The organism is Campylobacter concisus (assembly GCF_002913865.1).
Lineage (GTDB): Bacteria > Campylobacterota > Campylobacteria > Campylobacterales > Campylobacteraceae > Campylobacter_A > Campylobacter_A concisus_AM.
The window spans coordinates 1-42,684 of record NZ_POYX01000015.1 but is presented as its reverse complement, the minus strand read 5'-3'; the positions used below and the strand labels follow the sequence as shown (position 1 = coordinate 42,684).

Genomic DNA, 42,684 nt, shown 5'->3' with positions numbered 1-42,684 from the left:
GAACTATAAAAGAACTTGAGGGATTTGTCTCAAACGCAAGCAGCAAGATCGGTTTTGTGCCGACAATGGGCGCACTTCACAACGGACACGTTAGCCTTATAAAAAAATGTGTGAGCGAAAATGAGGTAAGCATCGTTTCAACTTTCGTAAATCCAACTCAATTTCTACCAGGCGAAGACCTAGAAAAATACCCGAGAAAAGAGCAAAGCGACATCCAAATTTGCGAGCAAAACGGCGTTAGCGCTATCTTTATACCAAACGAAAAAGAGCTTTACTTTGAAGATGAGCCTCTCATCGTCGCTCCAAAGAAGCTTTCGACCATTTTAGAGGGCAAAACTAGACCAGGACACTTTGACGGTGTCTTAAGAGTGCTAAATAAGCTATTTCGCCTAACTCGTGCAAATAGCGTCTATATGGGCAAAAAAGACACCCAGCAGCTCATCATCGTGCAAAATATGATAAAGACATTTTTCCTAAACATCGAGCTAGTTGCCTGCGATATCGTTAGAGAGCCAGACGGCCTAGCACTTTCAAGCAGAAACGTCTATATCTGCGACGAAGATAAATGCAACGCGCTAAGGCTTTCAAGATCGCTAAATAAAGCGCTAAATTTGATCCAAACTGGCGAAGAAGACGCGAGCGAGGTCAAGGCAAAGATGCTTGAAGTGCTTGAGCCACTAAAAGTTGATTATGTCGCGGTTACGGATAGAAATTTAAATGAAATTTCAAAGGTAGAAAAAGGCAACACCATCATCTTAGTAGCCGCCTTTGTAGGCAAAACTAGGCTAATAGACAACATCTGGATCTAAAAATGCCAAAACTTCATCTAATCTCGCTTGGTTGTAATAAAAATTTAGTTGATTCTGAGATCATGCTGGGACGCTTGCAAAACTACGATATCACAGACGATATCAGCGACGCAGACGTCATCATCGTAAATACTTGTGGCTTTATCAAGTCTGCCAAAGAAGAGAGCATCCAAACCATCCTTGAGATGCACGAAGCTCGTAAAAATGGCTCTTTGCTCGTGGTGACTGGCTGCCTTATGCAGCGATACAAAGATGAGCTCATAAAAGAACTGCCAGAGGTTGATCTCTTTACCGGCGTGGCTGATTATGACAAGATCGATGAGATCATCTTAAAAAGGCAAAATTTATTTAGCCCGCAGACCTATTTGCAGGCAAACGAAGAGCGTGTGATAACTGGCTCAAACTACCACGCCTACATCAAAATTTCAGAGGGCTGTAACCAAAAATGTAGCTTTTGCGCGATACCGACATTTAAGGGCAAGCTAAAATCACGCTCGCTTGAAAACATCGTAAATGAGGTCAAAAATCTAGTCAAAAAAGGCTACTACGACTTTAGCTTTTTATCACAAGACTCAAGCTCTTATATGCGCGATCACGGCGTTAGCGACGGACTAATAAATTTAATAGACGAGATAGAAAAGATAAAAGGCGTAAGAAGCGCTAGGATACTTTATCTCTACCCAAGCACGACCAGCAAAGAGCTAATAGAGCGCATCATCGCCTCGCCCATCTTTCACAACTACTTTGACATGCCCATCCAGCACATCAGCGAAAATATGCTAAAGATAATGAAGCGTGGAAGTGGTGCTAAAAAGATAAAAGAGCTTTTAAATTTGATGAGAAATGCCAAAAATTCATTCTTGCGAACTGGCGTCATCGTGGGACACCCAGGCGAGAGCGAGGAGGATTTTGAGGAGCTTTGCGAGTTTTTAGAAGAGTTTAAATTTGATAGAATTTCAGCCTTTGCCTACTCAAAAGAAGAGGACACAGCCTCTTTTGAAATGGAGCAAATCCCAGCTAAAATCATCTCAAAAAGGCTAAGCAAGATAGAAAAGATCACCAAAAAAGCGATAAACGAGAGCTTGCAAAAAGAGCTTGGCAAGCAAATTTACGCATCGCTTGAAGGCATTAGCAGCGAGGGTGAGATGTTTTACGCTGCCAAAAAAGATATCTGGGATAAAGATATAGACGGCGAAATTCTAATAAACGAAAGCGACGTAAAAGAGCTTGAGATCGGCTCGCTCTACCTTTGCGAGGTCAGCGATGTGGTTGATCAAAAACTAGTCGCCACTATCATCAAAAAAGCAAAATGATAAGCCAAAATGTGCTTGATAGGCTAAGCTTTGGCGCAAACCTGCTTGCCTTCTCGCACGGCATCGATAGCACTGCACTTTTTTACATTTTACAAGAGGCTGGGGTTAAATTTGATCTAGCCATAGTCGATCACAACGCCAGAGAGCAGAGTAAATTTGAAGTTGAAAGCGCCAAAGAGCTTGCCAGCAAATTTGGCAAAAAGATCTACATAAAAAGCGTAAATTTAGGTAAGTCAAATTTTGAAAAAAACGCGCGCGAAGCGAGATATGAGTTTTTTGGTGAAATTTGCCAAAAATATGGCTATGAGAATTTGATCTTAGCACATCAATTTGACGATAAATTTGAGTGGTTTTTGATGCAGCTTGGCAAGGGCGCTGGGCTAAAAGAGCTCTTTGGCATGAGCGAGCTTGAGAAAAGAAAACACTTTTGGCTAATTAGACCGCTTTTAAATTTACGCAAAAAAGAGCTTCAAAACTACCTTGACGAGCGAGGTTTGCGCTACTTTGTGGATGAGACAAACTTAGAAGGCAAGCTTAAAAGAAGCTTTGTGAGACTAAATTTTAGCGAGCCATTTTTAAACGAGTACTTTAGCGGCGTGAAGAAAAGCTTTGAGTTTTTGGAGACTGATAGGCAAATTTTGCTGCCAAACATCGTCAAAATAGACGATGAAATTTTCATTATAAAAAATGATAACAACGTGGTGCGAGGTATCGATATGGCGGCAAAAGAGCTAAATGTACTTTTAAGCAAAGCTCAAAAAGATGAGCTAAGCGCAAATTTAGCAAAGCAAACAAGTGTTGTACTAAGCGGCAAGATCGCCGTTGGATATGCTAATGAATACATCTTAGTAACGCCATTTTGTAAAGCCGTAATGCCAAAAATATTTAAAGAAAGAGCTAGAATTTTAAGGCTCCCAGCGATAAATAGGGGCTACTTATTTACAAACGGCGTTCAAATTGAAAACCTTTCTAATTTTTTTAGCAAATAGAGCTTTTTAGTCTGCAAATTTAATCTACTAAAGGCTAATTTAAAACTTTTTATCACCAAATTTTTCTACAACAATCTTAACAAGTCTGTAAAAATTTAAAATTTCTATCTGTAAATTTAATATACAAAGGCCAAATTTAAAACTAAATTTTGCTCCAGTTCTCAAGCTAAAGCATCAATTAGGATTTAGAAAAAAACTGCAAATTTGGTTTTAGCTTTTTCATCTCTGAGATAAACTGCTTTTGCATTTAAATTTAGAGTAAAAGGCTATAAATTTAATCGACAAAAGAGTAAATTTAAAGTTTCTAGCGCTAAATTTTGCCCTTACGGTATTAACACTAAGATTACAAGTGTGCAAATTTGAAATTTTATCAGCAAATTTACTCCAGCTCTTTTTGCTTTGTCGTAGCTGCTTTTAAAGTTAAATTTGGAGTGCCTAGAGCTATAAAATTAAGGTCAAATTTATAGCTCTAGCCTTAGCAAAATATGGCACTAAAGCCGCAAATTTGATCACATCGCCTACAAGCCATTAAACAAAATAATAAAAGCATAAATTTGATATACGCAACAAAATTTTGCGAACGAGATAATGAAATTTACAGATTATTAAGATCAAACAAGCGTATAAATTTAGCATCAGCTCGTCTGCGATGCCAAATTTAGAAAACGTGCAAAAAGTAAAATTTAGCAAAGCTCACAACAAAAAACCAGCCTATAAAACAAATTTAAACAAGCCAGTGGTTTAAATTTACCTCATCAAAGCCATTTGCATAAAATAATGCGTAAAATTTTATAAATTTTATTACACACTAGGCGAGGATTTTTTCTATCAGCTCTCTTTTTAGCACAAAGTCATAGCTAAAAGCATCCACCACGACGCCAGCATAACTACTCTCTTTTAGCATCGCAAGATACTCTTTTAGCCCTATCTCTATGCTCTCTTGCTCGCTGTCGTTTCGCCAAAGCTTCATCGCCTCTTTGCTAGTAAATGCCGGAAAATAGCTAAGCTTTTCGATCTCATCTTCAAGGAGGATAAATTTGATATTTGAGCCCTCTTCTTCATAAACAACGCCGCCATCAAGCTTTGCAAGCGCTTGGTTTAAAAGCACCGGAGCAAAAAATGTGGCCTTTTTCAAAGCCGCTATCAATTTTACCTCATTTTGCTGGCTAGGCTCATTTAAAAATTTATCCATCGCTTCTTGCATTTTAGCCCCTAAAAGCCTCATCTACAGCCTGACAGATCGTGTGGATGAAAAAGATATGCGACTCTTGGATCCTTGCGGTATCGCTTGAGCCAACGACTAAATTTAGATCACATCCTTCATTCATCGCGCCACCACCTTTGCCGCTAAGTCCAAGCACTGATGCGCCCATTTTTTTAGCACTTTTTATCGCCTCAAGGACGTTTTTGCTGTTGCCACTTGTTGAGATCGCCACGAGCAAGTCGCCTGACTGAGCTAAGGCCTCAAACTGGCGTGAGAAAACGTAGTCAAATCCGTAGTCGTTGCCAATGGCTGTAAGCGCCGAAGTATCGGTGGTTAGCGCGATGCCTGGAAGTGGCTGGCGTTCGCTTTTATATCTGCCAGTTAGCTCAGCCGCAAAGTGCTGAGCGTCCGCTGCAGAGCCGCCGTTACCGCATATCAGCACCTTTTTGCCATTTTTTAGCGTATCAGCCACCATCTGGCAAGCGCGCTCTAGACTACCCAGCAAATTTACATGCTCGCTAAATGTCTTTTGGTGAGCTTCGAGCTCATTTTTTATCATCGTTTTTAGCATCTTTTATCCTTTTTATTATCCCTGTTGTGCTTTTGCCCTCGACAAAGTCGATCAGCCTGACCTCTTTTACGATCTCGCTGCCAACGACCTCTTTGCCCTTGTAATCAGACCCTTTTACAAGCACGTCTGGCTTTATCTTTGTTATCAAATTTAAAGGTGTATCCTCATCAAATATCACGACATAATCGACAAATCCAAGCCCACTTAGCACGCAGGCTCTATCATTTTGCGAATTTATAGGACGCTCATCGCCTTTTAGCCTTTTAACTGAAGCATCCGAGTTTAGTCCAACGACCAAAAGATCGCCAAGCTCCCTTGCTCGCGCTAGGTATTTTACGTGTCCAGCGTGCAAGATATCAAAGCAGCCATTTGTGAAAACGACCTTTTTCTTGCCCTTTTGGCTCAAAATTTCCTCTAACTCCTCGACACTTTTAAGCTTGTGCTCGAAATTTGCCCCAAATGAGCTATTTAGCAACTGCTCGATCTCGCTAAAACTAGCCGTTGCGCTGCCGATCTTAGCCACAACTACGGCTGCTGCGAGGTTTGCTATCTTTATCGCCTCTTTTATATCAGCTCCGTTTGCTAGCATATAGCCAAGTGTGGCAAGCACCGTATCTCCAGCACCAGTGACGTCAAAGACCTCTTTTGCTTTGGCAGCAAAGATGTGTAGCCTGTCATCATAAAGCGCGATGCCCTCTTCTGAGATCGTGATGATCGAATAGGTCAAATTTAGCTCGTCCTTTAGCTGTTTTATCGCCTTTTCAAGCTCGGCCTTGTCTTTTATCTTTAAATTTGTAGCCTCGCTCGCCTCTTTTTTATTTGGCGTGAGCAGGGTTGCGTTTTTATACTTTGAGTAGTCGCTGCCTTTTGGGTCTATGAGCACTGGGATATTTAGCCTCACGCACTCGTTTATGATCTCTTGGCAGACCTTTTCGCTAAGCACGCCTTTGCCGTAGTCACTTAGCAAGACGGCCTTAAAATTTGCAAGGTTTTCTTTTACTTTTAAGACAAGCTCATCTTCTAAATTTATCTTGACAACGCTCTCTTTATCTATCCTGACAACTTGCTGGTGAGATGCCATGATACGGCTTTTTATCGAGCTTTCACGCCCTTTTTCAGTAAGGATCAGCTCATCTTTTACATTTAGCTCGGCAAGCTTCTCTTTTATCTTTTTACCAGCCTCATCATCTCCTAAGACGCTAGCCACGCTCACGTTCGCGCCAAGGGAAAGTAAATTTCTCACCACATTGCCAGCGCCACCAAGCGTGTAGGTTTCGTTATTTATCTTAACAACCTGCACTGGCGCTTCAGGCGAGATGCGCTCGCAGCTGCCCCAGATATAGTGATCTAGCATTAGATCGCCAACGACTAAAATTTTAACTCTCTTAGCCATTTATCTCTTCCTTATAAATTCTCTTTATCTCTGGCAAGTAGTCTTTTATCGCCTCTTCCAAGCTCCAAGTCGCGCTAAAGCCAAATGCCTCGCGTGCTGGGGCTACGTCGGCCTCAGTGTGAAACTGATATGAGCCGATAAATGGGTTTTTTATATATTCGTTGCCTAAATTTACGCCGATCTCGCGCTGCAAGATGTCAGCGATATCTTGAAAGCTTCTTGCCTTGCCAGTAGCTGCGTTATATACGCCACTTGGCGCGTCAAGTGCTTTTATGTTTGCATCGATGATATCTTTTATATAGACAAAGTCGCGTTTTATCTGGTCGCTACCCTCAAAGAGCTTTGGCGTCTTGCCGGCTAAAATTTGCAGACCAAACTGAAGCACCATCGAGGCGGTCTTGTTTTTGAAAAACTCGCCTTTGCCAAAGACGTTAAAATACCTTAACCCAACAACGCTCACGCCGCGCTTTGCGTAAATTTTATTGATATTATCCATGCTTAGCTTGCTAAAGCCATATACGTTATTTGGTGCTTCGCACTCGCCAACTGTTTGTGGGCTCTTTGCGTTGCCGTAAGTCGCCCCTGAGCTTGCGTAGATCATCTTTGCGCCCAAACTCTCGCAGATATCAAGCAAATTTACAAAGGCATTTACATTTGTTTTTATTAGCTCGTCTTGCTCTTTTACGGTCGTATCAGAGATCGCTGCTTCGTGGTAGATGACATCTGGGCGAAAGTTTTTTATCTTATCAAGTGTGCTAAGATCGTTGATGTCGCCAGCGTAAATTTCACCCTTAAAGCCAAGTAAATTTTTAAAATGTCCAAAGCTTTTTAGGTTGCCGTTGCTAAATGTCTCGTCGTTTCTAAATTTATCCACGACAAGCACGTGAGCATCTTTATAGTTTTCATCAAAATAATGCGCCAAGGCTGAGCCGATAAAGCCAGCGCCGCCAGTTATAACTATCTTTTTTCCGTTTAAATTCATAGTGATTTTTCCTTTTTTAGCTTATTTAAAACATCTCTTACATCTTTAAAATTTATGCCATCAAGCAAGAAATTTCTACTCACACCTGCCCTTTTACCAGCCTCGACGTCGCTTGGTTTATCGCCTATCATGAGCGAGTTTTCAAGGTCGATGTTAAACTCTTTGCAAGCATCAAGTATCATTTTTGGATTTGGCTTTCTGCAGGTGCATTTTTGCTCTGGAGCGTGCGGACAAAAATAGACTTTGGTGATAAAAATTTGCTCTTTCTTAAAGCTTTCTAGCATAAATTTGTTTAGAGCGTCAAACTGCTCCTGCGTGTAGTAGCCCCTGCCGATGCCTGATTGATTTGTCACGACAAAGAGCTTGTAGCCAGCCTCAGCAAATTCTCTTAACGCATCAAAAATGCCATCAATAAATTTAAAGTCCTCAATCTTACAAACGTATCCAGCGTCTTCATTTATGACACCGTCTCGGTCTAAAAAAAGTGCTTTGTTGGCTGTTTCTTTTATCATTTGGTGATTATAGCCAAAATATTTTAACCCGCCCCTTGCAAATTTACATTTTTGTATTATAATGCCAGCACGTTTTTTAAAAAGGATGACAAATGAAAAAACTACTAATCGTTTCAAGTGTTGCAGCACTACTTTCAACTGCTGCTTTCGCTGCAGATGGCGCTACTATCTATAAAAAATGCGTTGCCTGTCATGGCGCTAAAGCTGAAAAAGTTTTCAATAACAAAGTTCCAGCTTTAACATCACTTGATGCAGCAGCTATCGAAGCAGCTCTAAAAGGCTACAAAACAGGAGCAAATAATTTTGGTCTTGGTGCTATGATGAAACCTATCGCTACTCCAATGAGCGACGACGATATCAAAGCAGTTGCAGAATACATCCAAACACTAAAATAATTATAGGGGCGCTCGCCCCTTTTTTCTACAAATTTAAACTCACACAAAATTTAAAAAGCTCTTTTGGCATTTGGTATATAAAATAACAATATACATCTTCTTTTATCGGCACTCTTTCTTCATAAGCGCGTAGGCTATGTCCTCAGCAAAAGTTTGCACTAAATGTATCAGCTATATTTCTTTGATTAAATTTTACGTAAGTTTTTTGGCGCAGTTTTCGCCTTATAAATTTTGTTATCAAATTTACTAAAATGACAAATATTATAATAGGTAGCGCAAAGCTAAAAAATGCTGGCAGCATAGTGGATAGTAAATTTGCCGTATCAAAAATTTGCATTTTTATGGTGTAGTGAGAGTAAATTTAAATTTTAAATGATAAATTCTGGTTCAAATTTTGTCCCATTTACCCTGACAACTCTTGCTGGTATGCCAACGACTGTTGCGTTTGCTGGGACATTTTTTAGCACGACTGAGTTTGCGCCGATCTTGGCATTTTCGCCGATCGTTATAGCCCCAAGTATCTTTGAGCCAGCGGCGATAGTGACGCCATTTTTAATGGTCGGATGGCGCTTGCCACACTCTTTGCCAGTGCCTCCAAGTGTCACTTGATGATACATCATCACATCATCCCCAACCTCAGCCGTCTCGCCGATAACCACGCCCATGCCGTGATCTATGAAAAATCTCCTACCGATCTTGGCCCCCGGGTGGATCTCGATGCCTGTTAGAAATCTTGCGATTTGCGAGATGAGTCTAGCTAGAAAAAACCACTTTTTCTCATATAAAAAATGAGAAATTTTGTGAAATAAAACCGCATGGATGCCAGGAGTGTTTATAAGTATCGCCAAAAAGCAACAACTATGCACCGATGGGTCTTTTTCACGGACGGTTTGAACTAGCTCTTTTAGACTCTCCCACATAATTTTACGCTCCGTAAAGCTCTGTACTTAGGTATCTCTCGCCGTTATCTGGAGCTATGAAAAGCACTTTTTTGCCAGCGCCAAGTCTTTTAGCCACTCTTTTTGCAGCCACGTAAGAAGCGCCGCCGCTTATGCCTATCATTAAACCATCGCTCTTTGCGATCGCTCTAGCTGCGTTTAGTGCGTCATCGTTGCTTACTTTTTCTACTTCGCTAACTAGGCTCATATCCATTGTATTTGGTAAAAATCCAGCTCCGATGCCTTGAATTTTATGTGGTCCTGGGTTGCCGCCACTTAAAACCGGTGATGCCTCAGGCTCTACTGCGATGATCTTAGTGTCATAGCCTTTTTCTTTTAGAACCTTTGCCACGCCGCTTATCGTGCCACCTGTGCCAACGCCTGCTACAAAGGCATCAAGCTTGCTAAAATCAGCCACGATCTCAGCAGCTGTTGTTAGCTCGTGAGCTTGTGGGTTATACTTGTTTTCAAACTGGCTTAGCATTACGTGATTTGGCTGAGAAGCTAGCTCAGTAGCTTTTGCGATCGCTGCTTTCATACCACCAGCTGCAGGAGTTAGCTCAAGATGAGCGCCATATGCAGCCACGATCTTGCGTCTTTCGATACTCATGCTCTCAGGCATGCAAAGGATCACTTTAAAGCCAAGTGCAGCACCGCACATAGCTACGCCGATACCTGTATTGCCGCTTGTTGGCTCAACGATAGTGTCGCCATGTTTTAGCGTACCATCAGCTAGCATTTTAGTGATCATATTAAACGCGATCCTATCTTTTACAGAGCCGCCTGGGTTAAAAAACTCTAATTTTACGTAAATTTCAGCCTCGTCAGCACCTGTTTTAACCTTTACGATAGGTGTATTACCGATCGTTTTTACGATGTTATCGTAGATCATCACTCCTCCTAAAATAAATTTCTCGTAAATTTAGCATAGAATTTAAAATAAAACATAAAAAGTCCTAATTTGTGCTAAATTTAAAATAAAAATTTAGTTTTTAATGCTATCAAGCACCTCTTGTCCGCTTTGACTTAAAATTTTGCCTTTGAAATTCTCTTTGCAAAACTCCAAAATAAGCGCATGATAAAGCTTCAAAACCTCACTCTCGTCAAATTTCTCGCTATCAAGAAATTTATAAATTTCATCATAATCAAGCGAACTAAACCACTCAGCCGCCTCGTCGTAGCTCTCAAAAATGTAGTCAAAATATGCCATTATCCTAAGTGCATAAGCATCAACGACCATGTAAGGCTTGCCGCAAGCATAAGCAAGTATCGCGTCGCAAGTCTCAGCACCAACGCCTCTTATGCTTATGAGCCACTCGCGGCCTACGTTTTCTTTAAAGTTTTCAAAGTCACCAAATTCATTTTTTATAGCTAGACAAAGCGTCTTTAGCCGTTTTGCCTTTGTGTTGTAAAAACCACTTGGCTTTATAAGCGTGGCAAGCTCGCTGTTTTCAAGCGCGCAAATGCCTTGCAGGCTATCTTTGCTGGCATTTTTTAGATTAGTTAGTGCTTTTTCTACATTTTTCCAGTTGGTATTTTGCACCAAAATAGCTCCTAAAATAACCTCAAAAGTGCCCTCTCCCGGCCATTTTAGCTCGTCTAAATTTCTACTTTTGTGATTTAGCAGAGTTAAAAATAGATCAGTTGATCTCATTTTAAATTTTCTTTAAAAGTTAGATAAAACTGCTTTGCAGTCCTGCCACTTCTGCTAGCTCTTAGGGTGGCAAAATTTTTAGCAAGCGTGTGAAGCTCATCTTTGTCGCCAGTGTAGTCTTTAAAGTAAAAATCAACCATTTTTAGGTACTCATCGTAGTTGCCTTGATAAAAGCTGATCCAAAGACCAAAGCGGTCTGAGAGAGAAATTTTCTCCTGAGCTGCGTCGCTGTAGTGAATTTCTCCGTCTATTAGCTGCGAGTTTTCATTTTCGCTTTTAAACTCGCTTATTAGATGTCTGCGGTTTGATGTGGCGTATAAAAGGACGTTTTTAGGCGGCTTTTGGATAGAGCCGTCCATTATAGGCTTTAGAAATTTATACTCATTGCTACCATTTTCAAAGCTTAGATCATCGCAGAAAATGATAAATTTAAACTCGCTTTTTCTGATCTCATCGATGATGTCGCCAAGGTATTTTAGATCCTCGCAGCCAATCTCAATGATGCGAAGTCCCTCTTTGTAAAATTTAGTAAAAACTGCCCTTACAAGGCTTGACTTACCACATCCTCTCTCGCCCCAAAGAAGCACGTGATTTGCCTCGTCGCCCGCTATAAAATTTCTAGTATTTTTTAGCAAAATTTCTTTTTGTTTCTCTAGTCCATAAAGTGAGTCGATATCTACAAAATCAATATCCTCAACCGGCTTTAGCATCCCTTTTGTGCTCTTATAAATCGCTGCGTACTTCATACCCCAATCTATCATTTCTTATCCTTTCTTAGATAGACCAAAATTTCAGCCAAAACATCGTCGTCGTCCTTACTGCGTGACTTTAGCCTGATCTTCTCGTCGTCATTTTTTGTTATTAGTATATTTTGTTCGCTGTTTGAGATCGTCTTTATATCAGCTTTTAGAGCTAAAATTTTGATGATGATAAGGTCTAAAAACTGCTTTGTAAATGTATCTATCTTGCCAAATCTATCCTCAAGCTCGCTTTGTATCTCATAGACCTCGGCGACCTCTTTGCACTTGCTAAGGCGTCTGTAAATTTCAAGCCTGAGCCTATCTTCTCTTATAAATTCTTGATTTAAAAAGGCACTCACACTAAGCTTTAGATCGATCTTATCAAGCTTTGCAGAGTCTTGATTAAGAAGCTTGTTTATCTCATCTTCTAGCATCTTTAGATATAGCGAGTAGCCGATAGCCTCGATATGACCGCTTTGCGCCTCGCCGATGATGTTACCACCACCCCTTATCTCAAGGTCGTGATAGGCTAGCACTGAGCCAGCGCCTAAAAATGAGTTGCCCTCAAGTGCTACAAGTCGTTTTAGCGCGTCTTTGCTAATGGCATCTTTATCTTCCACCAAAAAGTAGCAATAAGCCTGCTTGTCGCTTCTGCCCACACGTCCGCGCAGCTGATGCAAGTCAGCCATGCCAAATTTATTGGCATTTTCTACTATTATGGTGTTTGCATTTGGCAGGTGGATGCCGCTTTCAACGATGCTGGTGCAAAGTAGTAAGTCATACTCGCCCCGCTCAAATTTCATCATCTCATCTTCAGTGACTTTCGCATTTACCTTTGAGTGAAGTATCAAAATTCTAAGCTTTGGCAAAATTTTCCTTAGATCATTTTCCGTCTGCTCGATGTCTGCGATGTGGTTGTGGATGTAAAAGGTCTGCCCGCCGCGTCTTAGCTCACGCATGATCGCCTCTTTGACGACCTTTTCGTCCCACTCTCTCACGCTTGTTCTCACATCCAGCCTCGAGCTTGGCGGAGTGGCTAAAATACTATATGTTTTTATCTTGCTAAGCGCCATATTTAGGCTTCTTGGTATCGGCGTGGCGCTCATACTTAGGATGTGTGAGTGCTGAGAAATTTCTTTTAGCTGCTCTTTTTGCTTAACGCCAAATTTATGCTCTTCATCAACCACGATAAGCCCTAAATTTTCAGCCTTTACACCAAGAAGTGCATGCGTACCCACGCAAACTATGGGCTCACTTTCTTTTAGCGCTTTTTGCAAGCTTGATTTTTCTTTGGCGCTTGAGAAGCGATCCAGCCTAAAGACCTTTATGCCAAATTTGCTAAATCTTTGGCTTAGTGTCTTGTAATGCTGTGAGCTAAGAAGTGTCGTTGGCACGAAGAAAAATGCGCTAAAGCCTGATTTTATGCAGGTAAATATGGCATTCATCGCAACTTCGGTCTTGCCAAAGCCAACATCCCCGCTAAGTAGCCTATCCATAACTTTTCCGCTTTTTAGCTCATCTTTTATCTCATTTACCGCCTTTTGCTGATCGCTCGTGTATGAAAAACCAGCGTCCTGGACGAAATTTAGATAAGAGATGTCCTCGTTTTGTAAAATTTTACCAGCGATTAACTCCCTTTTTGCTGCCATCGCTACGATCTTTGAGGCGATCGCAAAGAGTTTTTCTCTAACCTTCTCTTTTATCTTGGCAAAATTTGCCTTGCCAAGGCGATCCAGTACCGCCATAGAGCCATTTTGCGCAATGTAGCGATCTATCAAATTTAGATGTTCAACTGGCAAAAGAAGCTTGTCATCATTTTGATAGGCGATAACCACAAATTCTTTAGTCGCGCCCAAAACCTTGATCTTTTCAAGCCCCAAAAACCGGCCTATACCATACTCTTCATGCACAACGTAGTCATTTACTTTTAGCTCGTCCACCACAAGACTTGAGCGCTTAACTCGCCTTTTTTTCTCAAATTTATTAAGAGAGACTACGATCTTGTCGCTTGAGGTTAAATTTACTACAAGGGGCGAAATTTCAAGCTTTACGTTGGCAAAGCCGTCAAGCTCATAACCCTTAAAAAGCCCCTCGTTTCTTGAAAGAACGGTTATGCTTTTGCTCTTATTTAGCTCAAAAAAGTCAAAATTTAAAGTAACTTCTAGGTCTTTATAGACCTTTGGCTCAGGCAAAATTTCAATGCCCTTAAATTTCTCCTCAGGTGCGTCATAAATTTCAAAATCGATCTTCTTAACAAGCTTTGAGTCAAAAACTTTTAAATAGTCGCTAAAGCTATCTATCGCCCAAAATCCAAGCGAATTTAGATCACTCACCAAGGCGTCGCTTTGCATATCCTCGATCTTTTGGCTCACTTTTTCAAACTCATCTTTGCTAAGATTTGCGATAAAAGGCACGATCTCGGCTTCGCTTAGCTCATTTTTGTTACTTATCTGCGTGGCGGTGTTGTAGTTTCTAATGCTCTCCACCTCATCGCCAAAGAGCAAAATTCTAACAGGATCATCCATATTTACGCCGTAAATATCCACGACTTCGCCACGTATGCTAAACTCGCCAACGCTCTCAACGATATCGACGCACTCATAGCCAAAGCGTATGAGCAAGTCGGCAAATTCGTTTAAATTTAGATTATCTTTTAGCTTGATCGTTGAGCTTTCTAGGTTTTTTTGCGTTGGAAGTGGGTTTAAAAGCGTGCTAAATGGGCTTATGATGATCTTTTTGCCATCAAATTTATAGTATTTGCTAAGGACTGATGAAATTTCAAAAAGCTCTTCGTTAAAGCTTCTTAGATCATCGCCCTTTTTAGCTCTAAAATCAGGTAGTTTAAAGGCGCTAAAGCCAGCAAAACTGACCGCATCAGCGCAAAGAGCCGCCTCTTTGTCATCTTCGCAGATGAGAATTTGTGGGGCGTGCGTTAAAAGATACTCATAGACCTTTGCTTGCATAGTACTCTTTTAAAAAGGCTTCGGCTAGGTGAAACGAGCCAAATGCTAGGTAAATTTTGCCATTTTTTGCCTCTTTTATATCGTTCATATCGCTTGGCTCAAACTCTCTATGCGAAATTTCAAGCTCGTTTAGTGCTTTGTTTATGAGCTCTCCGCCAAGCTCCCTGCCCTCGCAGTGGTAGTGATAAAGCAGCACGCTCTCAACGACTGGCTTTAGAGCTGCCAAAACTGCCTTGAAATCTTTATCCAAAAATGAGTTATAAATTAGCGTTATCTTCTTGCCGTTAAATTCATCAGAGCTAAATTTCTTAGCCACAGCCTTTGCGCCAAGCTCGTTGTGACCGACATCAACGTATAAATTTGAAGCGATCTTTTCACATCTGCCACGAAGCGATAAAGCGCCAAGCTTTTTGATATCTATGCTGCTATCTAAAATTTTAGCCGCGGCGTAGGCTAGAGTTAAATTTGAACGCAAAAACTCTGGTAGGTTAAATTTATCTGCGTAGTTTGCGATCTCGTTTAAATTTTCTTTGGTTAAAATTTCTCTTGGAAAACTTAAAGTAGCGCCTTTTTCACTTGCGATCTCTTTTGCGATAGCGATACTTGCCTCGTTCATATCATTACTTAACACTGCTTTTGCGCCCATGGCTTCAAATTTGGTGCGTGAAATTTCTTCTATGCTATTTCCAAGTATCGCCGTGTGATCAAAGCCGATCGGAGTAAAGATGCTTAGCTCTTTTTCAAAGACATTTGTAGCATCTAGCACGCCGCCCATGCCAGCCTCGCAGACAAAGTAGTCACAACCCTCAAAAAGAACTGCAGAAAGCAGCGTCATATACTCAAAATAGCTAGTTTTTATCTTGTATTCGTCGCTTAAAAGAGCTTGCAAACGCTCGTGAGCTCTCTCTAAAATTTCATCGCTAGCGACCTCGCCATTTAGCCAAAATCGCTCATTAAATTTAAATATATGTGGGCTTGTATAGTGCCCTACTTTTGCCCCTTTTTGGCTTAAAATTTGCGCTAAAAAGCGGCCTGTGCTACCTTTGCCATTTGTGCCGATGATGTGGATTATCTTAAAAGGCTTTAGATGGCCTTTGATAGTATCATAAGCCCTTATGATCCTGCCATAGTCGATCTCTTTGTAGTAAAGTGGCTTGCCGTCAAGAAATTTAGCTAGGCTCATTTTTCCTCGATTATCTTTGGCATGACTTGGTTTCTGCCGCCCTCTTTTGAGAGATAGAGCATCTTATCAGCGCCCTCAAGTGTCATTGTATCGCTTAAATTTGCGCTTCTTGTAGCCACACCAGAGCTAATGGTAACCTTAATGCGCTCGTTTTTATAGATAAATTTGAAATTTTCTATCATACTTCTTAGCTTCTCGCCAAATCTAACTCCATCTTTTAGGCTTGTACTTGGTAGCAAAATGACAAATTCCTCGCCACCATATCTACCGACGAAATCAACCTTTCTAGCATTTTTCTTAAGCACCTGAGCCACTGCAGAAAGGATCACATCGCCAGCTTCGTGGCCGTAAGTATCGTTTATCTTTTTAAAGAAGTCGATATCAACAAAGCAGATCGAATAGTCCGTGCCGTAACGTTTATAAGCTTCTTCAATACGCTGAATTTCACTCATCAAAGCTCTTTTTGTGGCCACTTTGGTTAAAAAGTCCTCTTTGCTCTCAAGCTTAGCAGCTTCAAGCTCTTTTTCTAGGCTTGTAACCCTGTTTTGAAGCTCAGAAATGGTCGCTTGTTTGCTGTTCATCTCAAGGCCAAGCTCCTTACTCTCGATCTCCAAAGCACTAGCGATCTCAATAAGCATACTCCTTACATGATCTATGCTATTTTCATTTAAATTTACCTTTTTAAGGTCGTTTTTGATGCTTTGCGCCTTAGCTGAACTACTTTTTGAGCTAGCTGCGATGTCAGAAATTCTATCGCCTATGTTTTGCAAGATATTATTTATCGAGCCAACTTTTTCGATGATCTCGCTTCTATCCTCTTCTATCCTGCGATCAACAAAACCCTTTATCTTATCTTGAATTTCTTTGCTATTTAGGCTTTGTGGATTTTGCTTTAAAACACTTCTAATGGTGCTAAGCTCCTCGCCAAGCTCCTTTGTGATAGAAGGCTCAAGCGCAAAATTTAAAAGCTCGACTAGTGCGTTTTCTTCGCCACCTTCGTTTTTTTGAGCTAGAAATTTCTCAAGCTCAGCGCTCATAGTCTTTAGATCGTCAAAGTCTCTCACACCATAATATTTCAAAAAGTCCAAAAATTCAGTGTCATAAGAGCTTACAAAGTCAAACCATTTAAGGCACATCTCTTCAAGATTTTTCTCATCATATCTTCTGGCAAGTAGCTGCATGCCCTGCTCCGCTAGAGCTTTTGCGTCTTTGTTGTGAAGCATAGAAATGGCTTGGAGGATTCTTCTTGCAAAGGCATTTAGTGACTTTAACTTTTTATCATCGACCACTTGGGTTGCGCCATTTTTAGCACCATGTGAGAGCCTAGCGGTCATAAAAGCCACAAACTCATCAACCGTTTTTATATGAAGACTTATAGCTTGCGCCTTGTAGTCATCACCAAGCCTTGAGATATATTTTTCTATCTTTTTGCTCTCTTCGGTTGTAAAGCCATATTTTTTAGAAATTTCATTATAAACTTCGGTGTAATTTTCTGGCGTTAGCATCAAATGGCGATCTTTTATCTCGCTCAAGGCCTCCTTGACTATTTGACTAACGGTTATTGCTGCCATTTTTATATCCTTTTACAGCTAAATTTGCGATGTACTCATCAAACGCCTCTTTTGAAGCCTCTTTTATGGCTTCGTATTTTTGAGTATCACTAATAACACTATCTGCGTATCTTACGCTTTTTTGACGTCTTGCCACACTAAAATCATACTCTCCAGTAGCAGGTATATCTATGACACGACCATCTTTAAATTTGGTTTTATAGTTTAGAGTTAAAAGAGCTTTATAAGATGTGATATAGCCATATTCATCATAAATGATTGCCTCGTAATTTAAACTTTTTACCGAAACTATTATCGAAGTATCAGCGCTATCTTTGCTTGATAGTGATTTATGCATCCTTGCGACCATGCCCTCTTTTACGGCGTCTTTTATCCAGACACTATTTTTTGGCTCTTCTTTGCTGATGATAACATCAACATAAACTCTATCTCCAACCAAATCCTGCGAGATCTTTGAAACTGGTTTATAGCCACATCCGCATATAAATATCGCAATAAAAAACGTTAAAAAATATCTCAAAATTTATCCTTTAATGACAAAATTTACCAATTTGCCTTTTATATAAATCTCTTTTAAAATTTCTTTTCCTTCAAGCCATTTAGCCACATTTTGCTTAGCTTGTTTTAAAATTTCACTCTCGCTCTGGCTCGCTGCCACTTCAAACTCGGCCCTTTTTTTGCCATTTACTGTAACTGCAAGAGCGATGCTATCTTTTACAAAGACCTCTTCTTTTACAGCTATCTTTGTGAAATTTTTTCTACCAAAAAGCTCTTCACTAAGCTCGTTTGCAATGTGCGGCACGATAGGTTCTAGTAAATTTAAGATGATGAAAAAGCCCTCAGCATTTACATCGTCATTATCCTGCGCATTTATAGCGTTTAGTGCCTCCATGCAAGCAGCGATTAAAGTATTAAACGCAAATGTATCGCCAAAAACCTCGGTTGATTTTTTAAGCGCTTCATAAATTTTTAGCCTTGCAAATTTCTCATCTTTGCTTAGACTTTCATGATCTATCTCAGGTAGCTTATCTATCTTTTTGATAGCTTGCGCCTTCTCCCAAAGCCTATTTAAAAACCTAAATGCGCCCTCAACTGCGCTATCGTTCCACTCAAGCTCTTTTTGAGGAGGAGCAGCAAAAAGGATAAAAAGCCTTGCCGTATCAGCGCCATATCTATTTATGATATCATCAGGATCTACGACGTTACCCTTGCTTTTACTCATCTTTTTGCCATCTTTTAAGACCATGCCTTGAGTGAGTAAATTTTCAAATGGCTCATCATCTCTTAGATAACCAAGATCCCTTAAAACCTTTTGAAAAAATCTAGCGTATAAAAGGTGCAAGATCGCATGTTCGATACCACCGATATACTGATCTACATTCATCCAATAATTCACACTCTTTTCATCAAGCGCTTTTTGCTCCCACGTCTTCTCATCGCTTGCAAATCTAGCAAAATACCAGCTACTCTCTACGAATGTGTCCATCGTATCAGTCTCTCTGGTCGCGTCTTGGCCGCATTTTGGACACTTTGTAAATTTCCAAGTTGGATGTTTATCAAGTGGATTGCCCTCGCCTGTGATCTTGACATCTTCTGGTAGCGCGATAGGTAAATTTTCCTCTTTTTCAGGCACTACGCCGCAGCATTTGCAGTGCACGACAGGTATTGGCGCACCCCAGTATCTTTGGCGAGAAATTCCCCAGTCTCTTAGCTTATAGTTTGTGATCCTTTTGCCAAGACCATCTTTTTCAAATTTCTCTATTATAAAGCTTTTGGCATCCTCTGAGCTAAGGCCGTTTATAAGCTCAGAATTTATAGCAACTCCGTATTCCGAATATGCTTTTGAGCCCTCACTCTCGCCCTCAAGTGGCTTTACGACAGGTTTTATAGGTAGATTAAATTTGCTTGCAAACTCAAAGTCTCTTTGGTCATGCGCAGGAACAGCCATGATAGCGCCACTGCCGTAGTCAGCTAGGATGAAATTTGCAACCCAAACTGGGACCTTTTCATTAGTGAGTGGATGAACGACATAAATTCCCAAAAACTCTCCGTCTTTGTCACTTGCTTGACGCTCTCTTGGACTTTGATTAAGTATTGCTTTTATCTTTGCCTTTTTATTTTCATCAAATTTAGCATTTTCAAGTAGTGCTTTTACGATAGGATGCTCTGGTGCAAGGGCTGTATAGCTAACGCCATAAATCGTATCAGGTCTTGTTGTAAATACCTCAAAGCCATCAAATTTACCGCCCAAAGTCTCTTTTGATACCTCATCAAGGCTAAATTTAAACTCCAAGCCATAGCTTCTACCGATCCAGTTTTCTTGCATTGTGATGACTTGATTTGGCCATTTGCCCTCAAGAAGCTTTAGATCATCAAGTAGCTCGCTAGCGTATTTTGTGATGTTGAAGTAATATCCTGGAAGCTCTTTTTGCACCACATCATTACCGCATCTCCAGCATTTGCCGTCTTCAACCTGCTCGTTTGCAAGCACGGTTTGATCGTATTCACACCAGTTTACGATGGCGTTTTTTCTATAAACAAGCCCTTTTTCAAACATCTTTATAAAAAAGCTTTGCTCCCACTTTGTATAAAGTGGGTCAGATGTGGCTAAAATTCTCTTTTTAGAAAACGAAAAGCCAAGGCTAGCAAGCTCTTTTTTCATATAGTCGATGTTTTCATAAGTCCAAATTTTAGGGTGAATTTTATGTTTTATGGCTGCGTTTTCAGCTGGCATACCAAAGCTATCAAAGCCGATAGGATGAAGCACGTTGTAGCCGCTTTTTCTATATGACCTAGCCAGCGCATCACCGATAGAGTAGTTTCTCACATGCCCCATATGTATGCGTCCGCTTGGATACGGAAACATGCTTAGGATATATTTTTTTGGCAAGCTTAAGTCGTCTTTTGGCTCAAATTCTTCATTTTTATCCCAAATTTCTTGCCATTTTTTTTCTATCTTTAAAGGCTCATATTTTCTCTTCTCAGCCATTTTTTCTCCTAAAATTCTTCTTGTGATTTGCTTGATTCTATTAATACCAAGGCTAGTGAAAATATATTTGCAATGACTGCGCCAATAGCTAATGAGTAACTAAGTGTCGCATTTTCAGATACTTGCAAAATAACAAAAGCTGGTATAAGGTGCAAATCAGCAACCAGAGAGCTTGCAAAAAGCTCAGCTGATAGTAAATTTTTAACGCCAATCTTAAGTAGCGTAGAAACTAAATTTATACTGGCTGCCACAAAAAGGGCGATCTCGTTTTTATCATATAAAAACTCCGCCGTAGTCGTAAGACTCATCAGCGCAAAAAATATGTAGATAACTTTTCCCCAGTTCATTATCCCTCCTTACACAACGCCTTTTTCAAACATAGCACGCTCTTTATCACGCTCTTTTTTGATCCTTTGCTTCTCAGCCTCTCTAGCTCTAAAATGCTCGATGCTAAATTTAAACCAGATAAGAAATGGTGATGAGATGTAGATCGAGCTGATCGTTCCTATAACTATACCAACGATAAGAATAAATGAAAACCCATGTATCATATCTCCGCCAAACAAAAATAGCACAACAACAGTCATCATCGTAGTGGCTGAAGTTAGGATGGTTCTTGAAAGTGTGGCTGAGACTGACTCGTTGATAACGCCCTCGATATCAGTCCTCTTGCTCTCTTTTATGCCTTCTCTAATCCTATCAAAAATGATAATCGTATCGTTTAGTGAGTAGCCAAGCACCGTTAAAACAGCAGCTAGCGTGTCCAAATTTACATCAATGTCAAATAGTGAAATAGCGCCAACAGTTATAACTATATCGTGAATTTCAGTTGCGATCGCAGCAAGCGCAAATCTCCACTCAAATCTAAATGTTATATAAAGAAGCACGCCAATTAGTGAAATTCCAAGAGCCATCAAGCCCTTTTGCCTAAGCTCGTCACCAACCTTTGGACCAACGATATCAACACGTCTTACTTCAAATTTTCCAGTATCTTTTAAAATTTGTTTTATCTCAGTACCGATGTCACCAGTTAAATTTGAGCTTGATCCAGAAAATCTAATAACAGCCTCATCCTCGCTTCCAAACTCAGTAACAGAGGCGTTTTTAAGCACTTCATTTGTGCCAAAAGCGTCACGAATTTTATCAAGTGGTGCTTTAGTGTCATATTTTAGCTGTATAAGCGTACCACCAGAGAAGTCGATGCCGTAGTTTAGACCCTTTGTTGCAAGCAAAAAGATCGAGCCAACAAATAAAAATATAGAAAGTGCCAATGAAGCAAATCTAAACCGCATAAAATCATAAACTTTTGCCTTAGTAAAAATTTGCATCCCTAGCTCCTTTTATAACCAAACCAAAGTCTGGTATTTCCGCTTTTTTCTATCTTATCCATAACCGCATCAAACATGCCATGTGTGCCTAAAATAGCCGTTAGCATCGAAGCCATGATACCTATCGCCATTGTCACAGCAAAGCCTTTAACTGGACCAGTGCCATAAGCATAAAGCACCGCAACTGTGATGATAGTAGTCAAGTTTGAGTCGATGATCGCACTCATAGCGTGCTCATATCCCTTTTGAACAGCTGTTCTTATCGCCACGCCTTCACGCAAAAGCTCGCGGATACGCTCATTTATGATGACGTTTGCATCAACAGCCATACCGATAGTTAGCACGATACCAGCCATACCTGGAAGCGTTAGCGTCGCTCCAAAAAGTGCCATGACAGCGACTAATATAACGACGTCTGCAACTAGTGCGATATTTGCAAAAATTCCAGAAATTCCATAATAAACTAGCATAAATAGCACAACCAAAACAGATCCAGCAGCAAGCGCTACCATGCTTTGGTTGATACTCTCTTGGCCTAAAGATGGGCCAACGCTTCTTTTCTCTAGCATCTTAACAGGTGCTAAAAGTGCGCCACTTCTAAGTGCGATCGCTACGTCGTGAGCTTCATCAAGGGTAAAACCACCGCTGATCTGGCCGCTGCCACCACCTATTCTTTCGTTTATAACTGGAGCTGAATAGACCTTGCCGTCAAGCACGATAGCAAGCCTTTTACCAACATTTGCGCCAGTAAAATCACCAAAAATTCTAGCACCTTCTGAATTTAGTGTAAAATTTATGATCGGTAGGTTGTTTTGCTGAGAGAATGCGACCTTTGCATCAGTTAGCATCGAGCCATCAAGCACTGGGATATTTTTAACGACGTATTTTACGCGGTCATTTTTAGCATCTTTAAAGATCACGTCGCCATAGCTCTCTGCCTCAGCCTCACTCATGGTATTAGCCTGATCTTGTCTTTTGTCATCAACTGCCATAAGCTGCAAGTGAGCAGCCTTTGCGATAAGATCTCTCGCTCTTTGCTCATCTTCTTCAGTCTTTATGCCAGGAAGTTCGACTAAGATATTGTCTTTACCTTGTCTAGCAACTGTTGGCTCAGCTAGACCAAACTGATCAAGTCTGTTTCTAATAGTCTCAACAGCTTGAGAGATCGCATACTCGATCGTATCAAGCCTCTCTTGCTCTGTTAGAGTGATGTGATAGTTTAGACCATCTTTTTTGATATCAAGCCCTTTTATCTCAGCAAGTGCCTTATCAACTTTTGGAGCCTCGTCACTATCAAGCAGCGCAAAATCAACACTATCTTCTTTTATCTTAAATTTATCAATAAGCACATCTTCTTTTTTAGCATAATAATTTATGCTTCCAGCGATTGACTTGATCTTAGAGTGGATGGCTTCGTTAGTTTCAACACCAAGAAGCATATGAAGACCGCCTTGAAGGTCGAGTCCTAATGAAATTTTAGCTCCACTTTGAGTCTGAAAAAAAGATGGCACCGAAAAGCCAAAACCAAAAATCAAGGCTAATATTAAAATAATCAGCCTATATGTAACTCTTGCGTTACGCATTATTTATCTTCGATCTTTTTAGCTACAAACTCGCGTGCTATACGAACGATTACATCATCGTTAAGTTTAACTTTGATAAAATCATTTTCGGCTTTAATCACTTCGCATATAAGTCCGCCATTAGTTACTATCTTATCGCCTTTGTCAAGAGCTGCAAGCATTGCTGCGTGGGCTTTTTGTTGTTTTTGTTGAGGTCTGATAACCAAAAAGTAAAATATGGCGAAAAGCACAACAAGAGGTAGTAATGATGTTAAAAAATCAGCGTTTTGCATGGATTTCCTTATTTGTAAGATTTTTAAATGGACATTTTAGCACTAAAATTATAATAAAAGCCTTTGTCGGTGCTTTTTTGCTTTCTAATTTCATTTTTTTAGCTATGGCTGAAAATCAAATTTTAAATTTCATCTCACCTTTTCTCACGCTAGCTGGAATTTACATCATCATAAATTTAAGCAGAGCTGGCTTTTTCGCAGCTGGATTTTTCACTGGGATTTTGTGGTTTTACTGGATCGGCTTTAGTTTTATCTACTATGAGCTTGTCTGGCTTATACCATTTATCATCCTCTTTGTAGCCCTTGTTTATGGGCTTTTGTTTTGGATAGCCTCTTTTCCAAGCTTTGTAGCACTAAGAGCCGTTTTACTATTTTTAATAAGCTATGTGCACCCATTTGGCTTTAACTGGTTTAACCTTGAAGCGACACTTGTTTTAGGGGCTTTTGAGCCAAATACTAGAGGGCTTATATTTATATTTTTAGCAGCTATTTCTTTGAGTTTAAAAGGTAAAATTTTAAAATTTATCCTAGCTTTTATCTGTCTGATCGCCGCCTTGCAGTTTAAAAGTAACGAGGCAAAGACTCTGCCATTTGACGTGGAGCTAGTAAATACTAATGTCGCTCAAAGAGTGCGCTGGGATAAAAGCTTGCGTATGGAATTTACAAATGAAAATTTAGACTTGATAAATAACGCCATAGCCGAGCAAAAACGACTCATTGTGCTACCTGAGAGTGCATTTCCACTATTTATGACAAATGAGCCACTGCTTGTTGATGAGCTAAAAGAGCTTTCAAAGAAGATAACCATCGTAGCTGGCGCGCTTGCCTATGAAAATAAGCAAATTTATAACTCTGCATTTTCGTTTCAAGATGGTAATCTTAGGCGAATGGATAAGAAATTTTTAGTGCCATTTGGAGAAGAAATTCCTCTACCAAATTTCATGCAAGATGCGGTAAATAAGCTATTTTTTGGTGGAGCTAGCGACTTTAAAAAGGCAGAAAATTTTAGCGACTATGAGATAGACGGAGTTAAGATCAGAAACGCTATCTGCTACGAGGCAACAAGAGAGGAGCTTTATAAGGGCGAATTTGACGTGGTTGTGGCTATCACAAACAACGGCTGGTTTGTGCCAAGTAGCGAACCTGTGCTTCAAAGGGTTCTTATAAAACACCTTGCCACAAAGTATAATAAAGCAGTCTATCATAGCGTAAATGGCTCAAAAAGCGAGATCATAAAGCCTAAAAAAGCATTTTGGGATGAGTTATAAAAGAAATTTAAAGTGGCTTTTTAGATAAAGCCACTTTTTTGATTATTTTTTTAATAAAGCCTTAAAGGTATCAACCGCATCAAGCTTTTCCCAAGGATATTTTGCATTTCCCACTTGACCTTTTGCAGCTACTTTTGCATATAAAAATGTCTCTTTGCTTGGTTTATCAAGACCAAATTTATTTGTTATCCAGCGAGGCGTCAGAGAAAAATGCTCGCTTACAAAATTTGAAAGCATATCGTCATTTACGCCGTTTGCGTGAGTTCCCATGGTATCAACGCTAACTGAAGTTGGCTTTGCAACGCCGATCGCGTAGCTTATTTGAACGATACATTTTTTAGCAAGACCAGCTGCGACTATATTTTTAGCTATCCAGCGCGCTGCGTAAAGTCCGCTACGATCAACCTTTGTGTAGTCCTTACTTGACTGAGCGCCACCGCCTATCGGGCTATATCCACCAAAGCTATCAACGATTAGTTTTCTGCCTGTTAGTCCGCTATCATGAAGTGAGCTATGATTTACATATCTGCCTGTTGGATTTATATAGATGATCGTTTTTTCTTTATTATATAGCTCTTTTGGAAGGCCAGTTTCGTCTATTAAATTTTGTATTAATGCGCGAAGCTCTTCTATCTTCATGCTCTCCACGCAAGGAGCAGATACGACGATAGTGTGGATACTTTGAGGTTTGCAGTTTTCAAAGTTGTCTTTACTACCGTAATCAATCGTAACTTGCGTTTTTATATCAACACCAAGCTTATCAGGGTTTGCTTTGGCAAATTTATAGACTTTTTCACAAAGCATTCTTGCATAAGTTATAGCTGCTGGCATAAATTCTTTCGCTTCGCAGCTCGCAAAGCCAAACATGATGCCTTGATCACCTGCTCCGATCTCGCCGTCACTTTGATCAACGCCTTGATTTATATCTGGGCTTTGTTGATTTAGGCAGACTTTGACCTCGATATCATCTGGGTGCAAGCACTGCTCTTTTGTAAAGTTGCTCTTTCCGTCATATCCAATATGTGCAAGAGCGTCTTTTACGATATTTTCGTAGTCTTTATAAGAGAGTTTTACTTTTGAGTTTATCTCTCCGCCTATTACTATGTTTTTTCCAGCTACAAAAACCTCGCTTGCGACGCGTCCATTTGGATCTTGCGTTAAAATAGTATCAACAATGCTATCAGCGATAATATCAGCACATTTATCTGGATGGCCTGGACTTACAACTTCAGAAGTAAATAGATACATTTTCGTCCTTTTCCTTGGTTAAATTTTCGTGCAATTGTAACAAATCTATATAAAAAGCCAATTAATCTTTTTAAATTTCTTTATATTTAAAAATCATTTAGCTAGAATCAACAAAAAACTAATTTATTAAGGTGTCAAATGAACATGTTTAAAAACATTGCAAGAAGATACGCCGACGGAAATTTGATCGTTCAAATTTTAGTTGGTATCGTCCTAGGTGCCCTAGTTGGCTTTTACACACACTATCAGGCAGCCCCTTACAACCAAATCTCAGCTAAAATTCAAACCATCCAAAAAGAGAGTGGCTTAAGCGTAGATGAAGTTATAAAAACTCGTCTTAGCCAAGATGAAGCAAAACAGCTTGATGAAGCCAAAGAAAAGGCTAGTTCGGCTGATTCTATCGCTGCTTCAGCCTCAGTTTTAGGAGATTTGTTTAAAGGCGCTCTAAAAGCGATCGCACCTATTCTTGTATTTGTTTTAGTTGCAACCTCTATCATTTTAAAAGATTTTGGTCATACAAAAGGCATGCAAAAAATCATCACACTCTACCTTGTTGGCACCTTTTTAGCAGCTGTTGTGGCAGTCATTGCAAGCTTTTTATTTCCTATCGAGATACCACTAAAAGGTCTGCAAAGTGCTGATATGTCAGCACCTCAAGGCATCACAAATGTATTAAAAGATCTTATTTATAAAATGGTTGAAAACCCAATAACCGCCCTAGCAAATGGCAACTACATAGGCATCATCACATGGGCGATAGGTGGTGGCATCGCTATGAGATATGCCACACCTGAGACCAAAAAGGTATTTAAAGATATAAGCGACGGCGTAACTCATATCGTTAAATTTATCATTAGACTTGCTCCATTTGGCATCTTTGGCATGGTTGCTATTAGCATTCATGACACTGGATTTGAGGCACTTGCAGGATATCTCAAACTGATCTTAGTTCTTGTTGGAGCGATGCTTGTAGTGGCATTTATCGTCTATCCAGCGATGGTTTTTGCACTAACTAGGAAAAATCCTTATCCACTTGTGATGATCTGCTTAAAGGAGAGCGCTATCTCAGCATTTTTTACAAGAAGCTCGGCTGCAAACATTCCTGTAAATATGGCACTTTGCAAAAAACTAAACCTAAAAGAGGAGCTCTACTCGATCTCTATCCCGCTTGGAGCCACCATAAACATGGGTGGTGCAGCAGTTACCATTAGTATCCTAGCACTTACTGCGGTAAATTCTATCCCATCTATCACGGTTACATTTGGCGATGCGCTACTTCTATGCTTCATCTCAGCCCTTGGCGCATGCGGCGCTTCAGGCGTGGCTGGCGGATCACTACTTCTAGTGCCATTAGCGTGCGGACTTTTTGGCATCGGCAATGACATCGCTATGCAGTTTGTCACAGTTGGCTTTACGATAGGCGTCATCCAAGACTCAGTTGAAACTGCGCTAAATAGCTCATCAGACGTGCTTTTTACAGCCGTGGCCTCAGAGACGTCAAACTAACCTTCATAAAATTTCAGCTAAATTTTGGCTGAAATTTTACTTTTATCCATTTTTTTGTAAAATGTCCCAAAAATTTAAAGGATAAATATGCAAATTTGGGATCTAAAAGCACTTTTTGCAAATGAAAAAGAGTGCGAACAAAACGCACTAAATTTACAAAAAGAGTGCGAGAAATTTAAAGATAAATACCTTGAAAATTATGAAAATTTAAAAACAGACCAGTTTTTAAAGGCATTTGGCGAATATGAAAGCTTGATAGCTAAAATTTCAAAAGTAATGACCTATGCTTTTTTAAATTTTGCCAAAGATACAAGCAAGGGTGCATTCTATGCAAAGATCGATGAGATAGCCACAAAAGCAAATGAAAATTTGATATTTTTTGAGATCAAATTTAATGAATTTGCCCCTAAAAAACAAGAAGAGATCATCAAAAGCTCTAAAAAATATGGCTACTATCTAAGCAATCTCGCCAAAGCAAAACCGCACCAGCTAAGCGTTGCTGAAGAAAAGGTCTTACTACGCACAGCAAGCACCGGAGCAGAGGGCTTTTCAAGGCTTTTTGATGAGAGCATGAGTAAGATGAGGTTTAAATTTAAAGGCGAGCTTTTAAATGAAGAGGAAATTTTAGCCAAGCTTCATGAGAGCGACCAAAGCGTGCGAAAACTAGCCGCCAAAAGCCTCTCTAGCGAGCTTAGCAAGCACCAGCACCTACTTGGCTATATATATAATATGATAAAAACTGATCTAAAAACTAGCTGCGAGTTGCGAAATTTCAAGCTTCCTGAAGAGCCAAGACACCTTGAAAATCAGATTAGTAAAAAAAGCGTTGATTCACTGATTGCTGTAACTGAGAAAAATTTTGACTTAGTTTCTAAATTTTACGAGCGAAAAAAAGAAATTTTAGGCCTTAAAAAGCTTTATGACTACGATAGATACGCGCCTCTTAGCAGCGAGAGCGAGTATAAATTTGATGATTGCAAAAAGATAGTTTTAAAGGCGTTTGGGACATTTTCACCTAAATTTGGCGATATAGCCAAAAGTGCCTTTAGTGACGGCTGGATCGACGTTTATCCAGCACCAAACAAGCGGGGCGGAGCATTTTCTCACTCAGGGTCAAGCGACACGCACCCTTATGTCTTGCTAAATCACACAAATCAGCGTAGAGACCTTTTTACGCTTGCCCACGAGCTTGGCCACGCCGTGCATCAAAAGCTCTCATATAGCGTAAGCTACCTAAACTCAGACACACCGCTAACCACGGCTGAGACAGCTTCAGTCTTTTGCGAGATGCTAGTTTTTGACCACATCAAAGACGGCCTTAGCAAAAAAGAGAAAATTTCACTGCTTGCTGGCAAGATCGAGGATATATTTGCCACGCTTTATCGCCAGATAAATTTCACCACCTTTGAGCGCGCCGTTCACGCACATGAGGGCGAGATCAGCCTAGATGAGCTAAATAAAATTTGGCTAAAAGAGAGCAAAAAGATGTTTGGCAAAAGCGTCACACTAAATGACTACTACAAAATTTGGTGGAGCTACATCCCGCACTTCATCCACACGCCATTTTACTGCTACGCTTACTCTTACGCACAGCTTCTTGTGCTTGCACTTTTTGGGCTTTACAAAAGCGGTAAATGCGAAAATTTTGTTGAAATTTACACCGAGTTTTTGAGCCTTGGTGGGAGCCTTAGCCCAAGGGAGCTTGTGGGTAAATTTGGCTTTGACATAGATGATAAAAATTTCTGGCAGATCGGCATAAACGAGGTTAAAAAGCTAGTAGATGAGTTTTTAGAAATTTCAAAAGGAATAAAATGTTAGACGAAATTTTAGACGATGAGAAATTTGCACTTTTGATGAAGATGCACGTCTATGAGTGCATTGATTTTTTGCTTGAAAAGGGGGTAAATTTCTCGGTTATGGCAAATTTGCCGCTAGTTAGCTTTGAGCCTAGCTTGCCAGATGAGATAAGCAGTGGCTTTAGCATGCCAGTCATCATGTTCTCACTTGGTGGCTACACGCTTGAGAGTACTATGCTAACGCAAGATGAGCTTAGCTTTGAGGCTGGCTTTGGTAGTGAAAATTTCGCCTCAGTGGTCTCTTTTCCACTTGGAGCGGTGGTTCAAATTTTGGTTGAAAATAGTCCGATCCTTGTAAATTTCTCTATCTACAAGCCAAAAGAGAAGCAAGTCGCTCACGCTAAAAAATCATCCTCAGTCTTTTTGCAAAACCCAAAAAATAAAGATATATTTAAGAAAAAATAGTAATTTTAAGCATTTTTGGCTAAAATCAAAAGAAAATTTAAAAAGCGAAAAATGGAAAATTTACTATCAAATTTAAACGAAGCCCAGCGCGAAGCAGCCACTCACATAGACGGTGCGATGCTCATACTTGCAGGAGCTGGCAGCGGCAAGACAAAGACGATCACGACTAGGCTTGCCTATCTCATCGGCGAGGTCGGCATAGACGCGGCAAACACTCTAACTCTTACTTTCACAAACAAAGCCGCCAACGAGATGCGCAGTAGAGCCATGGCGATGCTAAGCCAAAGCGGCAAAAACTACTCGCCGCTACTTTGCACATTTCATAAATTTGGACTTTTGTTTTTAAAGCTCTACATAGAAAAACTTGGCAGAAAAAACAACTTCGTCATCATCGACACAGACGATAAAAAGCGCATCATCAAAAGCTTTGAAAGTCCAGTCGCCACGGCGATACTCTCAAGTGAAATTTCAAACTATAAAAACTCACTTTTAAGCGTTGAAGAGGTCTATAAAAATGCAAATTTCTCCTCTTTTGACAAGAGCAAAGACAACTTTTACAAGCAAGCAGCGCAAATTTATGAAAAATATGAGGACTATCTAAAGGCGAACAACCTTGTTGATTTTGACGACCTGCTGGGACTTACATATAAAATTTTAGACGAAAACGAAGAGCTTGCGAGAGAAATTTCAAACCGCTATAAACACATAATGGTCGATGAGTATCAAGACACGAACGACCTTCAGTATAAACTGCTAAAAAAGCTCTGCCTATGCCACGAAAACATCTGCGTGGTGGGCGATGATGACCAGAGTATTTATGGCTGGCGCGGTGCAAAGATAGATAATATCTTAAATTTCAAAGATCAGTTTAGCAACGTAAAGATCATCAGACTTGAGAAAAACTACCGCTCGAGCGAGGCGATACTAAAGGCTGCAAACGAGCTAATAGATCACAACCGCAACCGCCTTGGCAAGAAGCTTGTAGGAACAAAAGGCGAAGGCGAAGCTGTAAATTTGATAGAAAGCTTTGATGAAAATTTAGAGGCTGGCAAGATCGCAAAAAACATAAAAGAGCTTTTAAGTAAAGGCGTGCAGGCCAAAGATATCGCGATCTTATACCGCATAAACGCGCTTTCTCGCTCACTTGAAGATGGGCTAAACAAAGAGCAGATCGCCTATAAAATGGTTGGCGGCGTTAAATTTTATGAAAGAGCCGAGATCAAAGATATCATAAGCTACTTAAGGCTGATAAACAATCCAAACGATGACTTTTCAATAAGACGCATCATCAACCGCCCAAAGCGAGGACTAGGCAAAGTAAGCCTTGATAAGCTAGAGAAAATAGCATTTGAGGGGAAAATTTCTATTTTCGAGGCGATCTCAAACATCTCTGATAACGATGAAGCCTTTAGCAAAAAGGTAAAATCAGCCCTTCTTGAGTTTGCAAACAACCTAAAAGAGCTTCAAGAAAGCGGCTCGGTTTTTGACCTCATAGATAAATTTGAAGCTAAATTTGGCGTCAAAAAATACTACGAGAGCTTACCAGATGGAGCTGAAAGAGCAGCGAACATCGATGAGTTTTACGCTGTTTTAAAAGATCAGATCAAGCAAAATCCAAGCTTTGATCTGGAAGAGTTTTTAAACGAGATCACACTAACAAGCGAGCAAGACGGCATTAGCGACGAGGCTATTAGTATCATGAGCGTGCATGCGAGCAAGGGACTTGAGTTCGAGCACCTTTTTGTGATCGGTCTTGAAGAGGGATTTTTCCCGTTAATTGGCGATGGTAGCGACATTGAGGAGGAGCGCAGGCTTGCTTACGTGGCGATAACAAGAGCTAAAAGGACACTTAGCCTAAGCTTTGCAAATTCGCGCTTTTACAAAGGTCAGCGCACGAGGCTAAATAAGAGTAGATTTTTAAGCGAGAGTGGTATCACGCATGGTTCGCTAGTTATCGAACAGAGCAATGAATTTAAAAAAGGCGACCTTGTTAAACATAAAATTTTTGGTATCGGCAGGGTGAGTGCGGTTAGCAAGATCAAAAAAGAGTTTAAACTGACTATAAATTTTGGTGGCAATGTAAGAGAGATCATGTCAAGCTTCGTGGAAAAGGCCGTATGAACGCCATTTTCGTGGCAAACAAGCCTGCTGGCATGAGCTCAAACCACTTTTTAGGACGACTAAAGAGAAAATATGGCGTTAAAAAGGCTGGATTTTCAGGCACGCTCGATCCATTTGCGAGTGGCTGTCTGATAGTCGCTTTTGGCTCGTATACGAAATTTTTTAGATTTTTAGACAAAAGCCCAAAGGTCTATGAGGCGACGATCTGGCTTGGGGCGAGCAGTCCAAGCATGGATAATGAAAATATCACTGAAATTTTAAATGTAAAAGAGCTAAGTTTAGAAAAACTTGAAGCCATAAGAGGCGAGCTAACTGGCAAGATAAGCTATATCCCGCCAAAATTTAGCGCCAAACACGTAAATGGCACAAGAGCTTACAAGCTAGCAAGAAGCGGCGAAGAATTTGAGCTAAAGCCAGAGACAATGGAAATTTATGAGAGTGAAATTTTGAATTATTCACACCCTTTTTTGACACTTCGTTTAAGCGTAAGTGAGGGGAGTTACATCCGCTCTTATGCAGAAATTTTTGGGCAAAAAGTTGGTTATAATGTAACTTTAAGCTCATTAAAGAGGGTAAGCGAGGGTAAATTTCGCTATGAAAATGAAAAATTTTTAAATATTTGCAATTTTTTAAATATTGAGCAAAACACGTATTTTGGGGATATTGAGAACATACTTGACGGCAAGAAATTAAAAATTAACGATTTTGAAACACAAACACAAGGAATTTATTTGCTAAATTATGATAAATTTATGAGCGTAATCCAAATCATGGATGATACTATAAATTACACTTTAAACAAGGTAGAAAAATGTTAATCTTAGCAAGAAAAGAAAACGAAGAAATTTTACTAGGTAACGACATAAAAGTCGTCGTAGTAAGTATCTCAAAAAGCACCGTTAAGCTTGGTATCGAGGCCCCGCGCAACACAATGATACTAAGAAGCGAACTGGCAAACGATATCAAAAACGAAAATATCCACGCCACCAAAAAAGCAAGCGAAGCCGATATCCACGAGCTTGCGAAAAAAATCGAGAAATGAAAAGCTTTGCAAAGATCAACGTATTTTTGAAGGTAGTTGGCACCAGAGGCAACTACCACGAAATTTTGTCACGTTTTGTTCTTTGTGAGCAGCTTTTTGATGAAATTTATTTTAAAAAGTCAAATTCTTTTGCTATCGAATGCGGCAACAAAGAGATAAAAGATAACATCATACAAAAAGCGATAAACGAGCTAAAAAGAGCTGGCTTTTCAAACGAGCTAGATGAGTTTTTTAGCTCTCAAAAAATCATCATCAACAAACAAATCCCAATAGGTGCTGGTCTAGGAGGAGGCAGTTCAAATGCCGCCACATTTTTACTTATGGTAAATGACGAGCTAAATTTAAACATAAAACGCGAAAATTTGATGCAGATAGCCTCTAAAATCGGCGCAGATGTGGCCTTTTTTGTAAGTGGCTACAAGGCAGCAAATGTAAGCGGCATAGGCGAGATCATAGAAGAATTTGACGATGAAGTACCAAATTTAAATATCTTCACGCCAAATGTTTTTTGCTCCACACCGATGGTTTATCAAGAATTTAGAAGCAATTTCTTACAATACATAGACGTTAATGCTGCAAAAAAGATGCAAAATTTAAAGAGCAAAGAGCTACTTGAAATTTATAAAAACGAGGAGCTAAACGATCTTTTTGCCCCATGCTTTAAGCTCTATCCACAGATGAATGAGTTTAGGGATAAATTTCTAAGCGGCAGCGGCAGTAGCGTATTTAGCGTAAAATAAAAGGTAAAATTTTGATAAAAGATCTAGCAAAAAACAAGAAAGCTTTGCACGACTTTAGCATACTTGAGACCTTTGAAGCTGGCATCGTGCTAAAAGGCAGCGAGGTCAAGGCTCTAAGGGCTGGCAGAGCAAATTTAAAAGATAGCTTTGTGCGCGTCATAAAGGGTGAGCTTTTCTTACTAAACGCCCATATCAGCTATCTTGAGACTACACACAGCGCATTTCGTCCAAATGAACGAGCAGCCAGAAAACTTTTGATGCACAGAAAGCAGATAGATAAAATTTTCGGTCAAGTCTCACAAGATGGGCTTACTTTGGTTGTTTTAGCACTTTATCTAAGCGACAAAAATATCGTAAAAGCAAGGCTAGCCCTTGCAAAAGGTAAAAATTTACACGACAAGCGCGAGACTTTAAAAAGACGCGAGGCAGACAAAGAGGCAAGAGCTGCCATAAAAAGATATGTTTAAGGGATAAGATGAAAAATTTACTCGTTTTAATAATCGCTTTATTTGCTTTTTTTGGTTGCGGCGATGATGAGAGCAGCAGTGCAAATTTTAAAGAATTTAGCCCAAATGAAGAGGTTAAACTTGTAGATGTGAGCGGCAAGGAGCTTACTTTGGTTAGAAAAGATCGCGGCTTTGCTATCAAAAATGATGAAAATAAGGTTTTAATGATCGACATTTTTGGCACATTTTGCCCGCCTTGCCAAAAAGAGGCAGCTGAGCTTACAAAATATCAGCTTGAAAACAAAGATAAATTTACACTAATCGGATTAACTCACTTTGAAAATGTCACAAATGAGTATGTTTTGCATGAATTTATGCAAAAATTTAATGCCTACTACTTCATAACAAACGATCAAAAGATAAATGACAGACTTGCCGAGCAGATCGTAAGAGATATTGAATACAAACATGAGATCGCACTACCTTTTAAGGTGGTGATAAAAAATGGCGAATATCAAATTTTAACAGACGTAGATAGCGGACAATACGGGGTAAAATACTATCTTGGCGGCATAAAAGTCACAAAAATGAAAGAAGATTTGGCAAAAATTTATGAAACAAAATAAATTTGCCTTATATTTGGAACATCATTTGCTTATAAAAATGTGAAAATTTATAAGGATTTTAAATGTTTGTTTTAGATAGATCAAAATCTAGCCCATTAGTCGAATCAGCCCTTGCAGGCAGAGAACTACGCCAAAAGCTCATCTCTGGCAACCTTGCAAATGTTGATACGCCATTTTACAAGGCTAGAGACGTAAGATTTGAAGATGTTTTAAGAGAAAAAGCAAATGAAATTTATAACGTTTTAGAGAGCAAAAAACTAAATTTAGCTAAAACAAACGAAGCGCACATGGCTGCGGTTGATTTTCCAAAAAGCGACACAGCTCAAATTTTCTTGCGTGATGGTCACATGGCTAGAAATGACGCAAATACGGTTGATCTTGATGTTGAGACAACAGAAATGGGCAAAAACACAGTTATGATAAACGCCCTTGATGGCGCATACAAGGCTCAGGGCAATATCTTTAAAAGCGTAATAGACGCAAGTGCTAAGAACTAGGAGAGATGATGTCATACTTAAATGATTTTGATATTAGCGGATACGGACTAAGCGCGCAACGCTTCAGGATGAACGTCATCAGCTCAAACATAGCAAACGCTCAAACCACAAGAACGGCTGAGGGCGGTCCTTACAGAAGACAAGAGGTCATCTTTAAAGAGATGAACTTTGATAAAATTTTAAACGATCAACTTAAAAACTCACAAAGTCTGCTTGATTATGAAAATCCACTCGATGACCCAAGCTCACCCAAAAACGCTCACCCTGCCCTAACTAGCGTGATCGTAGATAAAGTGGTGCGCGATGACAAGGATTTTCAACTAAAATACGACCCTAGCCACCCAGATGCAAATGCAAATGGCTACGTCGCATTTCCAAATATAAACCCAGTCATCGAGATGGCTGACTTGCTTGAGGCGACAAGAGCCTATCAAGCAAATGTAGCGTCATTTCAAAACGCAAAAACAATAGCACAAAGTGCGATATCACTCATTTCAGGACAAGCATAATGATAAATAGCATAAATTTAGATAAGTTAAACAAAAACGAAAATTCAAGCAAAATAGCAAAAGCAGGCGAAGAAGGCGGCTTTGAAAACGCACTAAACGACTCTTTAAAAGAGCTAAACAAGGTTCAAATAAACGCCGATAAAGCCATAGCTGATCTTGCAACTGGCGAGGTAAAAGACTTGCATCAAGCAGCTATCGCCATAGGCAAAGCAGAGACTAGTATGAAGCTTATGCTAGAAATTCGCAACAAAGCGCTAAGCGCATACAAAGAAATTTCAAGAACGCAAATTTAAGCCATTGAATGAATTCCAGAAAATCAAAAATAACCATACTTTTTTTATTAATTACTTTTGGAATTTCAATCTTTGTGCTTGTTATATTTTACAGAGCAAGCATCGAGCGAAAGCTTCCTAAGCTTCAAACAAGCGACGTAAATACCGCAATCCGAGGCAATATCGTCACGAAAGACGGCTTTAGCATCTCATCAAGCCAAAAACTCTACAAAGTGATGCTTGATACCAGAAACATCGATCCAAACAAAAAAGAGATGTTCATCAAGCTCTACTCACTTTACAGCGGCGACGATCCAAATAAAGTAAGAAAGATCATAAACGGCACAAAAGGCCTTGTCACGCTCTCTTACAGCATCGATGCAAAGGGCGCCACCTATCTTCAAGAGCTTTCCAGAAAGCTAAACCGTAAGGGCATTTTGATCTCGTATCTTGATCCAAAGACTGGGCTTGCATCATTTCAAGGTATGCGCGTGATGGAGAGCGGTCAAAACCGTAAATTTATGTCAAAAGACGCCTTAACGCCAGCTATCGGCTATGTAAGCAAAACAGAGAGCGACGCACTTACCAAAAGTAAAGGCGTAAAAGGGCTTGAGAGATACTACGAGGACTACCTAGCTCCGATACAAAACGCCAAAATCCTTGGCCCACGCGATATTGGCAACAATATAATCTTAACCAGTGATTCAAATTTAGCAACAAGGGTTGATGGCTACAACGCGGTGCTTTCTGTACCGCTTAAATTTCAAACCAAGCTAGAGCAAATTTTAGATGAAAAACGTGAATTTCTAGACGCAAAAGAGCTAATCATCTGCATAATGAATAGCAAAAATGGCGAAATTCTAGCCCTAGCTTCTAGCTCAAGATACGATCCTTCAAATATCAGAAAACAAGATTATAGCGCACTAAATTCGACCGCAAGCGAGTATGCATACGAGGTTGGATCAGTTTTTAAGCCATTTATCTTCTCGATACTACTTCAAGAAAAAAAGGTAAATCCTTTTGAGCTAGTAAATACCTATAACGGTCGCTATCAGCTAGGCAAAAGGATCATCAAAGATACCCACCCAGAGCCTTTTATGAGTGCTGAAGACATCATCGTACACAGCTCAAACATCGGTATGATCCAGCTAGTAGAACGCCTAAATGGTCCGCAAATTTATCAAGGGCTTTTAAATTTTGGCTTTTCAAGAAAAACTGGCATCGACCTGCCATACGAGCAAGTAGGCATGATGCCAACGGTTACTAAACTAAACTCATCAACCTATAAGGCAACAGTTAGCTACGGATACGGTCTGCAAGCGACATTTATGCAGCTTTTAAAAGCCTATAACACCTTTAATAACAAAGGCATCGAGGTGACGCCGCACATGGTGGCATATCTTGAGCGAAACGGCAAGCGCTACGATCTGCCAAAAGCAGAGCCAGCACAGGTCATCTCGCAAGAGACCGCAAAGATAATGAAGAGAATTTTGATAAAAACAGTTGAAAAAGGTACTGGCTTAAAGGCATTTACACCAGGTCTTGAGATAGGCGGTAAAACTGGCACCGCGCACATCGCTTCTGGCAAAGGCGGATATAGCAACACCTACAATGGCTCCTTTTTTGGCTTCGTAAACGACACAAGAGGCAACAGCTACACCATAGGCGTTTTAGCAAGAGATCCTAAAAAGCCTTACTACTACTTTGGTGCGCAAAGTGCGTTGCCGACATTTAAAAAGGCCGTTGATCTAATGGTTGAAGATGGCTATTTATTCCCAGATCCTAATGTCATAGCCGAGTTTGAAGCTAAAAAAGACAAGCTCAAAAACGACAAAGCAAAGCAGAAACCAGCATTAGATTAAATTTAACTTCTAAGATAAAAATATTAAATTTCAAATTTAGAGTTTAAAGTAGAAATTTGGATCTAGGCAAGCAGCCTAAATCCAGAATTTATGCAAGTCCAAGTTCATTTAAGACAGAGCTTAAATTTACAGAATTATTTGTATTTTTACCAAGGCTATTTTGCTTCTCAAGCAGTGTTTGGCTAGTAAGTGCCATGTTTAGCTCTTTGCGGTAGTCACTTAAAATTTTATCCATTATTTTAAGTAGCTCATTTTTTTGATCCTGCGTTTTGGTCGGATCATTTATGCTTAAAAGCTCAGTTAGCTCCTCTTTTTTCTGAGCTATTTTCTCTTCTATCTTGTTTGAATTTAGCTCATTTATAAAGCCAGCAGCGCCAATTTCTGTAAGCCTTTTCTTAAACTGCTCAAGCTTATCTGAAACCTTTGCCTCGCTTGTGATCTTATCAAGCGTTAGACTTAAAATTTCATCAAAACTATTTTTTTTATCTTTAGCTTTGCTAGAGCCTGACTGCAACAAATAATCGATAATATCGTTATTTTGAACCTTCATACATCTCCTTTTAAATTTGAGATACTTTTTATAAGCAAGATTTATTCCTAAAGGCTAAATTCTCTAGCGTTTTTTGACTTTTCTAGGATAAAGCTAGCAAATTCATCACTAAAATTTGGACACTGAACGACTTTGTAAAAGTTGAAATTTAGCTCTTTAGCAAGCTTAGCATACTCGATAACTAGCTCAAAAATGGTCTCAGAGTTGTCTATACAAAAAGATAGTGGATAGATAAGCGCTTTTTTATTTTCGCACTTTGCCAAAGCCTCGTTTAGTGATGGCTCTAGCCATTTAACTGGACCAAGGCGTGACTGATAAGCAAGGCTCACATCTTTAAAATTTAGCCCCTGCTCTTTTAGCATTTTGCCTAAAATTTGCACATGTTCGTTTATGTGTTTTTCGTAGATATCGCCATTTTCTATGATCTTGCGAGGCAAAGAGTGCGCTGAAAAAATGAGGCTAATATCGCTTATATCGGTATCTTTTACCGCTCCCTGAATATGAGAGATAATGATCTTATTGTAAGCGTCATCATCATAAAATGGCTCGCAAAGTGAAATTTTAGCTTTAAATTTAAGCTCCTCTTTTGCCTTTTTAAAATCAGCTAAGCTCGAAGTTATCGTAGTTTGCGAGTGATGAGGATAGAGTGGCAAAAGCACTATCTCATCAAATTTTTCATACTTTTTAAGCACATCTTTTACGAATGGCGAAGTGTAGTTCATAGCAAAATCAACCGCTTCAAATTCATTTTGCAAGCTTGAAATTTTCTCACAAAGCTTAGCAGTAAGCTCGCAAAGTGGCGACTTTCCGCCTATTTGCTCGTAGTTGTGTTTTGCAGTTTTTAGCCTACCTTTTGTGATCATGAAAGCTATAAATTTTCTTAAAAATTTATTTTTTATACCCAAAATATACGGGTCATTAAACATATTTGTTAAAAAAATTTCGACATCATCAAGGCTGTTTGCACCGCCCATATTTAAAAGCAAAAGAGCTTTTTTCATCAAAATAGTTCTCTTATCTTTATCGCATCATCAATGTTTGAAAGCTCGCTGCTTTCGCCACTTTGGCAAAGATCGTAAAAGGCCTCGTATTGCGCTTTTAGTTCGCTATTATTTGTATCTATCTTTAAATTCATCTGTCCATTTTCGCTCACTTGATGAAGCTTGTGATCGATGAGATCGCCAAAATAGACGCCATTTTTCGCATTTACCTCTATCTTAAAGCGCTCTAGTGAGCCACAAAATGAGTCAGTGATATGCACTAGAATTTGATTTTTACTTTTAAAGCTTATCGCCGCGTTATCGGCACTCTTGGCATTTGTCTTGTTTGTTTGAGTGTAGTAAAAGTCGCTGACTTCTGAATTTATGATATTTTTTGCTAGGTCAATGTCAGAAACTGAGAGCTCATTTATGATATTTCCGTCGCAAAGTGGCTTAAAATGAGCGATAGAAATGCTATAAATTTCCTCCTCTTTTAAAAGCGCTTTTTTAAGTGACAAGATAGTTGGATTAAAACGCTCTGAAATTCCTGTGCAAACCCTAGTTTTGTTTGTTTTGGCGGCATATTTTATCTCTTTAAGATCGGCGATACTTTTAAAAACTGGACGTGAAATGAGGATATTTTGGCAATATTTTGCGCACTGGCAAAATGCCTCAACCAGCTCCTCTCTTGGCGAGCAAAGCACGACTGCTTGAGGCTGGGCAACCTCTATAAATTCTTTAAAATCAGTATAAAAATCAGCTCTGCAAAACTCATCAACATTGTCTTTGTCAAAAATGCCACAAAGATAAATTTGTAGAAATTAAATTTAACCCACCTTTTCATATAAATTCAAATCCAAAAAGTTTTAGAGCTTAAATTTGGACGGCAGTTTAAAGGCATTTTGGCAAAATTTGCAAGGCAGATAAATTTGACCTATCTTAAATTTAAAAAGCCAAATTTACCTTCAAAAAGCAAAATTCTAGTTTCTACGCCTATACTCTTCGTAGTCTAGCTCACGGATCATTTTAACCTCGCCATTTTCTTTTAAAAGCAGCAGATCAGGCAGTTTTATGCCGTTAAATGTCGTATTTTTCACGATGGTGTAGTGGATTTGATCTTCAAATATTATGCGGTCGCCGATTTTTAGCTCACTATCAAATTTAAACTCCGCATCGCCCGCCTCAAGCCCCACGATATCGCCAGCTAGGCAGGTATTGCCGCCAAATCTATAAACGAATTTGCCATTTTCACTCTCGCCTCTAACGGCTGGTCGGTAAGGCATGAGCACGGTATCTGGCATGTGCGCCTCGGCTGAAGTGTCAAGGATGGCGATATCTTTCTCGTTATGTACGATGTCAAGCACGCTACTTATCAAAAAGCCAGTTTGCCAGCCCACGGCCTCGCCAGGCTCCAGATAGACCTCTACGCCGTACTTCTCGCGAAAGCGTCTGATGATCTTTATAAGCAGCTCCACGTCGTAATCAGCCCTCGTGATGTGGTGGCCGCCGCCCATATTTATCCACTTCATCTTTGGTATAAACTCGCCAAATTTCTCCTCAAATGCCTCCAGCACGACCTGCAAACTACTTGCACTCTCCTCGCAAAGCGCATGAAAATGAAGCCCAGTGATACCATCAAGAAGCTCTGGCTCAAAATTTGCCCTTGTAATGCCAAGTCTGCTAAATTTACCGCATGGGTTGTAGCTATCAGTTGGGGCTAGTGAGACCTCTGGATTTACTCGCAGGCCGCAGACGATGCCATTTTGCAGAGCAATGCCTTTAAATTTTTGCCACTGTGCAAAAGAGTTAAATGTGATGTGCTTTGAAATTTTTAAAATTTCATCAAAGTCCTCATCTTTAAAGGCTGGACTATACGTGTGGATCTCGCCTTTTACGTACTCGCTCGCAAATTTGGCCTCGTGAAGCCCACTGCAAGTCGCTCCGTCAAGATATGAGCCCACCATATCCATCACGCCGCTAAAAGCAAAGCCCTTAAGAGCTACTAAAATTTTAGCTCCGCTTTGCTCTTTGACATACTTTAAAAGCTCTAAATTTTTACGTACTTTTGCCTCTTCGCAGACGTAGGCTGGGGTTTTTATGCTTTTTAAAATTTCGTCCATTTGCTTTCTCTTTTGTAAATTTTCAAATAAGTATATCTAAATTTATTTTTAAGTAAAATCAGCAAAAATTTCAAAGGATAAAATGTGGTAGAGATCGAATTTCTTGGGCCTATCGGGCTTGAGAGTATAAAAATAGAAGCAAAAAATTTAGGCGAGGTAAAAGCGGCTTTAAGCGAGAAAGAAGAGCTTAAAAAGTGGCTAAATATCTGCGCTGTGGCTGTAAATGACGAGATCGTGAGCGATATAAATTTCGCTCTTAAATCAGGCGATAAAATTTCTATCTTGCCACCAGTTTGTGGAGGCTAAAATGCAAATTTATAATGGAAGCTTGGACGTTCAAAGCATCACAAACGAGTGGTATGATAGGTTTAAGGATAAAAACTGCGGCGCGCTCATCACTTTTGTGGGCATAGTGCGCGAAGAGGGCGGGATTTCGGCGCTTAGCTTTGATATCTATGAGCCGATCCTTAAAAAATGGCTAGACGCTTGGCAGGAGAGAGCCAAAAAGGAAAATGCCTACGTGCTCTTTGCTCACTCAAAAGGCGATGTGGCGGTGCATACGAGCTCTTATGTAGCAGGCGTTGTTAGCCCTCAAAGAAAGGTCGCGCTAAGGCTTATAAACGAGTTTGTCGAGGACTTTAAGGCAAATGCGCCGATCTGGAAATACGACGTGATAAATGGCGAGAGAATTTACGCCAAAGAGCGCAGCCAAGCGATAAATGGCGCTGGACTTTTGGCATAAGAGGGCAAAGATGATAACCAAAGAGAGTAAAAAAGATGTTTTTTGGGCGCTTGCCTTTGGGCTTGGGCTCTTTGTCTTTAGTGTCGCTAGCTACTTTTATCTTGATCTTGGCACGCCCTCTCTTTTTGGCATCATCGTTGGCGCCGTTTCAACCTTTTTTTGCGTGAGAAAAATTTTGCAAAACAACTTTTTTGAGATAGATGATGATGGATTTGTCATCACAAAAGGCTCAAAAAATATTAAATTTTTCTTCAAAGATATCGACGAGATCGCCATTAAAAGCTTTGGCGATAAGAAAAAGGTCGATGCGCTAAGTGTTAAATTTAGAAAAAATCGCCTCGATAGAGATGCGTGTTTTGGACTAGTGCAAGCGCTTGGCGATGATATGATAGTTATTTTTGATAGATATGAGCTTTCGCAATTTACACTTTCAAAAGAGCTTCGAGATAGGCTCGCTAAATTTAAAGATAGGGCTTAGTTAGGTAAAAATTAATTATTTTTACCC

General features: G+C 39.8%; 44 protein-coding genes. 21 read left to right on the top strand and 23 right to left on the bottom strand.

What is annotated here, in order from left to right:
- The 3 genes from panC to tilS form a co-directional block, all read left to right on the top strand.
- The coding region (gene panC / locus CYP77_RS00745; RefSeq protein WP_258033413.1) for a pantoate--beta-alanine ligase at window positions 1-809 on the top strand (809 nt) is incomplete at its 5' end.
- 2 nt (window positions 810-811) lie between these two features.
- The gene (gene rimO, locus CYP77_RS00740) at window positions 812-2,122 is read left to right on the top strand and encodes a 30S ribosomal protein S12 methylthiotransferase RimO (RefSeq protein ID WP_103567364.1); all 1,311 of its coding nucleotides are present in this window, start codon (window positions 812-814) and stop codon (window positions 2,120-2,122) included.
- The gene (gene tilS, locus CYP77_RS00735; protein ID WP_103567365.1) at window positions 2,119-3,111 is read left to right on the top strand and encodes a tRNA lysidine(34) synthetase TilS; all 993 of its coding nucleotides are present in this window, start codon (window positions 2,119-2,121) and stop codon (window positions 3,109-3,111) included. Before rimO ends, tilS begins: the two co-directional genes overlap by 4 nt.
- An 808-nt stretch (window positions 3,112-3,919) precedes the next feature.
- On the opposite strand, the gene CYP77_RS00730 is transcribed toward tilS, so the two are convergent.
- The 5 genes from CYP77_RS00730 to gmhB are packed head-to-tail and all read right to left on the bottom strand — an operon-like array spanning window position 3,920 to window position 7,830.
- Entirely contained in the window at window positions 3,920-4,315 is a 396-nt protein-coding gene (locus CYP77_RS00730; RefSeq protein ID WP_103567366.1) for an SseB family protein, read from the bottom strand.
- Between the two features lies 1 nt (window position 4,316).
- Window positions 4,317-4,886 (bottom strand): D-sedoheptulose 7-phosphate isomerase, encoded by a 570-nt coding sequence (gene gmhA, locus CYP77_RS00725; RefSeq protein WP_103567367.1) that lies wholly within the window; start codon window positions 4,884-4,886, stop codon window positions 4,317-4,319.
- Window positions 4,861-6,279, bottom strand: a complete 1,419-nt coding sequence (gene rfaE1, locus CYP77_RS00720) for a D-glycero-beta-D-manno-heptose-7-phosphate kinase (protein WP_103567368.1) — start codon at window positions 6,277-6,279, stop codon at window positions 4,861-4,863. The genes gmhA and rfaE1 overlap by 26 nt, the downstream gene beginning before the upstream one ends.
- Window positions 6,272-7,261 carry an ADP-glyceromanno-heptose 6-epimerase gene (rfaD, locus tag CYP77_RS00715; RefSeq protein WP_103567369.1) on the bottom strand — a complete coding sequence of 330 codons (990 nt, stop codon included), beginning with the start codon at window positions 7,259-7,261 and terminating at the stop codon, window positions 6,272-6,274. The genes rfaE1 and rfaD overlap by 8 nt, the downstream gene beginning before the upstream one ends.
- Window positions 7,258-7,830: a D-glycero-beta-D-manno-heptose 1,7-bisphosphate 7-phosphatase gene (gene gmhB / locus CYP77_RS00710; RefSeq protein ID WP_343219200.1), complete on the bottom strand. Its 573-nt coding sequence runs from the start codon at window positions 7,828-7,830 to the stop codon at window positions 7,258-7,260. The genes rfaD and gmhB overlap by 4 nt, the downstream gene beginning before the upstream one ends.
- Window positions 7,831-7,865: 35 nt before the next feature.
- Between gmhB and CYP77_RS00705 the strand changes: the two genes are divergently transcribed.
- The gene (locus tag CYP77_RS00705) at window positions 7,866-8,168 is read left to right on the top strand and encodes a c-type cytochrome (RefSeq protein ID WP_103567371.1); all 303 of its coding nucleotides are present in this window, start codon (window positions 7,866-7,868) and stop codon (window positions 8,166-8,168) included.
- A gap of 368 nt (window positions 8,169-8,536) precedes the next feature.
- Here CYP77_RS00705 and epsC read toward each other — a convergent pair whose 3' ends face one another.
- The 13 genes from epsC to yajC all read right to left on the bottom strand — a co-directional run bounded on the left by epsC (window position 8,537) and on the right by yajC (window position 23,389).
- Window positions 8,537-9,088, bottom strand: coding sequence for a serine O-acetyltransferase EpsC (epsC, locus tag CYP77_RS00700; protein WP_009294053.1), 552 nt, complete (start codon window positions 9,086-9,088; stop codon window positions 8,537-8,539).
- Between the two features lie 4 nt (window positions 9,089-9,092).
- Window positions 9,093-9,998 carry a cysteine synthase A gene (gene cysK / locus CYP77_RS00695; protein WP_012139961.1) on the bottom strand — a complete coding sequence of 302 codons (906 nt, stop codon included), beginning with the start codon at window positions 9,996-9,998 and terminating at the stop codon, window positions 9,093-9,095.
- 93 nt (window positions 9,999-10,091) lie between these two features.
- Window positions 10,092-10,760, bottom strand: coding sequence for an endonuclease III domain-containing protein (locus CYP77_RS00690; RefSeq protein ID WP_103567372.1), 669 nt, complete (start codon window positions 10,758-10,760; stop codon window positions 10,092-10,094).
- Window positions 10,757-11,521, bottom strand: a complete 765-nt coding sequence (locus tag CYP77_RS00685) for an ATP-binding protein (RefSeq protein ID WP_103567373.1) — start codon at window positions 11,519-11,521, stop codon at window positions 10,757-10,759. The genes CYP77_RS00690 and CYP77_RS00685 overlap by 4 nt, the downstream gene beginning before the upstream one ends.
- Window positions 11,518-14,463 carry a transcription-repair coupling factor gene (gene mfd, locus CYP77_RS00680; protein WP_103567374.1) on the bottom strand — a complete coding sequence of 982 codons (2,946 nt, stop codon included), beginning with the start codon at window positions 14,461-14,463 and terminating at the stop codon, window positions 11,518-11,520. Before mfd ends, CYP77_RS00685 begins: the two co-directional genes overlap by 4 nt.
- A complete protein-coding gene (locus CYP77_RS00675; protein ID WP_103567375.1) occupies window positions 14,444-15,646 on the bottom strand; it encodes a Mur ligase family protein in 1,203 nt (400 codons plus the stop codon). Before CYP77_RS00675 ends, mfd begins: the two co-directional genes overlap by 20 nt.
- Window positions 15,643-17,217, bottom strand: coding sequence for a GGDEF domain-containing protein (locus CYP77_RS00670; RefSeq protein ID WP_103567376.1), 1,575 nt, complete (start codon window positions 17,215-17,217; stop codon window positions 15,643-15,645). Before CYP77_RS00670 ends, CYP77_RS00675 begins: the two co-directional genes overlap by 4 nt.
- Window positions 17,198-17,737 (bottom strand): LPS assembly lipoprotein LptE, encoded by a 540-nt coding sequence (gene lptE, locus CYP77_RS00665; RefSeq protein WP_103567377.1) that lies wholly within the window; start codon window positions 17,735-17,737, stop codon window positions 17,198-17,200. The genes CYP77_RS00670 and lptE overlap by 20 nt, the downstream gene beginning before the upstream one ends.
- 3 nt (window positions 17,738-17,740) lie before the next feature.
- Window positions 17,741-20,206: a leucine--tRNA ligase gene (gene leuS / locus CYP77_RS00660; protein WP_103567378.1), complete on the bottom strand. Its 2,466-nt coding sequence runs from the start codon at window positions 20,204-20,206 to the stop codon at window positions 17,741-17,743.
- Window positions 20,207-20,214: 8 nt separating this feature from the next.
- Entirely contained in the window at window positions 20,215-20,553 is a 339-nt protein-coding gene (locus CYP77_RS00655; RefSeq protein ID WP_002942000.1) for a DUF6394 family protein, read from the bottom strand.
- 9 nt (window positions 20,554-20,562) lie between these two features.
- The gene (gene secF, locus CYP77_RS00650) at window positions 20,563-21,534 is read right to left on the bottom strand and encodes a protein translocase subunit SecF (protein WP_103567379.1); all 972 of its coding nucleotides are present in this window, start codon (window positions 21,532-21,534) and stop codon (window positions 20,563-20,565) included.
- Between the two features lie 2 nt (window positions 21,535-21,536).
- Complete coding sequence (secD, locus tag CYP77_RS00645) at window positions 21,537-23,117, bottom strand: protein translocase subunit SecD (RefSeq protein WP_103567380.1); 1,581 nt, start codon at window positions 23,115-23,117, stop codon at window positions 21,537-21,539.
- Window positions 23,117-23,389 (bottom strand): preprotein translocase subunit YajC, encoded by a 273-nt coding sequence (gene yajC / locus CYP77_RS00640; RefSeq protein ID WP_002941849.1) that lies wholly within the window; start codon window positions 23,387-23,389, stop codon window positions 23,117-23,119. Before yajC ends, secD begins: the two co-directional genes overlap by 1 nt.
- On the opposite strand from yajC, the gene CYP77_RS00635 reads away from it, so the two are divergent.
- Window positions 23,365-24,657, top strand: a complete 1,293-nt coding sequence (locus tag CYP77_RS00635) for an apolipoprotein N-acyltransferase (RefSeq protein WP_181001443.1) — start codon at window positions 23,365-23,367, stop codon at window positions 24,655-24,657. The two genes, yajC and CYP77_RS00635, sit on opposite strands and share 25 nt — an antisense overlap.
- Before the next feature lie 42 nt (window positions 24,658-24,699).
- Here CYP77_RS00635 and metK read toward each other — a convergent pair whose 3' ends face one another.
- The gene (gene metK, locus CYP77_RS00630; protein WP_103567382.1) at window positions 24,700-25,905 is read right to left on the bottom strand and encodes a methionine adenosyltransferase; all 1,206 of its coding nucleotides are present in this window, start codon (window positions 25,903-25,905) and stop codon (window positions 24,700-24,702) included.
- Window positions 25,906-26,043: 138 nt separating this feature from the next.
- Here metK and sstT point away from each other — a divergent pair, with 138 nt between their 5' ends.
- From sstT to CYP77_RS00565, 13 genes are all read left to right on the top strand, one after another.
- Window positions 26,044-27,411, top strand: coding sequence for a serine/threonine transporter SstT (sstT, locus tag CYP77_RS00625; protein WP_410002960.1), 1,368 nt, complete (start codon window positions 26,044-26,046; stop codon window positions 27,409-27,411).
- An 87-nt stretch (window positions 27,412-27,498) separates the two neighbouring features.
- Window positions 27,499-29,229 (top strand): M3 family oligoendopeptidase, encoded by a 1,731-nt coding sequence (locus CYP77_RS00620; protein WP_103567383.1) that lies wholly within the window; start codon window positions 27,499-27,501, stop codon window positions 29,227-29,229.
- A complete protein-coding gene (locus CYP77_RS09895; protein WP_103599663.1) occupies window positions 29,223-29,672 on the top strand; it encodes a hypothetical protein in 450 nt (149 codons plus the stop codon). The genes CYP77_RS00620 and CYP77_RS09895 overlap by 7 nt, the downstream gene beginning before the upstream one ends.
- Window positions 29,673-29,723: 51 nt before the next feature.
- A complete protein-coding gene (locus tag CYP77_RS00610; RefSeq protein ID WP_103567385.1) occupies window positions 29,724-31,793 on the top strand; it encodes an ATP-dependent helicase in 2,070 nt (689 codons plus the stop codon).
- Entirely contained in the window at window positions 31,790-32,611 is an 822-nt protein-coding gene (gene truB / locus CYP77_RS00605; RefSeq protein WP_103567386.1) for a tRNA pseudouridine(55) synthase TruB, read from the top strand. Before CYP77_RS00610 ends, truB begins: the two co-directional genes overlap by 4 nt.
- Window positions 32,605-32,835: a carbon storage regulator CsrA gene (gene csrA, locus CYP77_RS00600; protein ID WP_002941828.1), complete on the top strand. Its 231-nt coding sequence runs from the start codon at window positions 32,605-32,607 to the stop codon at window positions 32,833-32,835. Before truB ends, csrA begins: the two co-directional genes overlap by 7 nt.
- Complete coding sequence (locus CYP77_RS00595) at window positions 32,832-33,575, top strand: 4-(cytidine 5'-diphospho)-2-C-methyl-D-erythritol kinase (RefSeq protein WP_103567387.1); 744 nt, start codon at window positions 32,832-32,834, stop codon at window positions 33,573-33,575. Before csrA ends, CYP77_RS00595 begins: the two co-directional genes overlap by 4 nt.
- 14 nt (window positions 33,576-33,589) lie before the next feature.
- The gene (smpB, locus tag CYP77_RS00590) at window positions 33,590-34,042 is read left to right on the top strand and encodes an SsrA-binding protein SmpB (protein WP_035142320.1); all 453 of its coding nucleotides are present in this window, start codon (window positions 33,590-33,592) and stop codon (window positions 34,040-34,042) included.
- Window positions 34,043-34,050: 8 nt separating this feature from the next.
- A complete protein-coding gene (locus CYP77_RS00585; RefSeq protein ID WP_103567388.1) occupies window positions 34,051-34,647 on the top strand; it encodes a TlpA disulfide reductase family protein in 597 nt (198 codons plus the stop codon).
- A gap of 62 nt (window positions 34,648-34,709) precedes the next feature.
- Window positions 34,710-35,144 (top strand): flagellar basal body rod protein FlgB, encoded by a 435-nt coding sequence (flgB, locus tag CYP77_RS00580; RefSeq protein WP_103567389.1) that lies wholly within the window; start codon window positions 34,710-34,712, stop codon window positions 35,142-35,144.
- A gap of 8 nt (window positions 35,145-35,152) precedes the next feature.
- Complete coding sequence (gene flgC / locus CYP77_RS00575) at window positions 35,153-35,653, top strand: flagellar basal body rod protein FlgC (protein WP_012139981.1); 501 nt, start codon at window positions 35,153-35,155, stop codon at window positions 35,651-35,653.
- Window positions 35,653-35,946 carry a flagellar hook-basal body complex protein FliE gene (fliE, locus tag CYP77_RS00570; protein WP_021089607.1) on the top strand — a complete coding sequence of 98 codons (294 nt, stop codon included), beginning with the start codon at window positions 35,653-35,655 and terminating at the stop codon, window positions 35,944-35,946. Before flgC ends, fliE begins: the two co-directional genes overlap by 1 nt.
- Before the next feature lie 8 nt (window positions 35,947-35,954).
- A complete protein-coding gene (locus tag CYP77_RS00565; RefSeq protein ID WP_103567390.1) occupies window positions 35,955-37,787 on the top strand; it encodes a peptidoglycan D,D-transpeptidase FtsI family protein in 1,833 nt (610 codons plus the stop codon).
- Window positions 37,788-37,875: 88 nt separating this feature from the next.
- Here the strand turns inward: CYP77_RS00565 and CYP77_RS00560 are convergent, their stop codons facing one another.
- From CYP77_RS00560 to nspC, 4 genes are all read right to left on the bottom strand, one after another.
- The gene (locus CYP77_RS00560) at window positions 37,876-38,337 is read right to left on the bottom strand and encodes a hypothetical protein (protein ID WP_021084467.1); all 462 of its coding nucleotides are present in this window, start codon (window positions 38,335-38,337) and stop codon (window positions 37,876-37,878) included.
- 47 nt (window positions 38,338-38,384) lie between these two features.
- Window positions 38,385-39,338, bottom strand: a complete 954-nt coding sequence (gene hemH, locus CYP77_RS00555; RefSeq protein ID WP_103567391.1) for a ferrochelatase — start codon at window positions 39,336-39,338, stop codon at window positions 38,385-38,387.
- Window positions 39,338-40,021 carry a hypothetical protein gene (locus tag CYP77_RS00550; protein ID WP_181001937.1) on the bottom strand — a complete coding sequence of 228 codons (684 nt, stop codon included), beginning with the start codon at window positions 40,019-40,021 and terminating at the stop codon, window positions 39,338-39,340. The genes hemH and CYP77_RS00550 overlap by 1 nt, the downstream gene beginning before the upstream one ends.
- A gap of 276 nt (window positions 40,022-40,297) precedes the next feature.
- A complete protein-coding gene (gene nspC, locus CYP77_RS00545; protein WP_103567952.1) occupies window positions 40,298-41,437 on the bottom strand; it encodes a carboxynorspermidine decarboxylase in 1,140 nt (379 codons plus the stop codon).
- A gap of 84 nt (window positions 41,438-41,521) precedes the next feature.
- Here nspC and CYP77_RS00540 point away from each other — a divergent pair, with 84 nt between their 5' ends.
- Genes CYP77_RS00540 through CYP77_RS00530 form a run of 3 tightly spaced genes read left to right on the top strand, consistent with a single transcriptional unit; the run spans window position 41,522 to window position 42,657 of the window.
- Complete coding sequence (locus tag CYP77_RS00540) at window positions 41,522-41,743, top strand: MoaD/ThiS family protein (RefSeq protein WP_103567953.1); 222 nt, start codon at window positions 41,522-41,524, stop codon at window positions 41,741-41,743.
- Between the two features lies 1 nt (window position 41,744).
- On the top strand, window positions 41,745-42,179 hold the full coding sequence (locus tag CYP77_RS00535) for a molybdopterin synthase catalytic subunit (protein WP_103567954.1): 435 nt from the start codon (window positions 41,745-41,747) through the stop codon (window positions 42,177-42,179).
- The gene (locus tag CYP77_RS00530) at window positions 42,157-42,657 is read left to right on the top strand and encodes a molybdate transport repressor (protein WP_181001936.1); all 501 of its coding nucleotides are present in this window, start codon (window positions 42,157-42,159) and stop codon (window positions 42,655-42,657) included. Before CYP77_RS00535 ends, CYP77_RS00530 begins: the two co-directional genes overlap by 23 nt.
- Window positions 42,658-42,684: the final 27 nt, after the last annotated feature.

Excerpts from the sequence above, each read along its gene's own strand:
- tilS (WP_103567365.1), top strand. The coding sequence starts at position 2,119 with ATGATAAGCCAAAATGTGCTTGATAGGCTAAGCTTTGGCGCAAACCTG.
- flgC (WP_012139981.1), top strand. The coding sequence starts at position 35,153 with ATGTCATACTTAAATGATTTTGATATTAGCGGATACGGACTAAGCGCG.
- rimO (WP_103567364.1), top strand. The coding sequence starts at position 812 with ATGCCAAAACTTCATCTAATCTCGCTTGGTTGTAATAAAAATTTAGTT.
- mfd (WP_103567374.1), bottom strand. The coding sequence starts at position 14,463 with ATGCAAGCAAAGGTCTATGAGTATCTTTTAACGCACGCCCCACAAATT.
- CYP77_RS00670 (WP_103567376.1), bottom strand. The coding sequence starts at position 17,217 with ATGGCAGCAATAACCGTTAGTCAAATAGTCAAGGAGGCCTTGAGCGAG.
- CYP77_RS00655 (WP_002942000.1), bottom strand. The coding sequence starts at position 20,553 with ATGAACTGGGGAAAAGTTATCTACATATTTTTTGCGCTGATGAGTCTT.
- flgB (WP_103567389.1), top strand. The coding sequence starts at position 34,710 with ATGTTTGTTTTAGATAGATCAAAATCTAGCCCATTAGTCGAATCAGCC.
- nspC (WP_103567952.1), bottom strand. The coding sequence starts at position 41,437 with ATGGACGAAATTTTAAAAAGCATAAAAACCCCAGCCTACGTCTGCGAA.
- csrA (WP_002941828.1), top strand. The coding sequence starts at position 32,605 with ATGTTAATCTTAGCAAGAAAAGAAAACGAAGAAATTTTACTAGGTAAC.
- metK (WP_103567382.1), bottom strand. The coding sequence starts at position 25,905 with ATGTATCTATTTACTTCTGAAGTTGTAAGTCCAGGCCATCCAGATAAA.
- CYP77_RS00530 (WP_181001936.1), top strand. The coding sequence starts at position 42,157 with ATGGCGCTGGACTTTTGGCATAAGAGGGCAAAGATGATAACCAAAGAG.
- secF (WP_103567379.1), bottom strand. The coding sequence starts at position 21,534 with ATGCAAATTTTTACTAAGGCAAAAGTTTATGATTTTATGCGGTTTAGA.
- hemH (WP_103567391.1), bottom strand. The coding sequence starts at position 39,338 with ATGAAAAAAGCTCTTTTGCTTTTAAATATGGGCGGTGCAAACAGCCTT.
- gmhA (WP_103567367.1), bottom strand. The coding sequence starts at position 4,886 with ATGCTAAAAACGATGATAAAAAATGAGCTCGAAGCTCACCAAAAGACA.
- CYP77_RS00535 (WP_103567954.1), top strand. The coding sequence starts at position 41,745 with ATGCAAATTTATAATGGAAGCTTGGACGTTCAAAGCATCACAAACGAG.
- truB (WP_103567386.1), top strand. The coding sequence starts at position 31,790 with ATGAACGCCATTTTCGTGGCAAACAAGCCTGCTGGCATGAGCTCAAAC.
- CYP77_RS00675 (WP_103567375.1), bottom strand. The coding sequence starts at position 15,646 with ATGAGCCTAGCTAAATTTCTTGACGGCAAGCCACTTTACTACAAAGAG.
- yajC (WP_002941849.1), bottom strand. The coding sequence starts at position 23,389 with ATGCAAAACGCTGATTTTTTAACATCATTACTACCTCTTGTTGTGCTT.
- fliE (WP_021089607.1), top strand. The coding sequence starts at position 35,653 with ATGATAAATAGCATAAATTTAGATAAGTTAAACAAAAACGAAAATTCA.
- epsC (WP_009294053.1), bottom strand. The coding sequence starts at position 9,088 with ATGTGGGAGAGTCTAAAAGAGCTAGTTCAAACCGTCCGTGAAAAAGAC.
- CYP77_RS09895 (WP_103599663.1), top strand. The coding sequence starts at position 29,223 with ATGTTAGACGAAATTTTAGACGATGAGAAATTTGCACTTTTGATGAAG.
- CYP77_RS00565 (WP_103567390.1), top strand. The coding sequence starts at position 35,955 with ATGAATTCCAGAAAATCAAAAATAACCATACTTTTTTTATTAATTACT.
- secD (WP_103567380.1), bottom strand. The coding sequence starts at position 23,117 with ATGCGTAACGCAAGAGTTACATATAGGCTGATTATTTTAATATTAGCC.
- CYP77_RS00560 (WP_021084467.1), bottom strand. The coding sequence starts at position 38,337 with ATGAAGGTTCAAAATAACGATATTATCGATTATTTGTTGCAGTCAGGC.
- rfaE1 (WP_103567368.1), bottom strand. The coding sequence starts at position 6,279 with ATGGCTAAGAGAGTTAAAATTTTAGTCGTTGGCGATCTAATGCTAGAT.
- sstT (WP_410002960.1), top strand. The coding sequence starts at position 26,044 with ATGAACATGTTTAAAAACATTGCAAGAAGATACGCCGACGGAAATTTG.
- CYP77_RS00705 (WP_103567371.1), top strand. The coding sequence starts at position 7,866 with ATGAAAAAACTACTAATCGTTTCAAGTGTTGCAGCACTACTTTCAACT.
- CYP77_RS00610 (WP_103567385.1), top strand. The coding sequence starts at position 29,724 with ATGGAAAATTTACTATCAAATTTAAACGAAGCCCAGCGCGAAGCAGCC.
- CYP77_RS00620 (WP_103567383.1), top strand. The coding sequence starts at position 27,499 with ATGCAAATTTGGGATCTAAAAGCACTTTTTGCAAATGAAAAAGAGTGC.
- cysK (WP_012139961.1), bottom strand. The coding sequence starts at position 9,998 with ATGATCTACGATAACATCGTAAAAACGATCGGTAATACACCTATCGTA.
- CYP77_RS00635 (WP_181001443.1), top strand. The coding sequence starts at position 23,365 with ATGTTAAAAAATCAGCGTTTTGCATGGATTTCCTTATTTGTAAGATTT.
- CYP77_RS00690 (WP_103567372.1), bottom strand. The coding sequence starts at position 10,760 with ATGAGATCAACTGATCTATTTTTAACTCTGCTAAATCACAAAAGTAGA.
- CYP77_RS00585 (WP_103567388.1), top strand. The coding sequence starts at position 34,051 with ATGAAAAATTTACTCGTTTTAATAATCGCTTTATTTGCTTTTTTTGGT.
- CYP77_RS00730 (WP_103567366.1), bottom strand. The coding sequence starts at position 4,315 with ATGCAAGAAGCGATGGATAAATTTTTAAATGAGCCTAGCCAGCAAAAT.
- CYP77_RS00685 (WP_103567373.1), bottom strand. The coding sequence starts at position 11,521 with ATGATAGATTGGGGTATGAAGTACGCAGCGATTTATAAGAGCACAAAA.
- leuS (WP_103567378.1), bottom strand. The coding sequence starts at position 20,206 with ATGGCTGAGAAGAGAAAATATGAGCCTTTAAAGATAGAAAAAAAATGG.
- CYP77_RS00595 (WP_103567387.1), top strand. The coding sequence starts at position 32,832 with ATGAAAAGCTTTGCAAAGATCAACGTATTTTTGAAGGTAGTTGGCACC.
- rfaD (WP_103567369.1), bottom strand. The coding sequence starts at position 7,261 with ATGAATTTAAACGGAAAAAAGATAGTTATAACTGGCGGCGCTGGCTTT.